This is a genomic window from Bartonella sp. B1098, from assembly GCF_944896145.1.
In the GTDB taxonomy this organism is placed as follows: Bacteria; Pseudomonadota; Alphaproteobacteria; order Rhizobiales; family Rhizobiaceae; genus Bartonella.
The window spans coordinates 115,343-173,013 of record NZ_CALYLP010000004.1; the positions used below are offsets into that span (position 1 = coordinate 115,343).

57 protein-coding genes and 3 pseudogenes (2 of these 60 running past the window's edge) are annotated in these 57,671 nt (G+C 38.7%); 37 read left to right on the forward strand and 23 right to left on the reverse strand.

Annotated features, from left to right (window positions below; all coding sequences use genetic code 11):
• From NNJ85_RS08010 to NNJ85_RS09780, 10 genes and pseudogenes are all read right to left on the reverse strand, one after another.
• A protein-coding gene (locus NNJ85_RS08010) for a type ISP restriction/modification enzyme (protein ID WP_254475061.1) crosses the window boundary here: on the reverse strand, positions 1 to 2,688 show its 5' portion. The gene continues 2,271 nt to the left of window position 1, outside the view; 2,688 of the gene's 4,959 nt are visible here — the first part of the coding sequence; the start codon lies at positions 2,686 to 2,688; its stop codon lies off the left edge, out of view.
• 839 nt (positions 2,689 to 3,527) lie between these two features.
• On the reverse strand, positions 3,528 to 5,513 hold the full coding sequence (locus NNJ85_RS08015; RefSeq protein WP_254475063.1) for a MacB family efflux pump subunit: 1,986 nt from the start codon (positions 5,511 to 5,513) through the stop codon (positions 3,528 to 3,530).
• Between the two features lie 3 nt (positions 5,514 to 5,516).
• Entirely contained in the window at positions 5,517 to 6,740 is a 1,224-nt protein-coding gene (locus NNJ85_RS08020) for an efflux RND transporter periplasmic adaptor subunit (RefSeq protein ID WP_254475065.1), read from the reverse strand.
• Positions 6,737 to 8,215, reverse strand: coding sequence for an efflux transporter outer membrane subunit (locus NNJ85_RS08025; protein ID WP_254475067.1), 1,479 nt, complete (start codon positions 8,213 to 8,215; stop codon positions 6,737 to 6,739). The genes NNJ85_RS08020 and NNJ85_RS08025 overlap by 4 nt, the downstream gene beginning before the upstream one ends.
• Before the next feature lie 69 nt (positions 8,216 to 8,284).
• Positions 8,285 to 9,094 carry an exodeoxyribonuclease III gene (locus NNJ85_RS08030; RefSeq protein ID WP_254475069.1) on the reverse strand — a complete coding sequence of 270 codons (810 nt, stop codon included), beginning with the start codon at positions 9,092 to 9,094 and terminating at the stop codon, positions 8,285 to 8,287.
• Positions 9,095 to 9,127: 33 nt separating this feature from the next.
• Positions 9,128 to 9,736 (reverse strand): outer-membrane lipoprotein carrier protein LolA, encoded by a 609-nt coding sequence (locus NNJ85_RS08035; RefSeq protein ID WP_254475071.1) that lies wholly within the window; start codon positions 9,734 to 9,736, stop codon positions 9,128 to 9,130.
• A gap of 161 nt (positions 9,737 to 9,897) precedes the next feature.
• Positions 9,898 to 10,074: pseudogene (locus NNJ85_RS08040) on the reverse strand (DNA translocase FtsK); the annotation flags it as partial.
• A 353-nt stretch (positions 10,075 to 10,427) separates the two neighbouring features.
• A complete protein-coding gene (locus tag NNJ85_RS08045; RefSeq protein WP_254475073.1) occupies positions 10,428 to 10,598 on the reverse strand; it encodes a hypothetical protein in 171 nt (56 codons plus the stop codon).
• Positions 10,599 to 11,151: 553 nt separating this feature from the next.
• Positions 11,152 to 12,636: pseudogene (locus tag NNJ85_RS09775) on the reverse strand (DNA translocase FtsK); the annotation flags it as partial.
• 447 nt (positions 12,637 to 13,083) lie between these two features.
• Positions 13,084 to 13,599: pseudogene (locus tag NNJ85_RS09780) on the reverse strand (DNA translocase FtsK 4TM domain-containing protein); the annotation flags it as partial.
• 770 nt (positions 13,600 to 14,369) lie between these two features.
• Between NNJ85_RS09780 and NNJ85_RS08055 the strand changes: the two are divergent.
• Positions 14,370 to 15,662: a ubiquinone biosynthesis hydroxylase gene (locus tag NNJ85_RS08055; protein WP_371923341.1), complete on the forward strand. Its 1,293-nt coding sequence runs from the start codon at positions 14,370 to 14,372 to the stop codon at positions 15,660 to 15,662.
• Positions 15,663 to 16,561: 899 nt separating this feature from the next.
• Here the strand turns inward: NNJ85_RS08055 and NNJ85_RS08060 are convergent.
• Positions 16,562 to 16,849 carry an H-NS family nucleoid-associated regulatory protein gene (locus NNJ85_RS08060; RefSeq protein WP_142416710.1) on the reverse strand — a complete coding sequence of 96 codons (288 nt, stop codon included), beginning with the start codon at positions 16,847 to 16,849 and terminating at the stop codon, positions 16,562 to 16,564.
• Between the two features lie 128 nt (positions 16,850 to 16,977).
• Between NNJ85_RS08060 and NNJ85_RS08065 the strand changes: the two genes are divergently transcribed.
• The 28 genes from NNJ85_RS08065 to virB11 all read left to right on the forward strand — a co-directional run bounded on the left by NNJ85_RS08065 (position 16,978) and on the right by virB11 (position 36,317).
• On the forward strand, positions 16,978 to 17,592 hold the full coding sequence (locus NNJ85_RS08065) for a hypothetical protein (protein ID WP_254475077.1): 615 nt from the start codon (positions 16,978 to 16,980) through the stop codon (positions 17,590 to 17,592).
• Positions 17,592 to 18,233, forward strand: coding sequence for a TrwN protein (locus NNJ85_RS08070; protein ID WP_254475079.1), 642 nt, complete (start codon positions 17,592 to 17,594; stop codon positions 18,231 to 18,233). Before NNJ85_RS08065 ends, NNJ85_RS08070 begins: the two co-directional genes overlap by 1 nt.
• Positions 18,234 to 18,359: 126 nt before the next feature.
• On the forward strand, positions 18,360 to 18,659 hold the full coding sequence (gene korA / locus NNJ85_RS08075) for a KorA family transcriptional regulator (protein WP_254475081.1): 300 nt from the start codon (positions 18,360 to 18,362) through the stop codon (positions 18,657 to 18,659).
• Complete coding sequence (trwL, locus tag NNJ85_RS08080; RefSeq protein ID WP_254475083.1) at positions 18,622 to 18,948, forward strand: VirB2 family type IV secretion system major pilin TrwL; 327 nt, start codon at positions 18,622 to 18,624, stop codon at positions 18,946 to 18,948. Before korA ends, trwL (NNJ85_RS08080) begins: the two co-directional genes overlap by 38 nt.
• 110 nt (positions 18,949 to 19,058) lie before the next feature.
• Positions 19,059 to 19,382, forward strand: coding sequence for a VirB2 family type IV secretion system major pilin TrwL (gene trwL / locus NNJ85_RS08085; RefSeq protein WP_254475085.1), 324 nt, complete (start codon positions 19,059 to 19,061; stop codon positions 19,380 to 19,382).
• Positions 19,383 to 19,492: 110 nt separating this feature from the next.
• Complete coding sequence (trwL, locus tag NNJ85_RS08090) at positions 19,493 to 19,801, forward strand: VirB2 family type IV secretion system major pilin TrwL (protein WP_254475087.1); 309 nt, start codon at positions 19,493 to 19,495, stop codon at positions 19,799 to 19,801.
• Between the two features lie 135 nt (positions 19,802 to 19,936).
• Positions 19,937 to 20,254 carry a VirB2 family type IV secretion system major pilin TrwL gene (gene trwL, locus NNJ85_RS08095; RefSeq protein ID WP_254475089.1) on the forward strand — a complete coding sequence of 106 codons (318 nt, stop codon included), beginning with the start codon at positions 19,937 to 19,939 and terminating at the stop codon, positions 20,252 to 20,254.
• Positions 20,255 to 20,383: 129 nt separating this feature from the next.
• On the forward strand, positions 20,384 to 20,701 hold the full coding sequence (gene trwL / locus NNJ85_RS08100) for a VirB2 family type IV secretion system major pilin TrwL (RefSeq protein ID WP_254475092.1): 318 nt from the start codon (positions 20,384 to 20,386) through the stop codon (positions 20,699 to 20,701).
• A 123-nt stretch (positions 20,702 to 20,824) separates the two neighbouring features.
• The gene (locus NNJ85_RS08105) at positions 20,825 to 21,136 is read left to right on the forward strand and encodes a conjugal transfer protein (RefSeq protein WP_254475094.1); all 312 of its coding nucleotides are present in this window, start codon (positions 20,825 to 20,827) and stop codon (positions 21,134 to 21,136) included.
• Positions 21,137 to 21,148: 12 nt separating this feature from the next.
• Positions 21,149 to 21,457 carry a type IV secretion system protein VirB3 gene (locus NNJ85_RS08110; protein WP_254475096.1) on the forward strand — a complete coding sequence of 103 codons (309 nt, stop codon included), beginning with the start codon at positions 21,149 to 21,151 and terminating at the stop codon, positions 21,455 to 21,457.
• Positions 21,458 to 21,459: 2 nt separating this feature from the next.
• Complete coding sequence (locus NNJ85_RS08115) at positions 21,460 to 23,931, forward strand: VirB4 family type IV secretion/conjugal transfer ATPase (RefSeq protein ID WP_254475097.1); 2,472 nt, start codon at positions 21,460 to 21,462, stop codon at positions 23,929 to 23,931.
• The gene (locus NNJ85_RS08120) at positions 23,928 to 24,674 is read left to right on the forward strand and encodes a type IV secretion system protein (RefSeq protein ID WP_254475099.1); all 747 of its coding nucleotides are present in this window, start codon (positions 23,928 to 23,930) and stop codon (positions 24,672 to 24,674) included. The genes NNJ85_RS08115 and NNJ85_RS08120 overlap by 4 nt, the downstream gene beginning before the upstream one ends.
• 188 nt (positions 24,675 to 24,862) lie before the next feature.
• Entirely contained in the window at positions 24,863 to 25,708 is an 846-nt protein-coding gene (locus NNJ85_RS08125; RefSeq protein WP_254475101.1) for a type IV secretion system protein, read from the forward strand.
• A 245-nt stretch (positions 25,709 to 25,953) separates the two neighbouring features.
• Positions 25,954 to 26,097: a TrwH protein gene (locus NNJ85_RS08130; protein ID WP_254475103.1), complete on the forward strand. Its 144-nt coding sequence runs from the start codon at positions 25,954 to 25,956 to the stop codon at positions 26,095 to 26,097.
• Positions 26,094 to 26,852 (forward strand): type IV secretion system protein, encoded by a 759-nt coding sequence (locus tag NNJ85_RS08135; RefSeq protein ID WP_254475105.1) that lies wholly within the window; start codon positions 26,094 to 26,096, stop codon positions 26,850 to 26,852. Before NNJ85_RS08130 ends, NNJ85_RS08135 begins: the two co-directional genes overlap by 4 nt.
• The gene (locus tag NNJ85_RS08140) at positions 26,849 to 26,992 is read left to right on the forward strand and encodes a hypothetical protein (RefSeq protein WP_254475107.1); all 144 of its coding nucleotides are present in this window, start codon (positions 26,849 to 26,851) and stop codon (positions 26,990 to 26,992) included. Before NNJ85_RS08135 ends, NNJ85_RS08140 begins: the two co-directional genes overlap by 4 nt.
• A gap of 30 nt (positions 26,993 to 27,022) precedes the next feature.
• On the forward strand, positions 27,023 to 27,868 hold the full coding sequence (locus NNJ85_RS08145) for a type IV secretion system protein (protein WP_254475101.1): 846 nt from the start codon (positions 27,023 to 27,025) through the stop codon (positions 27,866 to 27,868).
• Between the two features lie 245 nt (positions 27,869 to 28,113).
• Entirely contained in the window at positions 28,114 to 28,257 is a 144-nt protein-coding gene (locus tag NNJ85_RS08150) for a TrwH protein (RefSeq protein WP_254475109.1), read from the forward strand.
• Positions 28,254 to 29,015 carry a type IV secretion system protein gene (locus NNJ85_RS08155; protein ID WP_254475111.1) on the forward strand — a complete coding sequence of 254 codons (762 nt, stop codon included), beginning with the start codon at positions 28,254 to 28,256 and terminating at the stop codon, positions 29,013 to 29,015. Before NNJ85_RS08150 ends, NNJ85_RS08155 begins: the two co-directional genes overlap by 4 nt.
• A 215-nt stretch (positions 29,016 to 29,230) precedes the next feature.
• Positions 29,231 to 30,076 (forward strand): type IV secretion system protein, encoded by an 846-nt coding sequence (locus NNJ85_RS08160; protein ID WP_254475101.1) that lies wholly within the window; start codon positions 29,231 to 29,233, stop codon positions 30,074 to 30,076.
• Positions 30,077 to 30,321: 245 nt separating this feature from the next.
• A complete protein-coding gene (locus NNJ85_RS08165; RefSeq protein ID WP_254475109.1) occupies positions 30,322 to 30,465 on the forward strand; it encodes a TrwH protein in 144 nt (47 codons plus the stop codon).
• Positions 30,462 to 31,205: a type IV secretion system protein gene (locus NNJ85_RS08170; protein ID WP_254475113.1), complete on the forward strand. Its 744-nt coding sequence runs from the start codon at positions 30,462 to 30,464 to the stop codon at positions 31,203 to 31,205. Before NNJ85_RS08165 ends, NNJ85_RS08170 begins: the two co-directional genes overlap by 4 nt.
• A 181-nt stretch (positions 31,206 to 31,386) precedes the next feature.
• Positions 31,387 to 32,232 (forward strand): type IV secretion system protein, encoded by an 846-nt coding sequence (locus NNJ85_RS08175; protein ID WP_254475101.1) that lies wholly within the window; start codon positions 31,387 to 31,389, stop codon positions 32,230 to 32,232.
• A 245-nt stretch (positions 32,233 to 32,477) separates the two neighbouring features.
• Positions 32,478 to 32,621, forward strand: coding sequence for a TrwH protein (locus NNJ85_RS08180; RefSeq protein WP_254475109.1), 144 nt, complete (start codon positions 32,478 to 32,480; stop codon positions 32,619 to 32,621).
• Entirely contained in the window at positions 32,618 to 33,319 is a 702-nt protein-coding gene (locus NNJ85_RS08185) for a virB8 family protein (protein WP_254475115.1), read from the forward strand. Before NNJ85_RS08180 ends, NNJ85_RS08185 begins: the two co-directional genes overlap by 4 nt.
• Before the next feature lie 13 nt (positions 33,320 to 33,332).
• Positions 33,333 to 34,139, forward strand: coding sequence for a P-type conjugative transfer protein VirB9 (virB9, locus tag NNJ85_RS08190; protein ID WP_254475117.1), 807 nt, complete (start codon positions 33,333 to 33,335; stop codon positions 34,137 to 34,139).
• Entirely contained in the window at positions 34,139 to 35,281 is a 1,143-nt protein-coding gene (virB10, locus tag NNJ85_RS08195) for a type IV secretion system protein VirB10 (protein ID WP_254475119.1), read from the forward strand. The genes virB9 and virB10 overlap by 1 nt, the downstream gene beginning before the upstream one ends.
• Complete coding sequence (virB11, locus tag NNJ85_RS08200) at positions 35,256 to 36,317, forward strand: P-type DNA transfer ATPase VirB11 (RefSeq protein ID WP_254475121.1); 1,062 nt, start codon at positions 35,256 to 35,258, stop codon at positions 36,315 to 36,317. Before virB10 ends, virB11 begins: the two co-directional genes overlap by 26 nt.
• A 1,468-nt stretch (positions 36,318 to 37,785) precedes the next feature.
• Here the strand turns inward: virB11 and NNJ85_RS08205 are convergent.
• From NNJ85_RS08205 to rimM, 7 genes are all read right to left on the reverse strand, one after another.
• A complete protein-coding gene (locus NNJ85_RS08205; protein WP_005774220.1) occupies positions 37,786 to 38,565 on the reverse strand; it encodes a succinate dehydrogenase iron-sulfur subunit in 780 nt (259 codons plus the stop codon).
• 14 nt (positions 38,566 to 38,579) lie between these two features.
• Positions 38,580 to 40,424: a succinate dehydrogenase flavoprotein subunit gene (gene sdhA / locus NNJ85_RS08210; RefSeq protein ID WP_254475123.1), complete on the reverse strand. Its 1,845-nt coding sequence runs from the start codon at positions 40,422 to 40,424 to the stop codon at positions 38,580 to 38,582.
• Between the two features lie 6 nt (positions 40,425 to 40,430).
• Positions 40,431 to 40,817 (reverse strand): succinate dehydrogenase, hydrophobic membrane anchor protein, encoded by a 387-nt coding sequence (gene sdhD / locus NNJ85_RS08215; RefSeq protein WP_254475125.1) that lies wholly within the window; start codon positions 40,815 to 40,817, stop codon positions 40,431 to 40,433.
• Between the two features lie 18 nt (positions 40,818 to 40,835).
• Positions 40,836 to 41,237, reverse strand: a complete 402-nt coding sequence (gene sdhC / locus NNJ85_RS08220) for a succinate dehydrogenase, cytochrome b556 subunit (protein WP_254475127.1) — start codon at positions 41,235 to 41,237, stop codon at positions 40,836 to 40,838.
• Between the two features lie 476 nt (positions 41,238 to 41,713).
• Positions 41,714 to 42,142: a 50S ribosomal protein L19 gene (gene rplS / locus NNJ85_RS08225; RefSeq protein ID WP_254475129.1), complete on the reverse strand. Its 429-nt coding sequence runs from the start codon at positions 42,140 to 42,142 to the stop codon at positions 41,714 to 41,716.
• Between the two features lie 210 nt (positions 42,143 to 42,352).
• Entirely contained in the window at positions 42,353 to 43,051 is a 699-nt protein-coding gene (gene trmD / locus NNJ85_RS08230) for a tRNA (guanosine(37)-N1)-methyltransferase TrmD (RefSeq protein ID WP_254475131.1), read from the reverse strand.
• A gap of 306 nt (positions 43,052 to 43,357) precedes the next feature.
• Complete coding sequence (gene rimM, locus NNJ85_RS08235) at positions 43,358 to 43,903, reverse strand: ribosome maturation factor RimM (RefSeq protein WP_254475133.1); 546 nt, start codon at positions 43,901 to 43,903, stop codon at positions 43,358 to 43,360.
• Between the two features lie 130 nt (positions 43,904 to 44,033).
• On the opposite strand from rimM, the gene NNJ85_RS08240 reads away from it, so the two are divergent.
• Positions 44,034 to 44,855 (forward strand): SapC family protein, encoded by an 822-nt coding sequence (locus NNJ85_RS08240; protein ID WP_254475135.1) that lies wholly within the window; start codon positions 44,034 to 44,036, stop codon positions 44,853 to 44,855.
• A 3-nt stretch (positions 44,856 to 44,858) separates the two neighbouring features.
• Entirely contained in the window at positions 44,859 to 45,827 is a 969-nt protein-coding gene (locus tag NNJ85_RS08245; RefSeq protein WP_254475137.1) for a tyrosine recombinase XerC, read from the forward strand.
• Positions 45,828 to 45,845: 18 nt separating this feature from the next.
• On the opposite strand, the gene NNJ85_RS08250 is transcribed toward NNJ85_RS08245, so the two are convergent.
• Positions 45,846 to 46,118, reverse strand: a complete 273-nt coding sequence (locus NNJ85_RS08250; RefSeq protein WP_254475139.1) for a BolA family transcriptional regulator — start codon at positions 46,116 to 46,118, stop codon at positions 45,846 to 45,848.
• A 123-nt stretch (positions 46,119 to 46,241) separates the two neighbouring features.
• On the opposite strand from NNJ85_RS08250, the gene NNJ85_RS08255 reads away from it, so the two are divergent.
• The 3 genes from NNJ85_RS08255 to cobT all read left to right on the forward strand — a co-directional run bounded on the left by NNJ85_RS08255 (position 46,242) and on the right by cobT (position 49,955).
• Entirely contained in the window at positions 46,242 to 46,862 is a 621-nt protein-coding gene (locus NNJ85_RS08255) for a J domain-containing protein (protein WP_254475140.1), read from the forward strand.
• 204 nt (positions 46,863 to 47,066) lie between these two features.
• Positions 47,067 to 48,047 carry a cobaltochelatase subunit CobS gene (cobS, locus tag NNJ85_RS08260; protein WP_254475141.1) on the forward strand — a complete coding sequence of 327 codons (981 nt, stop codon included), beginning with the start codon at positions 47,067 to 47,069 and terminating at the stop codon, positions 48,045 to 48,047.
• Positions 48,048 to 48,062: 15 nt separating this feature from the next.
• Positions 48,063 to 49,955, forward strand: coding sequence for a cobaltochelatase subunit CobT (gene cobT / locus NNJ85_RS08265; RefSeq protein WP_254475142.1), 1,893 nt, complete (start codon positions 48,063 to 48,065; stop codon positions 49,953 to 49,955).
• A 754-nt stretch (positions 49,956 to 50,709) separates the two neighbouring features.
• Here the strand turns inward: cobT and NNJ85_RS08270 are convergent.
• Together NNJ85_RS08270 and rpmB are read right to left on the reverse strand one after the other, a co-directional pair.
• Positions 50,710 to 51,393: a VUT family protein gene (locus tag NNJ85_RS08270; protein WP_254475143.1), complete on the reverse strand. Its 684-nt coding sequence runs from the start codon at positions 51,391 to 51,393 to the stop codon at positions 50,710 to 50,712.
• Between the two features lie 144 nt (positions 51,394 to 51,537).
• Positions 51,538 to 51,831: a 50S ribosomal protein L28 gene (gene rpmB, locus NNJ85_RS08275; RefSeq protein WP_254475144.1), complete on the reverse strand. Its 294-nt coding sequence runs from the start codon at positions 51,829 to 51,831 to the stop codon at positions 51,538 to 51,540.
• 299 nt (positions 51,832 to 52,130) lie between these two features.
• Here rpmB and NNJ85_RS08280 point away from each other — a divergent pair, with 299 nt between their 5' ends.
• The 3 genes from NNJ85_RS08280 to NNJ85_RS08290 all read left to right on the forward strand — a co-directional run bounded on the left by NNJ85_RS08280 (position 52,131) and on the right by NNJ85_RS08290 (position 55,835).
• Positions 52,131 to 52,913, forward strand: a complete 783-nt coding sequence (locus tag NNJ85_RS08280; protein WP_254475145.1) for an SURF1 family protein — start codon at positions 52,131 to 52,133, stop codon at positions 52,911 to 52,913.
• An 801-nt stretch (positions 52,914 to 53,714) separates the two neighbouring features.
• Complete coding sequence (gene purH / locus NNJ85_RS08285) at positions 53,715 to 55,334, forward strand: bifunctional phosphoribosylaminoimidazolecarboxamide formyltransferase/IMP cyclohydrolase (RefSeq protein ID WP_254475146.1); 1,620 nt, start codon at positions 53,715 to 53,717, stop codon at positions 55,332 to 55,334.
• Positions 55,335 to 55,682: 348 nt separating this feature from the next.
• On the forward strand, positions 55,683 to 55,835 hold the full coding sequence (locus NNJ85_RS08290) for a DUF1127 domain-containing protein (RefSeq protein ID WP_254475147.1): 153 nt from the start codon (positions 55,683 to 55,685) through the stop codon (positions 55,833 to 55,835).
• Positions 55,836 to 56,187: 352 nt separating this feature from the next.
• On the opposite strand, the gene NNJ85_RS08295 is transcribed toward NNJ85_RS08290, so the two are convergent.
• Positions 56,188 to 56,325, reverse strand: a complete 138-nt coding sequence (locus tag NNJ85_RS08295) for a hypothetical protein (protein WP_254475148.1) — start codon at positions 56,323 to 56,325, stop codon at positions 56,188 to 56,190.
• 334 nt (positions 56,326 to 56,659) lie between these two features.
• Positions 56,660 to 57,671: the 3' portion of a heparinase II/III family protein gene (locus NNJ85_RS08300; protein ID WP_254475150.1), read on the reverse strand. The gene runs 704 nt beyond the window's last position; only the last 1,012 of its 1,716 coding nucleotides appear in the window; its start codon lies off the right edge, out of view; it ends in the stop codon at positions 56,660 to 56,662.

Consider the following 57,671-nt stretch of genomic DNA (forward strand, 5'->3'; position numbering starts at 1 on the left):
TTCTTGTTTTAACACATCATTGACAGAATGAATGATAAAATCCACCACCTCAACGGGCGTATAAACAATCCCTAGTTTTTCTACTGTTCGTGGAAAAGCATAACGAAAAAATTTATCGTAAAGCTCTACAATTAACCTCTGCTTTGCTTGTGGATCGGTAATACCGCTGGCGCGTAATTTTACACTGGCGTAAAATTTCTCAAGATCTTTGGATTCCTTATCAAGATTTGCTTCATTAAGCACATCAAGCATCTGTTGCATAGCACGCGAGACAGGGTTTTCACGCGTAAACTGATAACCTTCAAACAACACCTGAAAAACAGGACGCGTGATAATATGTTGTGCCAACATCTCAATCGCATCAGCCTCTGTCACCGCATTATTTAAATCATCACGCAGTTCTGCTAAAAACTGGTTAAAGGCTTGACGCGCTCTCGTGTCTGGCTCTGCCAGAATACCCGTTAAGCGCGTGATATGATTTTTGGCAATCTCCGCAATATTGCTCGCCCAGTCCTCCCAATAATCACGCGTTCCGCATTTTTTGACGATCTTTGCCATGATCGCACGCGAAAGCTCATCCACAGGGAAAGAAAGCTCCCCTTGACCATCTGTAAAAAGGAAATCACGCTCAGGACCTCCAATTCCTGAATGTGCCGGTTGTAAGCGGATCGGAAGATTGTCGACAACAGCTGTCACAGCCTGTAACTCAGTACTTTTTGTCACTCCAATAATCTCAATCACATTGCTGATATCTTGCCCTAGCGATGCCTTATTAATTGTCGCATCAAAACGATCATCATGTGCACGCAAAGCATTTAAAATTTGCCAAATAACCCGATATTTATCATTGTTGTTTAAAGCCTGTTCCGCTGGAATATCAAAAGGAATCCCTATCGGCAAAATAACATACCCCATCTTTTTGCCTTCACTGCGACGCATCACCCGCCCAACCGCTTGCACAACATCAATCTGACTCTTGCGTGGATTTAAAAACATGATGGCATCAAGAGCTGGAACATCCACCCCCTCAGACAAACAACGAGCATTGGTCAAAATACGACAAACCTTATCACCGCTATCCGCTTTCAACCAATCAAGCAGTGCACCACGATCCTTGGCATTAAAAGTACCATCAACATGTTCAATTTCACACTGCAGAAAATTCTCGTTTTCCGCATTCCCTTGAGTATACTCAAGATATTCCTCAACAACCGCAGAAAATTCATCACGGACCAGTTTAGAACTGCGAATATCTTTACAAAATGCCAAAGCACGCTGCATGGGATACGGATCAGCCCCAACATCAGCCTTCATATCCTTTTTTGTCAGCGCCTTATAACAGCCAATAATCTTCGTTGCATCATCAAGAATAAGTGCAGATTCGCTATCACTAAGGCGCTTTTGAACAGCAGAACTCACGAGGTTTTCGTCCATCGCTAAGACAATAACCTTATAGTCCGTTAAAAGGTTATGCTGTACAGCCCATGAAAAGCCCCGATAAAAAAGTGTTTTACCAAAAAGCTTTTCATCATCCATCGAAGCGAGAACAGCATTGGCTTCATTCGCGCGACTTTTTGCATTATCCCCAAAAATGCGGGGCGTTGCTGTCATATAAAGGCGTTTTTTAGCCCGAATAATATCATTGGAATGCACCTTCACAAAATTGGATTCATCCTCTCCCTCCAGCGTTGCTCCTGTTGTACGATGCGCCTCATCACAAATGATCAGATCAAAGGTAGGAAAACCATAGTTTTTCTGAGCATCCGCAATCACCTGAATGGATTGATAGGTTGCAAACACCACGCTCATCTCATCTGCAACACTCTTGCCCGCCTGTTCTGCCAGTTTTGCTGCATCGGTTGTCGCTGGAAAAGCAAGGTCACACACATCAATTTCTGCAACATCATCACTATTTTTACGACGCTTTCCCACTTGTATATCAGAACAAACCGCAAAGGAACGTAAATCGATTTCTGCATCCGTCGTCCATTCACGCACCGTCTGTGACATCAGTGCAAGGGAGGGGACAAGAAACAAAACAAACTTGCCTTGACCTGCTAAATCCTCAGCAATCTTAAGACTGGTAAATGTCTTACCGGTTCCACAAGCCATAATGAGCTTACCCCGATCAGCCTGAGCAAGCCCCGCATGCACAAAACGTAATGCCTCCCCCTGATGGGGACGGAGTTTCTTTTTACCCTCCAACGCAATTGTGCCTTTGGCTGCAAAAGTCTCCCAACGGATTGGACTTTTTTGCAAATCGGAAAGATTAATCCGTGTAACAGGAATTTTTTGCCCCTGTATCATTGTTTCAGCATTGTCAGTCCAAGCATTGAGTGTACTATCTACGATCACACGCCGCTTAAACGGTTCTTTCCCTGATGCAGAAATAAAACTATCAATATCTGCTTTTTTAATCCGATAGGATTCATCATAAAATTTACATTGGATTGCCGCAAAACCATCTTCATGGCGAAGCTTTGCCACCAAATCAATACCGGTATCACGACCATCCCAACCATTTTCATGTGCCCAATCTTTAAAGGTCTGAACCTTTTCATAACACTGAGACTGGAGTGGATCATGGGTCAAATAAGCAAGAGCCAAACGCTCAAAATACGTGCCCTTATCCCGTTCGGTACGTGCTTCCTCACGATAAGACTGTAAAAGCGATTGTAGCGTCGTCATGCTTCCCCCCCAATTTTAAATACCCTCAATTATCGAATCTAGACCAATTCGTCAATGCTCTTATGTCTTCCCCAAAAGATTTAAAATATCTTAATTTTAAGATGTTCTTTCTATCCTTGACAACATGATATGAGCAAATCCCTTTGCCCCTCCCAAACTATAATGCCCCAAACTATACGATGAATTGACTGATGTCCCCTCTCTTATGGAAATAAAAGAAAAGTGTGATGATTTTGAAAATATTTTTTTGCCTTTTGTAAAACAACACAATTAAAGTGTGCAATAGTTTTAGGATTGAGCTTAAAAAATGAGAGGCTTACCACCTCTCAAACTTTTTTATCCCCCTCACCAAAATCATGAGATCAAAGCCACATTTTACGCAGTTGCTTCCTAAAATCACCCTCCTATGGAAACACCGATAGCATCCTTATCGCAGAAAACCAAAATGGCTTGTTTTATCTCAGCCCCCAAAATGAGAAGATGGAGAAGAAAAAAGCGATATCTTAAACAAATAGTCTAAAGAAAGCTAAATTACGCGCATGAAAAAACGGCAAATGTCTCTTATGAAGAGTTTCAAATCTCCACTCTTCTTATGCCAACGGCTGTAACAATATTGAAAAGCAGTGTATGATGGTTCCAATTTGCTCCTGATCAAACATAAAGAGAACGGTGTGCTATAAAACTTTATGAGTCTCAATGAGATTGTTTCCTTAACGAATGAAGTGTTTTCTAAGAAAAAGCAGCGGATAATCAAACTTTTTCCCATCCATATTTTTCTTCAAAAACGCCGATATCCAAGCAGATAAAATAATAGACATGCCTTAGGATATAATGAGCACTTAATCACGCGAGAGTGCAACAACAGGATCAAGCCGTGAAGCTTGTCGCGCTGGCGAAAAGCCAAAACATACCCCGATGAGGGTGGAAAAAGTAAGAGATAGAATGATTGAATCCATCGTATAGACGAGGTGAATAGGCGCCTTAAACAGCAAAAACAAACCACCGATAGAAAGCCCAAAGAGGACTCCCAATCCACCACCAATGACACAAACCAAAATTGCTTCAATGAGAAATTGCTGAAGAATATCACTTTGGCGTGCGCCAACAGCCATACGCACCCCAATTTCATTGATCCGTTCAGAAACCGTAACCAACATGATATTCATCACTCCAATCCCACCTACAATCAGTGAAATTGCAGCAATAGAAGACACTAAAAGCGTTAAAATATGTGTGCTTTCCATGATACGATCACGAAAGAACTGCGAATTTCTAATGAAAAAATCCTCTCCACCATGACGCATAATAAGGAAACGCTTCACCATATTTTCGGCTAAATTTGAATCAATATGATCAGCAATTTTCACAGTAATGGCCCGAACTTGAGTTGTACCAAGAAAACGTGTTTGTAAAGTTGTATAGGGCAAATAAACCTGCAACGTATTTGAAGTCCCTCCTCCCATATGTTGTGGATCTACCACACCAATAATGCGCGCAGGAACATTACCCAAATGAACAATTTTCCCTATGGGACTCCCATGACTATGAGGGAAAAGCACCGAAAGTGCTTCCTTTTCGATAACGAGATCAACCGCCCGCTCATGCACACTTTTTTGATCAAACAGCTGCCCTTGAACAGCTTTAAGCCCCTGTGTTTGAAAATATTGTTCTCCTACCCCAGAAATGACAGCATTGACTTCAACTGCACCAAAACGAACCATAGAACTTGCTGAAATCTGAGGTGTTACACCAGAAATATAGGGTAATTTAGAAAGGGCTTCTGCATCCGCTTCCACTAAACTGGTTATTTTCTCTGCTTGTGGATCAGAGAGGCTTTTTCCAGGCAAAATGGTTAATGTATTAGACCCAAAACTTTTAAAATTATCCAGTATTTTTTCCCGCGTACCATTTCCCAAAGCAACCATGGCAATAATCGCCCCAATACCGATAATCACCCCAAGCATTGTTAAAAAAGTTCGCAGACGATGTGCATTCATAGCCAACAATGCCATGACAAATGCTTCACGAAAACGTTCAACAAAAGAACGAAAAAAACCCAATGTTTTTGGATCTTTCATATCTTCTCGCTCCTGAAGAGGTTGAACACTCATTTTTATTTTTGCACTTTTTGAGAGCTTATCAGCAATAATTTCTCCATCACTGATTTCAATAATACGATCTGCTCTTTTAGCTACCTGCATATCATGCGTTACAATAATAATGGTGCGCCCTTCTTGATGAAGCTCATCCAAAATACGCAAAACTTCTTGCCCACTCTGTTTATCGAGTGCACCGGTTGGCTCATCGGCAAGAATAACCTCCGCATTATTCATCAATGCACGCGCAATAGACACCCGTTGTTGTTGCCCTCCTGAAAGTTGATTGGGACGATGATTAATTCTCTCTCTCATACCTAAACGTGTTAAAAGCTCTTCTGCACGTTTTTTTCTCATATCCGGTGCATAACCTGCATAAATAGCTGGAATTTCAACATTTCCAAGGGCGGTTAATTCATTCAACAAGTGATAGCGCTGAAAAATAAATCCAAAATGATTGCGCCGTAAGGCTGATAATTCATCAGCAGAAAGAGAAGCAGTTTCTTTTCCTGAAATCCAATAACGCCCAGAACTTGGTCGATCAAGACACCCCAAAATATTCATCAGTGTGGACTTTCCAGAGCCAGAAGCCCCCACAATTGCCACCATTTCTCCACGCTTAATGGTCAAATTGATATCCTTTAAGACAGTAACAAATGTTTCACCCGCAGGAAATGAGCGCACAATATTTTCTAAAACGAAAACAGCCTCTGCTTTTTCTGCTTTCATGACTTAATTCTCATCTTCGCTGTGTTCATCAGGAATTTCTGGCATCACACCATCGCGCGAACCAGTAATAACCACATCCCCCTCATCAAGCCCTGAAGCAATCTCTGCCATCACTTTGTTATTAAGCCCTACAGTCACTTGTTTTGCCACTACTTTATTTTCCCCGACCAACACTGAAACCCACGCTTTTCCTTCTTTTGTTTCATCACGCAAAGCATCACTTGGAACCAGCAAAACATTCTGAGCACGTCCTAAAATAATATGCACTTGAGCAGTCATATAAGTTCGCAAAAAGTTGTCTTGATTATCAACATGCACGATCCCATTATAATAAATTGCCGACGATGAGAGAGAGCTACCCCCCCCTAAACCAGGGTTAATACTCACATCAGCACGAATGGATTCAGGGGCTGGGTCAACTCTTTCTAACGTTCCCTCATAACGACGATCTGCATTACCCAATACCGTAAAATAAAGAGGTTGCCCGGTGCGAACTTTAAGAATATCAGCTTCCGAAATTTGTGCTTTAACGGTCATCTTTGACAAATCACCTAAAATAACAATTGTTGGTGCCGACTGAACAGCATTAACATTTTGACCTTCTTCAACGACTGTTGCCAAAACCGTTCCCGCTGAAGGAGCAGTTATCCGCGTATAACTAAGATTAACCTCTGCACTCTCCACATCAATTTGGGCTTGTACAATCTGTTGACGCAGTTGAGCAATTTGCGCTTCGCGTATTTTCACCTGTGTCACGGCATCATCAAAATTAGCTTTTGAAATTGCACGTGTTTCGATCATTTTTTTCTGGCGTGCTAAATTTTTCTGCGCAAGGGCAAGATAAGCTTCTTGTTCCATTAAATTGGCATGATAATGAGATAAGGCTGCTTTTTTTCTTTTCAGATCATTTTCTTGGTCTGTAGGATCAATTTCTGCCAAGAGATCTCCCTCTTTCACAACACTTCCCGGAAAGACGCGCATGGAAACCACCCGCCCTGTAGCACGCGCTCCAACTGCCACCAACCGATAAGGACGCACAATTCCAGAAGCCAAAACACTTTCCTCAATATCACCGCGCTTCACCACAGCTGTCATATAGGTTGGCGTGGATGTTCCAAAAAAAACAGAGCGTAACCACAACAAAATGATAATAATGAAGAGAGAAATAAGAAAGAATGAAAGCTTTTTGCGTTTTGTAATGAAATTTTTGATGAAATTTTTTTTCATTGCCCTACCTTTGCAAGTGAATGGGAAACACCATCAACGACTTCCGGACGTGACACATCAACGACACCATCCCATCCACCACCCAATGCTTTCATCAGAGCAATATATTGGGTAGCTAAAGCAATGCGGCTATCTTTAAGTGCCATTTGCGCAGAATAATAGGAACGATCAGCATTTAATAATTCAAGAAAACTGGTATTGCCATTTTCAAAAAGACTTTGTGAAAGATGTAAAGAATGCAGAAAAGCTTTATTTGCAATGACAAGCTTTTTAAGGCGCTGATGTTCCTTTGTTAATCTCACGAGCGCATTTTCAACATCTTCTAAAGCCCTCAATACAGCAGAGCGATAAGTAATAAAAGCCTGATCGCGCTGCGCCCGCGCCATTGCAACAGAAGCAACAATCTGTCCTCCATTAAAGAAGGGAAAACGAAGACCAGGTCCAAAAGACCAACCAATTGTTGAGCTTTTCCATAATTGATCTATGGCTGTTGCTGCTGTTGAAATATTCCCTGTTAATGTAAGCGACGGATAACGTTCTGCCTCACGTTGACCAATGCGGGCTGTTGCTTGTGCATATTGGCGCTCTGCCCGCCGTAAATCGGGACGTGACAACAAAATATCTGCCGGGATTCCTGCTGGTATTGGCCATTGCGGTTGTGGAATTTTGACGTGTTTGGCATTTTTTTGTAAAAAGTCCTTCAAAGCCGTAGGCACATGACCAGTTAAGACGGAAAGGCGATGCATACTCATTTCCAAACTTGCTTCCATCTGAGCGATATCGGCTTCTGTATTAGCCATTTGCGCTTGTGCATTTGAAACGTCGAGCTCAGAAATATCACCCGCTGTTAATTTTGCCTGCATCAATTCATATGTTTTGCGCTGCGTTGCAGCAATTTGCCGCACAATTAATAACTTTTGTTGCCAACCACGCATTTGAACGTAATTTGTTGCTACATCGCCTAACAATACAACCATCGTCGCACGCATATCTTCCACAGTTGCTTCAAGACCATAACGCGCCGCTTCAACGCCTCGCTTATGCCCTCCAAAAAAATCAAGCTCCCAACTTGCATCAAATCCACTACGATATTGGTTAAACGTATCAGATTGTCCAGAGCCGCTACGCGTTCCTGAAATCGTATTGGACGCACTTGGCAACAAAGATCCCACCACTTGCCCAAAGCTCGCACGCGCTTCACGAACCCGAGCTTTGGCAACTGCAACATCATTATTTCCAGAAATTGCCTCATCCATTAACGCATTTAAAACTGGATCATTTAACTGTCGCCACCACCCTGCAAGGGAAATTGAACGCTGAGATATCTGCGCAGACTGCTTTCCCCACTTGGAAGGAACAGAAAAAAATGTCTTATGATAATTCGGACCAACCATACACCCTGACAAAAGAAAACAAAGCAAGATACTAGAAAATAATCCGCGAGAAGCGCCCCTTTTGAGATTTTTGATATGCATCTACTCTCCCGCATTCTTTCAGAATCATTATGTAAATATTAATACTTTATTTACCTTGTTATTTCAAAATTAACGTGAAAAATCAAATACTGTTTGCACAGGAATATGATCTGAAGGACGGTCCCATCCGCGCGCATCACGAAAAGTCGAAAGATCCGCCACAAAAGGTGCTAAATCTGGAGACGACCAAATATGATCAAGCCGGCGCCCATAATTAGTCAACGCCCAATCGCGCGCACGATAACTCCACCATGTATAAAGTTGTGTGGGAACAGGGATATGCAACCGCATAAGATCAACCCATCCGCCCTGACAACACAAATTTTGTAAACGCTCAGTTTCAATAGGTGTATGGCTTACAACCTTCAACAATTTCTGATGAGACCAAACATCCTCTGCTAAAGGAGCAATATTCAAATCGCCCAACAAAAGAGAAGACAGCCCCTCTTCCTGATCGGCGCGAATAGAAGACATTTCTTCTAAAAAATCAAGCTTATGACGAAATTTTTCATTCACCTCAGCATCAGGAATATCGCCTCCAGCGGGGACATAAAAATTATGAATCCGCATCAATTTACCATGGGTTTCCACAATCACTGAGATATAGCGACAATCTTGGTTTTGACAAAAGAAACGCTTTTCTAACTTTTTAAAAGGCAAACGAGAAACAATCGCCACTCCGTTATAAGATTTTTGTCCACTCAGTGCGATATGCTTATATCCTGCTGCTTCAAAAGCCTCCACTGGAAATAAAGCATCGGAACATTTTGTTTCCTGTAGACACAAAACATCGGCCGGAAAGAGCTTCAAATACTGAAAAACCTGTGCAAGACGCAAACGAATAGAGTTAATATTCCAAGTCGCAATACGAAAGAGCATCTGCTTCAATCCCAATGACGTGATACTATTGCTTCATTTTTTTGAGGGAAGTGTAAACATTCCCTGAGCAAAACGAACGCCTGTTCGCACATTCATAATCTGCACTGTGGTTTCCATGTTTTGTTGGTCAACAATTGTCCACTGCCGCAAAGCAAAGTTTTTGGAATCAAACACCATTTTTATTTGCCCACCCCCAATCGTTTTATCACGCAGAACGATTGTCACAGCCCCTGGATCTTCACGAAATGCCAACAAACGCCCGGATGATACGTCAATTTTATCATCCAACAAAAACTTCATTGGCGTTTGTGAAAGTTGTGAAAAGTTCCAAGTATTTAAAGCCCGATTGTTAATGCCCACAAATTGACTATCTGCAATGATTTGTAAAGGCATTTTCTTATAAATAAAACGAATTTTCCCTGGACGCTCGAGATAAAATGTTCCTTGAGACATTTTTCCCTTCGGACTAAATTGAATAAAATCACCCGTCATTGTTTTGATTGCCGCAAAGTAGTTGGCAATATTCTGTGCTTTTGCCACCTTCTGAGATACTTGCGAAAAAGCAGGAAAAATTAAACACCAAAATATAATAATTCCCACAAACCCTAAGACTCTTCTTTGCGGTAAAAAAGATGTTTTCATAAAAATGCTCCCAAACAATATCGAATTGACTTGATCATTATCATTTATAATTAAGTCATCAATGATGAATAAATACCCTGCTTTATAAGATAAAGATATTGTTTGAAAACACTATCAAAAGATTTTTAAAAGTATTCTTCTTCGACAGGCACCAAAATTTTCTACTTACCCCTATGATTTTCTGGACAAACGATACCTCCTTCTTTCATCTTTTCAATCAATGTCGCTACTCAATTATAACCAATACCCAAACGGCATTGAATATAAGAAGTTGAAACTTTACCATCACGAAGCGCAACTGCAACAGCCTGACGATAGGGATCATTCGTTGAAGAAAAAGCCAACAAAAAATCCTTCTTTACTTCTTGCGATATCTTGCGGTATCTTCATCCAAGTCAACATCATTACATACGTGTGCCAGCCCTAGAATGTTGCGAAAACCCTTGGTCCTTAAAACAATTCGCAAAAAACATTTTTAGTTCTTTCTTAATCATTTTTATCCACATAGGGCATCCCGCTCGTAACGTGCAAGCGAATAGTTTTGGTTGATTCAATACAAACAGGTTTGAAATGAAAGAATCTTACGATATTGAGGTCTCCTATTCAAAATGAGTAATGCAATATTATTATAAATCAATGCATTATCCAAATAATCAGTCTGCTCTTGAGTTTTCGAAATCACCCTAATTTCTTAACTTTTCTGCTGATTGGCTAAACGCATAAGCTCTTCTCCACCCCCAATCCGTAAAGCTGCATGAATCATAGTCAATACGTAGATGGCGTTAAGTTCTAAACATATTTCTTGCGAACCTGAAAATTTTTTAAATAACTCAATGGAAAAAATACTTTTTTGACTTACCATGCACCCAAAAGAATAAAAATTCTCAGCCAATCCGCTGTGTAAATAATTTGAATTTTAGCAAGTTCTACTTAACTTCCCACCGATAATTCACTTAAACAAAAGCTCGACAGACCAGCCCTTTTCTAAAAGCAGACAGGCAAATCACGTGACGCAACTGGTTTTGCCGTGAGATTGAACGACAAGAACAACAAAAACACTTAAATATCAATCCTTTCATGCCTTTATACCACCACACCTCACATAATTCTATTTTACATCAAAATATTGATTTATAACGGTAAATTATCATTTTTTTAACTAAAATCATAACGCCGAAGATTGTAAAATACTCTCTATATATTAAATCAATTCAAACTATTTACTGACACGTTACAAGAAAAGCTAACATGTAAGTAAAATGATATAAAATAAGGGATAGCTCTTATGAAAAGTCTCAAATGCTATGGACCTATCGCAAATTGAGAGCTCGTGTATGACGCCGCGGGCTTTCTACGGTACAATAAGGCAACGATTTGTTTTTATAAGTCATTTAAAAAATGATGATAAAGATTTTTCAAAAGCGTTCTTCTTCAGCAGGGACTAAAATTTCTCGTTTGCCTGCATGATTTGCTGGACTAATGATACCTTCTTCTTCCATCCTTTCAATCAATGTCGCAGCACGGTTATAACCAATCCCTAAACGGCGTTGAATATAAGAGGTTGAAGCCTTACGATCACGAAGAACAATAGCAACAGCTTGACTATAGGGATCATCTGCTGAAGGAGAAGCCGAAGAAACATCAGCACCATCTTCTTCAACTTCTTGGGTAACTGTTTCCAAATAATCAGGTCGTGCTTGCGCTTTGAGATGCGCCACAACTTGCTCCACTTCATCATCCGCAACAAAAGGTCCATGTACACGCTGAATACGTCCTCCTCCCATCATAAAGAGCATATCTCCTTGTCCCAATAATTGCTCGGCCCCTTGTTCGCCTAAAATTGTTCGGCTATCGATTTTTGAACTCACGGAAAAGGAAATGCGTGTAGGAAAATTGGCTTTGATCGTCCCCGTAATAACATCGACGGAAGGACGCTGTGTCGCCATAATCACATGGATACCGGCGGCTCGAGCCATTTGTGCTAAGCGTTGAACCGCACCTTCAATATCTTTCCCCGCGACCATCATCAAATCAGCCATTTCATCGATAATGACAACAATATAGGGCATAGGACTAAAATCAAGAGTTTCCGTCTCATAAAGAGGTTCACCCGTCTCATGATCAAAGCCCACTTGAATGGTCCGCACCATTGTCTCTCCTTGACCTTCTGACTCCTTGAGACGTGCATTAAACCCATCGATATTGCGAACGCCAAGTTTTGACATTTTACTGTAGCGTTCTTCCATTTCACGAACAGCCCATTTAAGCGCAGTCACAGCTTTTTTAGGATCTGTCACCACCGGTGTTAACAGATGAGGAATGCCATCATAAACCGAAAGTTCAAGCATTTTCGGATCCACCATAATGAGACGACATTGTTCAGGCGTCATACGATAAAGCAATGATAAAATCATTGTATTGATAGCAACAGACTTCCCCGATCCTGTTGTCCCAGCCACCAAGAGATGCGGCATTTTTGCTAAATCCGCAATCACAGCTTCCCCGCCGATAGTCTTTCCCAAAGCAAGCCCTAATTTGGCTTTACTTTCAACAAATTCCTGCGCTTGCACAATCTCCCTTAAATAAACCATCTCTCGCTTTGCATTGGGTAATTCTATTCCAATCACATTGCGCCCAGGAACCACAGCAACACGGGCAGAAATCGCGCGCATCGAGCGCGCAATATCATCTGCTAAACTAATGATACGAGAAGACTTAATGCCAGCAGCCGGTTCAAATTCATACAAAGTGACCACGGGTCCAGGACAAGCATCTATAATTTTTCCTTTGACTCCAAAATCTAACAAAACCCCTTCAAGTTCTTGAGAATTTGCTCTTAAAGCAGCAGGAGAAAGTTTGGCATCCCTGACAGAGGGTGGTGGAACCGATAGGTAATCTAAAAGTGGAAGAACAAAACCATCCTTTGAAGAAACTGTTAAAGATTTCAAACCACGACTTTTCACAGAAGGAGCATGGGCTTTATTTTGATTTTCCTCACACTTTTCTTTTTCACCCCCAAAAGTTGGTTCAATCCGATCAAATGACTTGCCTTGCCTCTTACTTTGAGAACACCTTTTGAAACAGAAAAAACGAAAAAAACGCGCTTGTAAAAAATAAAAAAGATGTAAAAGAGCACCAAAAGTTGTGGCAAAAAAACCATGTTTCTCACGATCATTCTCTGCGGCATATTCAACATCTTCTTCCATCTCAAAAACCGGATCAACGATTTCATTTTTTGGAATGTTTTTTTCTTTTCTTTTCTTTATTCGACGCCGCCATATCACATTGCCAGCAAAAGCAGCAATGAAAAAACCTAAAAGGATAAAAACAACACTGAAGAGCCCCCTGTAAAGAGGAGAAAGAAAAAGAGGAAAAATTGAAGAAGTAATACTTAAAACTTTATCTCCTAAAACCCCCCCCAATCCCATGGGCAATGGCCAATGGGTAAAAGAAGCAACAGGCGTCATAAGAGCAAAAGCCATTAAAAAACAAATCGTTGATACCACCCACAAAAAAAAGCGCAAAGTCAAATTGTAGATATTCTTTTGTGCCAACAAGAGAAAAGACCAAAATAATGGTGGTAACAAAACAGCAAGACTTGCCAAGCCAAAAAACTGCATAATAAAATCTGAAAAAATCGCCCCCAGCCACCCCATAAGGTTTGTAACCTCATTTGTACTTGCATGGGTTAAAGAGGGATCAGCAACATTCCACGTCGCCAAAGCAAATACACAAAAAATAATAAAGCCCAAAAGCCCAAGCCCAATAAATACGCCAATCTGACGTAAAAACATCTCAATAAGTCGAAAACCTTGAGAATCTCGGGGTTCTAATGAATCATAAGGTGAAGAACTTCGGTGCATCCATCAATTCCAAATATAAAACTTTCATATTTAAAGCGTTATAACTTCCCTCTTCTCTTAAAAAAGGACAAAGCTTACCTCAGCGCCGATCTGTAAACAATCATCTGTCAATAATCTAACTTCTTAATCTCGTGCGTTCTGCCTTTTTCCTACTTCATGTCGTTCATAAACCACCATCTGGAGAGCGAAACTTTCATAAAGCATAAAAACAGCCCTATCCTAAAATATTATCACACGAACAACAAAAAAACACTTCATGTGTAAAGCTTTACATGGGTTATAGAGTTTACAACAGGCCCTATCACCCTCCTCAACAGAAGGTATGGTAACAAAAAAATATTAATACCGTTTTAACCATCACAAATGAACACTATTTTCCTTATCTATCATCCTCAATGTACCCTTTCAAAACAAGCCTCTTAAAGGATATTCATACAAATTTAAAAATACATTCTCATCTTTGTCTGATTTTAGTTTTCTTTTCTATCAACCAAGTGTAAAAAGAATTGAAGAGGACATTCAAAAAAGGCTGATCCGATAAATCTGTAAAGTGAGTCACACAAGTAAAACAAAAGCAGTAAAACAAAAGCGCTCTAAAACACTCATCTGTCATCAAAGTGACACCAAAAAACATCTCGTCCAAAGAGAAGTCTCTTCTTTGTAAAATAGGAAAAAAGGTAAAAATTAAAATAGTGTATAGATAATTTGAAAGAACAATATTCTTTTTAACAGCAAGCAAGCTTTAAACAATGGAAGAAGCCTCGTAAATAATGGAAAAAAACATTGTGTATTCTAATCACCATAACGATATAAAACCCCATAAGAAAACAAAATCTCATAAAATCAAACAATGTGATCTTCTCATTGCAGGGGGGGCGGTTGTCGGTTCAACACTGGCAATAGCGCTCAAGCAAACAGCCCCTAATCTGAAAATAAAAATCGTTGATGCTGCTCCACAAGAAAATATTCCTGCTTCTAACATACGAACCACTGCCCTTGCTGCTGCTTCTATTCGCATGTTAAAACAATTGCAATGTTGGGACTCTATCAAACCCTATGCGCAACCCATTCACTCAATGATCATCACAGATACAGGCACAAATGATCCTGTTAAACCCACTCTTTTAACCTTTGAAGGCGACATTACCCCCGGTGAACCTTTTGCGACTATGGTAGAACATAGAGAACTCATCAATACTTTAAAAAAACGTGTCAAAGATCTCAATATCCCTGTTCTCGCAAACACACGTGTCATTGATTTTCATCAAGACAACCAACACACAACTGTCACTTTAGATAATGAAGAGATTTGGCAAACAAAATTGCTTATTGCAGCCAGTGGTGCTCATTCGACATTACGCCAAAAAGCAGATCTTAAAAACTTTTCTCACCCCTATAAACAAACAGCAATCATCTGCACAGTTGAACATGAAAAACCCCATAATGGTCAAGCAATTCAACATTTTTTACCCGCCGGCCCTTTCGCTCTTCTCCCGCTCAAAGGCAACCGATCCGCCATTGTGTGGAATGAAGATCATAAAACTGCGCAATATTACCTCAAAGCTGACGCACTTATTTTTGAAACAGAGCTCGAAAGACGTATTGGTCATCGATTAGGAAAACTCTCTTGGAATGGCGAACGTCAAGCTTTTCCGCTAAAACTTTCTCTAACACGTCAATGTATTAAGCCCCGTTTTGCCCTCGTTGGCGATGCTGCCCATACCATCCATCCCCTTGCAGGACAAGGACTCAATTTGGGATTACGCGATAGCGCTGCCCTTGCTGAAGTGATTATTGAAACAGCACGATTAGGTCTTGACATTGGCTCCCTCACCGCTTTAGAGCGCTATCAAAGCTGGAGACGTTTTGAAATTGTCCGTATGGCTTTCAGCAATGATTGGCTTAATAAACTCTTTTCGAACGATAACCTTCTCTTACGGATGCTTCGCGATACCGGTCTTGGAATCGTCAATCAAGCACCAAAAATAAAAAAGTATTTCATTCAAGAAGCTGCTGGCCTTACCCCCAATGCACCCCGTCTTCTAAACGGCTTCCCACTTTAAGCAAAAATTCATACTCTTCATACTTTTTACAACCTTTGGCTTCTTTCCTCCCCCACAAAGAACAAAAACTTCCATTCAATTCAGTCTGTAAACAATCCGGATTTTTGCCGCGTAGATTTCTCCTTGACTTACCCCTCCCGTATTTCACTTACCATAAGACAAGATAAGCGAGCTATACTTTAAGAAATTCACTACACACTGAAAAAATATATCATGAAATCGATCTAATCACACTTCAAATGACGCTCTTTCACCGCATAACAAAATAAACAAGACTTTCTTGATCAGGAAAACTTTGACTTATAAGGAATACTTCATTGTTCTCATGTTGAATGAGAGAGCTGAAGAACGTAAAATACTTCTCCTTTCAACTCTCCCTCCTGTTGAATCAATAAAAATCACCCTTTACACATCACAAATGGGATGAACATATGGATAAAAAATGATTAAAAAAGAATCCAAGCCCCTCCTATCCCCTCCCAAATACCAAGAACTATCACAAAATTAGGATTAGCAAATATAACAATGATGTTGTCGAACTCCTAATGTCATAATTTTTTTTGATTTCAACCCTTTTTGTAAAGAATCAATAAAACCATTTATTTGTCTAGACTAAAAAGAGCAACATTTAATAAAAAACTATAACAAAGGGATACAGTGTCCCCCTTCTCAAATGCCAAAAGCAACCATAACATCTTAAGCTGGTAAACTTAATGACGATGGCAACTTATGATAAAAATACCTTCTGCATTGAGATACATTTGCCCATACTTTCTAACATTTTTTTAATACCTCAATAGGTCAATACATCCATTCAGTATTTTTATAGCAAAAAGAGGCTCTACTTGTTATATTCATATTTCTTGATATTCCCTTACCTTATAAATATTACACATGTTTTATGTTACTTCGAGTTCATCAAGTGTATACCCATTCTCCAACCACTCTTTAATCCACTTAGGTCTCCGTCCACGCCCATTCCATAATTCCCATTGGTTATTGGGATTCCTATAATGACGCTCTTTACTCACAAGATCAGCGATATCAATTCCATGGGTATTAGCAATTTCAAGAATTTTTCGTCGCGCATTTTGCTTTTCCTTTGCTTGCCGTTTTTTTAATTCCACATCAATTTGTGTACGCATCTCTTGTAATTCATCAAAATTCATATTTTTGAGATCATTCACCTTAATTACTCCCCTTGCAAAAAAAGAATTGCCATTGCCATATTTTAAACACAATTATAGACAATTCCTGTCTATTTATTGTCAAAATTGAAATTACGATACATATATCACTTTGACGGAGATGTGTTTTGTACCACAAAGAATTGTTTATTTGTGTCTCAGCTTCCACCACTACATCCTTTTTCAGTTCAGTTGCTGAAATTGGAAAGGGCAGTGCACAAATGCCATCACACCTCGCTGACTCTCATGAATCAGTCGTCAAAAGTAAATATAAATCACCACTCTATAAACTATGGCAATATGTAACAAAGAACAAGCCCTCTCCTTATAATGATGGTGTCGTTTATTATGACAATAAGAGATCCCCTCAAGTACAACGAATTTTCACTTCGTATAAATGTCCTTCAAATCTTTTTTTACAACAAAAAAATTATATAAAACAAGCAACATCAAGAGAGTCCCAAAGATCATTATTGCTTAAAAATGGTATTTTTTTCATTCATCCCAATAATGTTGGTTGGCGTAGTCTGCTCTGTTTTATACCACACATTGATCTTTTTTCTTGGATATTCACATATACTAGAAATCTTCTCAGAAAAGAAAGAAGTCATAACCACCAGGGACATTTTAAGCTAAACAATTCCGTTTTTCAAATTGATAAAATCGAGAAACAACGACAAAAAGCACCAAGCAATATTGGCATTTATATCAATAAAATTCTTCATAATAAGGTGTATTTCTAATGATTGTTCCAGATTTCACAATGTTTACTACGCCATCCATATCCAATCCCCCCCTCATAGCATTTTCAACTCTCTTCGAACAAGAAAGACGGGATAATTTTTATATAACAGGTAATAATGATAAATTATTCTGTCCATCATCTCCGCTTAGAGAAGAAATTGCAACAACCGAACAATTTAAACAAAATAAACATAATTTTGACGCAATTTTTGAGCAAATCGATGTTCAAAATATGAAATGGTTTTCTCTTTTTGAGGTACTTGACTCTTGCAGAAATAGGAATCTTGCAGCAATACAAAGCACTTTAACTTACTGCTATGAACAAACAACATCAAAGTATATCTTTGAAAAAGCAACATTGCAGTCTACGCTAAGTTTTCACAACACAGAAAACTTAAATAGTGGCATCGATACGCGAACCGTCACTTCATATATCGAAGTAGAAGCTGCTGCACGAAGAGATGAAGACTTGCAAGAGCCTGTGAGGCTTAAAAAAGAAAAACCAGAACAGACAACTAAAGTAGATTCTCTTCCTCTTTCTTCAGAGGAATTAGAAGATGCGTTTGCACATAAAGAAAGTAGTAGCCGCGATGCTTTTGCCACGGAAGATTCTTCTTCATCGACAAAGCAGCTCGAGTAATGACTGGTATTTTCATAAATGAAAACTAGAATTTTGATAGGGTGGTATAATGAAAGCTAGATAAGAAAATATTAAAGCTCTAATTAGTAAGATTGGATAAAATCTCTTCTAATTGAGGGCAAAAAAATGAAAATGATCGAACAAAACAGTGTTGATATAGCATTTAATCAGAGAGCGGCACGTGAAATTACAGTTGTGATGCGCTCAGAAAGAGAATGGTATTTTACGTTTGTTGCTGATGATCCAATCACCGGAAAACCAAATAAATATACATTACTTACACAAAGAGGAAAACTAAGAACTTGGGCTGATCCCAAATATCTTTTTAAGTTTCTTTATGAAAGAGGGGTCATTTGTGGGAGTTTTAATCTTAATCAGGATAAAGAACATGAAACAATTAAATATTCTTCAAACGACAGCTCGTAATAGAATTATCACAAAGATTGCAGCTTTAACTGTGTTTTTTATGGCACGTCCTATATATGCTCAAGCGCTAGTTTTGGACAAAGCAAAAACAGCTTTAGATGCTCTGAAAAAAGATCTTATTGGGCACATTATCCCTATTGCTGCTGCCGTTATACTTTTATGCTTAGCAATTGGTTATGCAGGGCGTTACATCGGAAAAGACACTTTTGTACGTTGGGCAATCGGTGTTGTCATTGCTGGTTCAGCAGCTGAACTTGTCACGATGCTATTTGGAGTAGCTCCGTCATGATTATATGTGGGAAATAGGTTTTACTTATCTGTTATAGCTAAATTGGTAATAATCTTACTAATTAATATCACTAGTATTGAAAATAACAATAAAACTCTTAAGAGAATAAAATGAAGCAATTAAATAAATCGAAGTTAAAAAATAATCGAATTTTTGCAATTTCTGCCGCTGTAACTATATTTTTTATAGCGCATCCTATATGTGTTCAAGCACAAGTTTTGGGAAAAGCAAAAACAGCTCTGACCTCTTTGAAAACAGACCTTATTGACAATATTATCCCTATTGCTGCTGCCGTTATACTTTTATGCTTAGCAATTGGTTATGCAGGGCGTTACATCGGAAAAGACACTTTTGTACGTTGGGCAATCGGTGTTGTCATTGCTGGTTCAGCAGCTGAACTTGTCAAGATGCTATTTGGAGTAGCTCCGTCATGATTATATGTGGGAAATAGGTTTTACTTATCTGTTATAGCTAAATTGGTAATAATTTTACTAATTAATATCACTAGTATTGAAAATAACAATAAAACTCTTAAAAGAATAAAATGAAGCAATTAAATAAATCGAAGTTAAAAAATAATCGAATTTTTGCAATTTCTGCCGTTGTAACTGTATTTTTTATAGCGCATCCTATATGTGTTCAAGCACAAGTTTTGGGAAAAGCAAAAACAGCTCTGACCTCTTTGAAAACAGACCTTATTAACAATATTATCCCTATTGCTGCTGCCGTTATACTTTTATGCTTAGCAATTGGTTATGCAGGGCGTTACATCGGAAAAGACACTTTTGTACGTTGGGCAATTGGTGTCGTCATCGCTGGTTCAGCAACCGAACTTGTTGGAATGCTGTTTTAACCGTAATGAATTATATGTAAGTGTAGTTTTCATAAAATAGATTTTACATATCTGTTGTAGATACACTGGTGATAATATCATTTAATGTAAGAAATAACACATCACATTCATAAATGCTTCCTAAGAGGATAGAAAATGAAACAATTAAATAATTTCAAATCAGAAAATAATAATCCAATCATTACAGCTTTTGCAGCTATAACCGCATTTTTCATGGCTCATCCTATATGCGCTCAAGCACAAGTTTTGGCCCCGGCAAACAAAGCTTTAAAAAGTTTAGAAGATGATCTTGTTAAATACATTATCCCCGTTGCTGCTGCCCTTATCCTCTTGTGCTTAGCAATTGGTTATGCAGGACGTTACATCGGAAAAGATACTTTCGTACGATGGGCAATTGGTGTTGTCATCGCTGGTTCAACAACTCAACTTGTTGGGATGCTGTTTAAGCCATAATGAATTATATACAAATTTAATTTTAATAAAATGAATTTTACCTATCTGGTATAGTTACACTGATGATAGTATCATTTAATGTAAAAAATAATACATAACATTCATAAACGCTTCCTAAGAGGATAGAAAATGAAACAATTAAATAATTTCAAACCCAAAAATAACAACGGAATGACAGCAATCTCTTTAGCTATAATAACATTTTTTATAGCTCACCCAGTACATTCTCAAGCACCAGTTTTAAAAGCTAAAGATGCTTTAACTGCTCTACAAACAGATCTTACTACTTATATTATTCCTGCTGCTGCTGCTGTTATACTTTTGTGCTTGGCAATTGGTTATGCAGGTCGCTACATAGAAAAAGATACTTTTGTACGTTGGGCAATTGGTGTTGTCATCGCTGGTTCAGCAACTCAACTTGTTGGGATGTTATTTAAGCCAGCATAAAGTTAACGATAAATAGAGTTAACAATAAAATGAGTAATAGCTGTGTACCCGTAATAATGTCGTTCATACTACAAAAAAAGGAATATTATCTATAGCAACTTTAAGTAAAAGGGGATAAAAGATATGAAAAAATTAAATACGTTTCAGGAAAAAATCTGCAACAATATTAGTGTTATTGTTATTACTTCAATGGTGTTATTAATAACGCAATATGCGTATGCTCAAACGGAAGCAAAAAGCTTAGATGTTTTCATCGGAATGCAATATGGATTAAGTATCCTTATTCCTATGGCTGCAGCTATTATTCTTTTATTTCTTTTGCTTATTTATATATTTCGTCTCATCGCAAAAGCTACATTTATGCGATGGGCATTCAGCGTCATTATTGCTGGTGCAGCTTTCTATATTAGCCACATATTATTTTACCTCCAATGACAAGAGCACCCCATGAAATCACAAGAACAAAAAGAATTTCCTCTATTCAAAGGAGCAACACGTGTTCCAACGATATGGGGAGTTCCCATGATGCCTTTTATCGTTATGCTTATGGGAGTTGCTATTATTGCCATGACGATAAATATCTTTTTGTGGATAATAGCACCGCCATTATGGTTTATTATGGCACAAATTACTAAAAATGATGATAAAGCATTTCGTATCTGGTGGTTATGGATCGATACTAAATTTCGTAATCGCAACAAAGGTTTTTGGGGCGCATCAAGTTATAGTCCCTCTGATTATAGTAAAAGGAGATAAACATGACAGCTGTTGAAAGCAGCAAACGTCTCGCATCAGAGACACCTGTAAGCCTGTTCCTCCCTTATTCACATCATATTACAGATACGATTATCTCTACGAAAAATGCAGAATATTTGTCAATTTGGAAAATTGACGGCCGTTCGCATCAAAGCGCTTCAGAAGAAGATATTTTTCAATGGACAAAAGAGCTTAATAATACTCTACGGGGTATTGCATCAGCTAATTTATCATTTTGGACGCATATCGTGCGCCGTCGTGTTTATGAATATCCTGATTCAACATTTGATCAAATGTTTTGCTATCAGCTTGATGAAAAATATCGGCAAAGTTTTGCTGGTTATAATTTGATGGTCAATGATCTATATCTGACTGTCGTTTTCCAACCGATAGCGGATAAAATTATGTCGTTCTTTTCTAAACATGAGCGCGAAACGCTTGATCAAAAAAAGATGCGACAAGACTCATGTATCAAAGAACTCAATGACGTCAATCGTACTTTAGGCCAATCTTTAAGGCGTTATGGTGCAGAACTGCTTGGTGCTTATGAAAAAAATGGACATGTTTATTCTTCTGCACTTGAATTCCTTGGAATGCTTGTCAATGGTGAATATCGCCCTATGCCAATTTGCCATGATCGTTTTGCTGACTACATGTCTATCAATCGACCATTTTTCTCAAAATGGGGTGCTCTTGGTGAGCTCCGCACAACCAGTGGAACACGTCGATTTGGAATGTTGGAAATTAAAGAATACGATGCAACAACTAAACCAGGACAACTGAATTCTTTGTTAGAAAGTGACTTTGAGTTCATATTGACGCAGAGTTTTTCAGTGCTCTCTCGGCATGCTGCTAAAGATTATTTGCAGCGGCATCAACGTAATCTTATTGATGCACGTGATGTGGCAACAAGTCAAATTGCTCAGATTGACGAAGCCTTAAACCAGCTTATCAGTGGGCATTTTGTCATGGGGGAACATCATTGTACATTGACCATATATGGTGATACAATTCAACAAATTCGCGACCATATGGCCAAAGCAAGTGCAGCATTATTAGATGTTGCCCTATTACCCAAACCCGTGGATTTGGCGATAGAAGCTGGCTATTGGGCACAACTTCCTGGTAATTGGAAATGGAGGCCCCGCCCTGCCCCAATTACATCACTAAACTTTTTATCATTTTCATCTTTTCATAATTTCATGTCAGGAAAACCCACTGGAAATCCATGGGGACCAGCAGTTACAATTCTTAAAACAACCAGTAAAACACCACTTTATTTCAATTTTCATGCCTCCAAACTTGAAGAAGATTCAACCGATAAGCGGTTACTCGGTAATACCGCACTTATCGGACAATCTGGATCTGGTAAAACTGTGTTGCTCGGCTTTTTGTTAGCACAAGCGCAAAAATTTAAACCAACAACTGTCGTTTTTGATAAAGACCGTGGCATGGAAATTGCCATTCGAGCTATGGGGGGAAGATATTTAACATTCAAGCCAGGAAGATCAAGTGGTTTTAATCCTTTCCAACTTCCCGCCACACAAGACAATCTGATTTTTCTGAAACAATTTGTTAAAAAATTAGCAGAAGCAGGTGGTGAAGTCACACATCACGACGAGGAAGAAATTAATAAAGCTGTTATGTCTGTTATGAGCAGTAACATTGACCTATCGCTGCGTCGTTTGTCTTTTCTGGTGCAATTCTTACCAAATCCGCGTTTAAGTGATTATAATGCGCCTCCATCTGTTCACGCTCGTTTACTCAAATGGTGTGAAGGTGGTGATTATGGTTGGTTATTTGATAATCCCCATGATGCTCTTGATCTTTCAACCCATCAAATTTACGGCTTTGATATCACCGAATTCTTAGATAATTTGGAAACGCGTACTCCAGTGATGATGTATCTGCTTTACCGTACAGAGGGTATGATTAGCGGGCAGCGGTTTATGTATATCTTTGATGAGTTCTGGAAGCCTTTGCAAGATCCGTACTTTGAAGATTTAGCAAAAAATAAACAAAAGACTATCCGTAAACAAAATGGTATTTTTGTTTACGCAACACAAGAACCTAGCGATGCTTTGGAAAGTAATATTGCCAAAACACTCATTCAACAATGTGCGACTTATATTTTTCTGGCTAACCCCAAAGCAAATTATGAAGATTATACAAAAGGCTTTAAATTAACAGATACTGAATTTGAACTCGTTAAAGGACTTGGTGAATTTAGTCGTCAATTCCTCATTAAACAGGGTGATCAATCTGCACTTGCAGAACTGAATCTTGGTAAATTCCATGTAACAAGCAATGGAAAAACTATCGAACATGACTTTAGTGACGAGCTCTTGGTGTTATCAGGTACACCTGATAACGCGGAGTTAGTCGAAAGAATTATCGCTGAAGTGGGTGATGATCCAGCAATATGGTTACCGATTTTTTTACAGCACGCAAAAAATGACAGGAGGGAAACATGAAAAAACAGGTCATTTCAATAGCAATAGCAATAACCTTAGGAGTCTCAAACCCAGCAATGGCTTGGGTTTGGGGTGCTGGAGCAGCAGATTTGGGAGCAACAGTTCCAACAACATGGCCCCGTTTGAATTGGTTTTCAAGTACAGCAACCCCTAAACAACCTGTAATAAATCCTAGAGAACTCCTCGAAGTCGTAAAAAAACAACTTGAGGAAGTAAAAAAAATACACGAATCTATAACGGGAAGCCAAAAACTCGACACTAAAAAACTTAAAAATATACAAACAGATCACGGCAGTTTTTTTCTCAAAAATCCAGAACTTCTCTACAATAGAGACAAACCTTCTGCACTATCTACATCCCTTGAAAATATTTTAAAAGAAGAAGAAATTCCTGCTTCTATCCATGAGTTTAGCAATTTTATCAATAAGCGTATCCAATATGCAGCCATCACGGATAAAGCTGTAAGTTTAAAGACCTTTCAGGAAGCAAACAATCGTTTTCAGAAAATTCAAGAACTATTAAACAAAATCAAGACAACAAAAGATCTAAAAAGTATTGCTGAGCTACAAGCACATGTAATTGGAATGCTCGCTATGCTACAAAATGAAACAGCAAAGCTACAAATGGTAGCGCATTTACGTAACGCTGAATATACACTGATCAAACAGCAGAAGGATAGACATAACATAAAGATTTTTAATAGTAAAAACACAAAAATGCCTACTATAAAATTTATTAGATAAAGCTTTTTATAATAGTATTTTCTATATTATTTTTCCTGTATGCTCGTAAAAAGAAAAAGTTAATGCATAATACTCAGTTTTCTCTCATAGACTGAGAAGCTCTGTCAAGTTTGACCTACCCTAAAAAATTCAACGAGGAATGCCTAAAAAAACATATAAAACTTGACTATTCGTTAAAGAGGAATGCCATGAGCTTCACTGTGTTCACGCAACTTTTCAGTAAAATTGATCAGATAACAAAAACATATGTCGCGGATATTTCCTCAAAAGCAATTGTCACAATTACCCCCTTTGTATCAATCGGTCTTACAATCACTTTCCTCATCTATGGATGGCTTATCATTCGTGGCGCTATAGATATGCCACTCTCCGGATTTGTAAACCGTTTCCTGCGTATAAGTATTATTACTTCAATCGCTCTAACCACAGGACTTTATCAAAGTGACATTGCAAATTTGATAACTCAAATGCCCTATGATTTATCAAAAGCGCTCATGTCAAATCCGCTCACTGAGACACAATTAATGAACTTGCTTGACAAAACAGCAACTGGGGGATTTCAATATGCAGGTCGTCTCTTCGAAGAAACCGTCTTCTTCGAAGCCAATGGGCTACTTTACAGTCTCTTAGGTATCCTCATCTTGCTGGCAACAAGCTTCGTCGTCGCAATCGGTGGGGGGCTTGTTATACTGACAAAAATCGCTATTACGCTTCTCGTGGGACTTGGCCCATTCTTTATCACCGCTTTGCTTTGGCAACCAACCCATCGCCTTTTCCAGCAATGGTTAATCCAAGTCCTGAGCTATATAATCCTCTTTCTACTCTTAGCCACTGTCTTTAATGTGATGATGACTATCTTTGCAAACTATTTGGCTGATATGAAACTCGATGACCAACAAAATATAAGCTTCATGTTTGGGGGAGCGCTTATCCTCTCCATTATATCCATCATGCTGTTACTCAAACTATCAAGCATTGCCAATTCTCTCGCAAAAGGCATGACATTTGGACATCTATGGAAACATAAAAACTAGAGGATAACCAAAGGTAATGATTCCCCTAACAGGCACCCTGAATATCCATAGGACAAAATAATCAAGATATCCAATCTTGCAGTGAAAAATATTTGCAGTGAAATAGGGCTATTTTCATCAATATAAAAAATGAAATTAAGAAAAGTAAAATAATTATACACTATGCACTTTACTTTACATTCAAAATGGAAATAATGATAATAAATGTTAGGATGCAACTAACAGTAAAAAAGAGTAATATTAAAATGAAAAATATCATTCTGATGATTTTGATTGCAAACCTTTTATCGGCTTGTGCATTAGCACCAAAGCTCAAACAACCCAATGATAGGAACCGTGTGCCTATTAATAAAACAATCCCTGCCGAAATTAAGCGAGGAAACAGATGAGAAAGCAGTTTATGATAACAGGGATGATATCCCTTTTAGCAATGCTGGATTTGGCACATGGATCACGTTTTGATCAAAGTCATACAGATCCAGGCAGACGTTTTCATATATATCGACCTACTCCACCGAAACCACCCGCTCAACCGAAATCACCCGCTCAACCGAAATCACCTTCCCTATCAGCAGAATATCTAAACATTATTAAGCTCTTAAAAAAACAACTTGAATTAAAAAAACAACAAACTTCACAAATAGAAAAAGCCTATCAGGCTATAACAAAGAGTCAGAAAACGGGATCTCAGAAAATAGACTTTTCTAGTTTTTTTCTTAAAGAGCCAGAAGCACTCTATCAAAAAAATAAACTTTCAAGTCAATCATATCAAAAGATATTGGAAGATGAAAACAAAGTTTCTGGAACTTTTGATCAAGTGAGCAAAGCTCTTTCGAGACGTTTACAATCTGTACCGATTCTCGATAAAGCTGTAAGTTTAGAAAGTATTGAAAAAGTAGAAAATCGTTTTAAATACCTTCAAAATCTATTAGATGAACTTAAATCAAAACAAAACCTGAAAGACATTGCAGATTTTCAAGCACATGTCGATGGTTCGTTAGCCATGATCCAAAATGAATTTATAAAGATGGAAATGGTAGCGCATTTACGCAACGCTGAGCAATCACTGATCAAAAGAAAAAGACGCGAACTTGATATGGAATTTTTTAACCATAACAAACAGAGAATGCCTATCATACGATGAAAACAAAAGCGAATGTTGATAACCCCAACAATTTAAAGGTTCACAGAGTTTTTATCCAAGCCAAGAGGCGTGATAAAAAATTAGGCAATGTATCAATGCAAATGAAACGTCTAGCATTTATCGATGTTCCAAGGTGTTAAAGAATTAAAAATTCGTTAAAGAGGAATGCCATGAGCTTCACTGTGTTCACGCAACTTTTCAGTAAAATTGATCAGATAACAAAAACATATGTCGCGGATATTTCCTCAAAAGCAATTGTCACAATTACCCCCTTTGTATCAATCGGTCTTACAATCACTTTCCTCATCTATGGATGGCTTATCATTCGTGGCGCTATAGATATGCCACTCTCCGGATTTGTAAACCGTTTCCTGCGTATAAGTATTATTACTTCAATCGCTCTAACCACAGGACTTTATCAAAGTGACATTGCAAATTTGATAACTCAAATGCCCTATGATTTATCAAAAGCGCTCATGTCAAATCCGCTCACTGAGACACAATTAATGAACTTGCTTGACAAAACAGCAACTGGGGGATTTCAATATGCAGGTCGTCTCTTCGAAGAAACCGTCTTCTTCGAAGCCAATGGGCTACTTTACAGTCTCTTAGGCATCCTCATCTTGCTGGCAACAAGCTTCGTCGTCGCAATCGGTGGGGGGCTCGTTATACTGACAAAAATCGCTATTACGCTTCTCGTGGGACTTGGCCCATTCTTTATCACCGCTTTGCTTTGGCAACCAACCCATCGCCTTTTCCAGCAATGGTTAATCCAAGTCCTGAGCTATATAATCCTCTTTCTACTCTTAGCCACTGTCTTTAATGTGATGATGACTATCTTTGCAAACTATTTGGCTGATATGAAACTCGATGACCAACAAAATATAAGCTTCATGTTTGGGGGAGCGCTTATCCTCTCCATTATATCCATCATGCTGTTACTCAAACTATCAAGCATTGCCAATTCTCTCGCAAAAGGCATGACATTTGGACATCTATGGAAACATAAAAACTAGAGGATAACCAAAGGTAATGATTCCCCTAACAGGCACCCTGAATATCCATAGGACAAAATAATCAAGATATCCAATCTTGCAGTGAAAAATATTTGCAGTGAAATAGGGCTATTTTCATCAATATAAAAAATGAAATTAAGAAAAGTAAAATAATTATACACTATGCACTTTACTTTACATTCAAAATGGAAATAATGATAATAAATGTTAGGATGCAACTAACAGTAAAAAAGAGTAATATTAAAATGAAAAATATCATTCTGATGATTTTGATTGCAAACCTTTTATCGGCTTGTGCATTAGCACCAAAGCTCAAACAACCCAATGATAGGAACCGTGTGCCTATTAATAAAACAATCCCTGCCGAAATTAAGCGAGGAGACAGATGAGAAAGCAGTTTATTAAAACAGGAATGATTACCCTTTTGGCAGTGCTGAATCTAACTCTAACGTCTAACTTTAGTTGGGGTTCTGGGAATCAAGGTTCAACTGTTCAGTCTCCTTTCCCTTTTTCAAAAGAAGAATATCTGAAAATTATTGACTTGTTAAATCAACAAATCACAACAGCTAACGAGCAGATTGAAAAGGCGAAAAAAGTTCATCAGTCTATAACAGGAAGTAGAATACAAAAACCAACAATAGGAGAGAATCAGAGTTTTTTCTTACGAGGTTCGTCTATCTACCCAGACGCCCACGCAAACTTCCAGAACCCGGATGCTCTGCTATCCCACAATGATAATTATTTCAAAGAGCTTATACTTTCTACTCAGAAAGAAGAGCAAAGGTTCACCTTTTGGCACCTGCCCCTGGAGAAGATGCGCAAAATAATTAATACGCGTCTTAACTACAATGGAATTGTCGATAAAGCCGTAAGTTTGCAAACTTTCCAAGATGCAGAAAAGCGCTTTACACAAATTGCCAATTTCGTAAATGATATAGATCAAACAAAAGATTTAAGAGAAGTCTTCGAGCTGCAAACACGCATCAGAAATATGTCAGCCATGCTCCAAAATGAATATGCAAAGCTACAAATGGTCAAGAATTTAAGCAATAATGAAGAGCTTCTTATCGAAATACAAAAACGTAAATTGTATGGAAAAATTATAAACTCTGAAAACCGAAATGTGCCTGAAATAAAATTTAACTAATGAAGCTGTTTACAACATTTGCTTTTTTTCATGAAAACAAGGACCCATGCAGAGGGTTCAAGACTATCTCAACAATTCAGAACGGTACAGAGATTTTATCAAAACCAAAATACCGTGATGAAAATTTAAGCAATGTATCAATGCAAATGAAACGTCTAGCATTTATCGATGTTCCAAGGTGTTAAAGAATTAAAAATTCGTTAAAGAGGAATGCCATGAGCTTCACTGTGTTCACGCAACTTTTCAGTAAAATTGATCAGATAACAAAAACATATGTCGCGGATATTTCCTCAAAAGCAATTGTCACAATTACCCCCTTTGTATCAATCGGTCTTACAATCACTTTCCTCATCTATGGATGGCTTATCATTCGTGGCGCTATAGATATGCCACTCTCCGGATTTGTAAACCGTTTCCTGCGTATAAGTATTATTACTTCAATCGCTCTAACCACAGGACTTTATCAAAGTGACATTGCAAATTTGATAACTCAAATGCCCTATGATTTATCAAAAGCGCTCATGTCAAATCCGCTCACTGAGACACAATTAATGAACTTGCTTGACAAAACAGCAACTGGGGGATTTCAATATGCAGGTCGTCTCTTCGAAGAAACCGTCTTCTTCGAAGCCAATGGGCTACTTTACAGTCTCTTAGGTATCCTCATCTTGCTGGCAACAAGCTTCGTCGTCGCAATCGGTGGGGGGCTTGTTATACTGACAAAAATCGCTATTACGCTTCTCGTGGGACTTGGCCCATTCTTTATCACCGCTTTGCTTTGGCAACCAACCCATCGCCTTTTCCAGCAATGGTTAATCCAAGTCCTGAGCTATATAATCCTCTTTCTACTCTTAGCCACTGTCTTTAATGTGATGATGACTATCTTTGCAAACTATTTGGCTGATATGAAACTCGATGACCAACAAAATATAAGCTTCATGTTTGGGGGAGCGCTTATCCTCTCCATTATATCCATCATGCTGTTACTCAAACTATCAAGCATTGCCAATTCTCTCGCAAAAGGCATGACATTTGGACATCTATGGAAACATAAAAACTAGAGGATAACCAAAGGTAATGATTCCCCTAACAGGCACCCTGAATATCCATAGGACAAAATAATCAAGATATCCAATCTTGCAGTGAAAAATATTTGCAGTGAAATAGGGCTATTTTCATCAATATAAAAAATGAAATTAAGAAAAGTAAAATAATTATACACTATGCACTTTACTTTACATTCAAAATGGAAATAATGATAATAAATGTTAGGATGCAACTAACAGTAAAAAAGAGTAATATTAAAATGAAAAATATCATTCTGATGATTTTGATTGCAAACCTTTTATCGGCTTGTGCATTAGCACCAAAGCTCAAACAACCCAATGATAGGAACCGTGTGCCTATTAATAAAACAATCCCTGCCGAAATTAAGCGAGGAGACAGATGAGAAAGCAGTTTATTAAAACAGGAATGATTACCCTTTTGGTAATGCTGAATCTAGCTCCAGCAAATGCAGAGACAACAGTAAGTTATGAACCCTCACAATCCGATAACTCACACGTAAACGTACAGAATTCTGCTCCATCAGCAGAATATCTGGAGATTATTCAGCTCTTACAAAAAGGGGAAATTATTAAGCTCTTAACAAAACAGCTTGAGTTGAAAAAAGAGCAACTTTCACAAACAGAAAAAGCCTATCAGGCTATAACAAAGAGTCAGAAAACGGGATCTCAGAAAATAGATTTTCCTAGTTTTTTTCTTAAAGAGCCAGAAGCGCTCTACAAAAGAGATAATCTTTCAAGGGAATCATATCAAAAGATATTGGAGGATGAAAACAAAGTTTCTGGGAATTTTGGAAAAATAAGAAAAGCTATTTTTGCGCGTTTAAGCTTTTTGTCGATTCTCGATAAAGCTGTAACTTTAAAAAGTTTTGAAAATGTAGAAAGTCGTTTTGAATACCTCCAAAATCTATTCGACGAACTTCAAACAAAAGAAAACCTGAAAGATATTGCAGATCTTCAAGCACATATCGATGGTTCATTGGCTATGATCCAGAATGAATCCATAAAGATGCAAATGGTAGCGCATATACGTAACGCTGAGCAATCACTGATCAAAAGAAAAAGACGCGAACTTGATATGAAATTTTTTAACCATAACAAACAGAGAATGCCTATCATACGATGAAAACAAGGACCCATGCAGAGGGTTCAAGACTATCTCAACAATTCAGAACGGTACAGAGATTTTATCAAAACCAAAATACCGTGATGAAAATTTAAGCAATGTATCAATGCAAATGAAACGTCTAGCATTTATCGATGTTCCAAGGTGTTAAAGAATTAAAAATTCGTTAAAGAGGAATGCCATGAGCTTCACTGTGTTCACGCAACTTTTCAGTAAAATTGATCAGATAACAAAAACATATGTCGCGGATATTTCCTCAAAAGCAATTGTCACAATTACCCCCTTTGTATCAATCGGTCTTACAATCACTTTCCTCATCTATGGATGGCTTATCATTCGTGGCGCTATAGATATGCCACTCTCCGGATTTGTAAACCGTTTCCTGCGTATAAGTATTATTACTTCAATCGCTCTAACCACAGGACTTTATCAAAGTGACATTGCAAATTTGATAACTCAAATGCCCTATGATTTATCAAAAGCGCTCATGTCAAATCCGCTCACTGAGACACAATTAATGAACTTGCTTGACAAAACAGCAACTGGGGGATTTCAATATGCAGGTCGTCTCTTCGAAGAAACCGTCTTCTTCGAAGCCAATGGGCTACTTTACAGTCTCTTAGGCATCCTCATCTTGCTGGCAACAAGCTTCGTCGTCGCAATCGGTGGGGGGCTCGTTATACTGACAAAAATCGCTATTACGCTTCTCGTGGGACTTGGCCCATTCTTTATCACCGCTTTGCTTTGGCAACCAACCCATCGCCTTTTCCAGCAATGGTTAATCCAAGTCCTGAGCTATATAATCCTCTTTCTACTCTTAGCCACTGTCTTTAATGTGATGATGACTATCTTTGCAAACTATTTGGCTGATATGAAACTCGATGACCAACAAAATATAAGCTTCATGTTTGGGGGAGCGCTTATCCTCTCCATTATATCCATCATGCTGTTACTCAAACTATCAAGCATTGCCAATTCTCTCGCAAAAGGCATGACATTTGGACATCTATGGAAACATAAAAACTAGAGGATAACCAAAGGTAATGATTCCCCTAACAGGCACCCTGAATATCCATAGGACAAAATAATCAAGATATCCAATCTTGCAGTGAAAAATATTTGCAGTGAAATAGGGCTATTTTCATCAATATAAAAAATGAAATTAAGAAAAGTAAAATAATTATACACTATGCACTTTACTTTACATTCAAAATGGAAATAATGATAATAAATGTTAGGATGCAACTAACAGTAAAAAAGAGTAATATTAAAATGAAAAATATCATTCTGATGATTTTGATTGCAAACCTTTTATCGGCTTGTGCATTAGCACCAAAGCTCAAACAACCCAATGATAGGAACCGTGTGCCTATTAATAAAACAATCCCTGCCGAAATTAAGCGAGGAGACAGATGAAAACAAAACAAGCAAAACCAGTGAAAGCCGAACAACTTAGCAGTTATTACGAAGAAAGCCGTGGTCTAGAACGGGATCTGATAAGCGAATTTGTAAAGTCGCGCAGAACGGCGTGGCGTGTAGCAAGTGCGGTTGGTCTTTTGGGCTTATTCGGTATGATATGTGGCGTCATTGGATTTTCCCAACCAGCGCCTACACCTTTAGTGTTACGCGTTGATAATACGACGGGTGCTGTTGATGTTATCTCAATTATGCGCGAGCACGAAGAAAGCTATGGTGAAGTTGTAGATAGATATTGGCTCAACCAATATGTACTTAACCGCGAAACTTATGACTACGATACCATTCAACTGAACTATGACACAACAGCACTTTTAAGTGCATCTTCTGTTCAGCAAGAATATTATAAAATCTATGATGGGGAAAATGCACGAGATAAAATGCTTTCCAACAAAGCACGTATCACAGTTAAAGTACGATCAATCCAGCCTAATGGCCTTGGTCAAGCAACTGTACGTTTTACGACTCAACAACTTGACAGCAGCGGTGCTGCTACTGGACCAAAACAGCACCAGATTGCAACAATTGGTTATACCTATGTCGGTGCACCTATGAAATCATCTGCCCGATTGCTTAACCCCCTTGGTTTTCAAGTAACAAGTTACCGTTCTGACCCAGAAATACTGTTGAATGATTAAGGAATTGATTGTTATGAAAAAACTTGCATTCGTTGTTCTATTGTCTTCGTTTTCTTCTCTTTATACGGTACCTGTTCAGGCACTCAAAAGTCCATCAAATTCACAATATGATCACCGCATTCGCTATATAACTTATAACGAAGCCGATGTGGTTCAAATTGAAACAGTTCTTGGAGTAGCAACACATATTATTCTTGAAGAAGGTGAACAATATATCACTCATGCCTTTGGTGATTCAGAAGCCTATGCCTTTGCGCATAAAGGGCGGCATATTTTTATTAAGCCAAAAGCAGAACTTGCCAATACCAATCTCATCGTTGTAACTGACAAACGGAGTTACAAATTCCGACTACAATTTCGAAATGACCGTGCGGGATCAACCTATGAATTGGCTTTCCATTATCCCGATTCAACCGATGAAAAGTCAGAAGAAAACAACCGACGCCTTGCGATTGAACGTGGTTTTCACCAAAGCGTGAAGGGCTATAATCTCAGTTACACCATGAGCGGTCATCAAGATATTGCTCCGATCAATGCTTGGGACAATGGGCGTATTACTTACTTCAAGTTTCCTGCTAACATGGATATGCCATCGATTTATGTCGTAGATGCTGAAGGGAATGAAAGCTTAATACCACGTACTGTTGTCGGTAGTTCTAATGATATTATCGCCGTTCATAAAGTTAATCCTAAATGGCTCATACGACTTGGTAAACGCGCGCTCGCTGTTTTTAATGAGGCCTATGACCCCCATGGTATACCAAACACAACTGGAACGGTATCTTCGGTAGTTTATCGTATCAATAAAGGAGGAAAATAATGTTTGACAATAAGGAAGGAGATGAAAAAGGTAGAAAACTGGACAATATAGAGCAAAAACATATTGAAGATGCTTATGGGAGCTCCGAACTGGGTTCAGATCATCGTCCGACAATTCCAGGGACCCGTGCATTGTTAATTGTAGGACTTATTGTCATAGTAGCGGTACCAATTGCTTTAACTTGGAAAGCTTTAAAAATGGGTAATACCGTGGAAGTAGAGGAAGAAAAACCACAACAAACGGTACAGCAAATTATACCGAGCTATATCCCTCGGGTTATAGAAGAGCCAAAACCTGTAGAAGAAGAAAAACCAACACAAACTGAAGATTCAAGCCTAGATATTTCACCAGCCTTAGCTAAACTTCTTCAAACAACCATTCCCCCACATATGCTCCAAGATTCTGAAGAATTAGCGCGTAAGCGTATGCTTAGTTCTAGTCTTAACAATGGTGGGAGTGAAGGATCTACGTATACAGACAATAAAACATCGAATGATGACAGTGGTGCATTAAATCTCCAACCTGTACGTTTAGGTCAATCACATGCAGCGCAACTTCATAACCGTGATCTCTTAATTACACAAGGAACGCAAATAGATTGTACATTAGAAACAAAAATCATCACGTCACAACCAGGAATGACGACATGTCATTTAACACGGGATATTTATTCTACAAGTGGTCGTGTTGTTTTGCTTGACCGTGGTTCTAAAGTCGTTGGTTTTTACCAAAGTGGCTTACAGCAAGGACAAACACGTGTGTTTGTACAATGGTTACGCATTGAAACCCCTTCTGGAGTTATTGTCAATCTTGACTCACCCGGTACAGGTCCTCTTGGTGAAGCGGGTATTGGTGGCTGGGTTGATAGACACTTTTGGGAGCGATTTAGTGGTGCAATTATGGTGAGTATCATCGGTGATTTAGGAGAATGGGTGAGAGGTAAAATCAATAAAAGTAGCAAAGAAGATAAAGAGAAATCACAACCTCAAGGTGCTCAGAATGCTGAATCGATAGTAGCCGATGTTCTTCAAAATTCCATCAATATCACACCAACTCTTTACAAACACCAAGGCGAACGAGTGAATATTTTTGTTGCTCGTGATCTGGATTTCAGCGATGTCTACAGTCTCGTCACACGTTAATCCAATACAAAAAGATCAAGCTGTTTCTCAGCTTTTGCAACCGCTTGATCGTTTCTTAGAAGATCCGAAGATCACTGAATTATCGATCTGCCGCCCCTGTGAAGTATGGACAAAAAGCTTCAACGGGTGGCAGGTCCATAGCGTACCTGAGTTAACAACAGTTTTTTTGCAAACGCTTATTACAGCGATTATCGTTTATAACGGAATGGCTCCCAGAAGTATTAATTATGTGCTCTTGCCTGGTGGACAACGTGGTACAATTATCCAAACGCCAGCTGTCGTTGATGGTTCTCTTTCCTTTGTGATTCGTAAACATTCCCTTATCGTTAAGACGTTAGAAGAACTCAAAGAAGAAGGGGCTTTTGATAATTTTTCTGATGTAAGTTTTAACAAACCTTCAGCAAAAGAAGCCAATAACTTGTTATCGAAGCATGACTTCACGCGGTTGGAACCATTTGAAGTTCAGCTCTTACAACGTAAACGTGAAGGAAAAATTCTTGAATTTTTGGAAGAATGCGTCCTTCACAAACGCAACATTATCATTGCCGGCAAGACAGGATCGGGGAAAACAACATTTGCCCGCTCGCTCATTGAAAAAGTCCCTGTAGAAGAGCGTATTATCACGATTGAAGATGTTCATGAACTTTTTCTACCCAATCATCCTAATCATGTAAATATGATTTATGGTAACAATGTAGGTCGTGTTTCAGCTGAAGAATGCTTAGATGCCTGTATGCGTCAATCGCCTGACAGAATTTTTCTTGCTGAATTACGAGGCAATGAAGCATGGGAATATCTCAATTCACTCAACACAGGTCATCCTGGATCGATTACAACGACGCATGCCAACAGCGCTTTGCAGACATTTGAGCGCTGTGCCACCTTGATTAAAAGATCAGAAATTGGCCGCCAACTCGAGATAGAAATGATCAAGATTGTTCTTTACACAACAGTTGATGTCGTGTTGTTCTTTAAAGATAGAAAGCTTTCTGAAATCTTTTACGACCCGATTTTTGCTAAATCAAAAATCGCTTAAATAAGGATTACACTCTCGATAAGAGCACACAAATAAAAAAAGCCGTAACCAATTGTTACGGCTTTTTATTGAATATTCCTCTTCTCTTTGCTTCTCAAATGTATTTTCTACACTCTTCATGAACAAAAAAAGAAAAAAGCGAACAGATAAAAACTTCAAAAGAAAACAAAATCGCATATGAGGTTTTATTCTTTTATCTTTGTTCATTCTCTCGATTTATCTTTTAAAAATGTATACTTAATGCAAAAGAGAAAAAATAAATTTTGATTCGCCTATCAATAAGAACTTCATGAAACAGATACCGATCATCACCAATAATTATCATCATCAAGACAAAAGCTTATTTTAAGCGATCAATAAATATTTTTTAAATCAAACAATCTCCAGATACAGAGAACCCAATATAAGTATAGTATCATTCTGATTGAGCATCTATAAATCACATTTCATTCGGGAATAAAAAGTATAGTGACATATCGATCTTCCTCGGAAGAAGAAAGATTCTTATCCTATACTAGCTTGTAAACAATCAAATTTCTCTAAAGAAAGCTTTGCTAACCATATCACGTGGGACTCATATCCCCAGCCCAAAGGATTAAACTTCTCAACCCAAACTGATCTTTAACTCTCTGTCTCTTTGCCTAGCAGGGTCAACTTTTAACCACTTTAAGCACCACATCGCAAATGACGGTATTTTACAGCACAACCAAATAAATACATAAAGAATAACGGATCATATCATTAATAATTGTAGAGCTCTCTTTTATATTAAGAAATGTATTTTATACTGAAAAATAAGGATTAAACTTATATAAATTTGATATCTCCTCAAAAGCCTTTTGGGCTCTCTAATAAATTCAAATCGTTTGACGTTATAATAGTTTTAAACAACTCCCCCTTAATTATATAATCTATCAGAATAATAGAGAGTGGATTTTATGCTCTCCGATTTTGAGAACTATAAATTTTGTTTTTTTAATGTACTTAACAATCGAATGCCTAAAACAAAATATGACCTTTAAATATATGGGATGATGATATCAAAAGCCCTCAATCACTGCATATCAGCAGTATTTTCGATATTATAATAAACGTATCGTAAAATTACGAACTATCGTCATTCCTTTATTATTTCATTTGAATAATTTACATGCGTTATAATGTTTGTATTATTCTGTGTCTTTTTGCCCTATTGTAAGATAAGCTTTTTTATAAAAAACGATTAAGTGAATCATACATTAAAGTGAAAATTTTGATACAGATTTAATGCAAATAAAAACACACAGGATATTATTTTTACATAACATGCTGTTTTAAGTATCTATTTTAACCGAAAGACTCATGTTTTTTTTAAGCAATAATAATTATGTTGACCATCTTATGGAAGCCAATGGGCTCTTAGAGATTAAATCTCTAAAGGCACATACTATTTCTAACCTTAACCTTCACTTTCATGAAGGCGTTATTTTTAAAGGCGACGTTCAACCATGAGTTTTTTAATTTCAGCAATCGCTTTTGCTGGATTTAATCCTTTTGGACAAGTTTGTGCACAATTCATAATCGTATGACAGCGATAAAGGCGGAAAGGATCTTCTAAATTATCCAGACGTTCACCACACATCTCATCACGTGAATCAGCAATCCAACGATAAGCTTGGAGCAAAACAGCGGGCCCCAAATAACGATCACCATTCCACCAATAACTTGGACATGATGTTTGACAACAGGCGCACAAAATACATTCATAAAGACCATCAATTTTTTGGCGATCGGAGTGACTTTGTAACCACTCTTTTGCAGGTTCAGGCGAAACAGTTTGCAACCAAGGTTCAATGACTCTGTGTTGAGCATAAAAGCGCTTTAAATCAGGAACCAAATCTTTCACGACTGGCATGGAAGGCAAAGGATAGACCTTAATGGGGTGCTTTACATCATCCATACCTTTGGTACAAGCCAATGTATTGGTTCCATCAATATTCATCGCACAGGAACCACAGATGCCTTCACGGCAAGATCGACGCAGTGTCAAAGTCGGGTCAATATGGTTTTTAATGAACAAAAGCCCATCAAGAATCATAGGACCACAAGCAGAACGATCCACATAATAGGTATCCAGATGGGGATTTTCCTCATCATCAGGCGACCAACGATACACGTGAAATTCTGTCAGTTTTGTAGCACCTTCAGGTTTAGGCCAAACCTTTCCTGGTTTTACTTGAGAATTTTTGGGAAGTTTAATTTGTACCATATTTCATTCTCCCCTTAATAGACCCGTTTTTTAGGTGCAATGCGCTTTAAATCGATTCCACCATCAGCTTCAGATGTTAATGGCTCCACATGGACAGGTCGATATGATAACGTCACCTTACCTTCTTTTGATAAATGTGAAAGGGTATGTTTTCGCCAATTTTTATCATCACGCTCTGGATAATCTTCACGGGCGTGAGCACCACGGCTTTCTAAACGTGCTGCCGCAGAATGAACAGTCATGATCGCATTTGCCATGAGATTTTGAAGCTCTAAGGTTTCAACCAAATCAGAATTCCATATCATGGAACGATCTGTGACTTTAAGGTCAGACAATTCCTCCCAGATTTTATTCATCCGTTGGCATCCCTGTTGCAAAGAATCTTCTGTACGGAAGACTGCTGCATCTTCTTGCATGGTGCGTTGCATTTTCTCACGCAATAGAGCTGTTGGTATCGCTCCCTGTGCAAAACGTAAACGATCAAAACGTGCCATAATTTCGTCAACAGCTTCTTCATTCAAAGGCGGAATTTCTGCATTCCGATCAATAACTTCCCCCGCACGAATGGCAGCAGCACGCCCAAACACCACAAGATCAATCAATGAATTTGATCCCAAGCGGTTAGCACCATGAACAGAAGCACATCCCGCTTCACCCACTGCCATCAGTCCTGGCTGAATACGATCAGGCGAATCAGCTGTTGGATTGAGAACTTCTCCGTAGTAGTTGGTAGGAATCCCGCCCATATTATAATGAACCGTTGGCAAGATGGGGATCGGTTCTTTTGTGACATCCACCCCTGCAAAGATTCGGGCGGATTCAGAAATCCCTGGTAAACGCTCGTGTAAGATTGCAGGATCAATATGATTGAGAACCAAATGAATATGATCCTTCTTAGGTCCAACGCCACGCCCTTCACGAATTTCAAGCGTGATACAACGTGAAACCAAATCGCGTGAAGCCAAATCCTTAAAGGAAGGAGCATAGCGCTCCATAAAGCGTTCACCTTCAGAATTGATTAAATAGCCCCCTTCCCCACGAGCACCCTCTGTAATGAGACAGCCAGAACCATAAATGCCTGTAGGATGGAATTGCACAAATTCCATATCCTGAAGGGGTAATCCAGCCCGTGTGATCATTCCACCCCCATCACCCGTACAGGTATGCGCCGATGTTGCAGAAAAATAAGCACGTCCATAACCACCAGTTGCAAGAACAACCATCTTAGCAGAAAAACGGTGTATTGTACCATCATCGAGATTCCACGCCACAACCCCCGTACAAACCCCATCGGTCATGATAAGATCGAGTGCAAAATATTCAATAAAAAATTGCGCATTATGCTTTAAACTTTGTCCATAAAGCGTATGCAAAATGGCATGGCCTGTACGATCTGCTGCAGCACAAGTCCGTTGAACAGGTGGACCTTCACCAAATTGTGTCGTATGTCCACCAAAGGGACGTTGATAAATTTTGCCTTCTTGCGTTCGGGAAAAAGGAACGCCATAATGTTCTAATTCATACACAGCAGCAGGGGCATTACGCACCAAATATTCCATTGCATCGGTATCGCCCAACCAATCAGAGCCTTTCACGGTATCATATAAATGCCACTGCCAATTGTCAGGTCCCATATTTGAAAGCGATGCGGCAATTCCCCCTTGTGCTGCAACCGTGTGTGAGCGAGTTGGAAAAACCTTCGTGATACAAGCTGTCTTTAATCCTTGTTCTGCCATACCCAGTGTTGCACGTAATCCTGCACCACCTGCCCCAACAACAACAACATCAAATTTATGATCTACAGTGTGATAAGGAGCGTTACCTGCTTTAGCGCCCAAAGATGATCTTGTACCCGCCATATTTGTTTAACCCCCTAATGCAATTTTTAAAAGAGAAAAAATAATGACACCGCCCATGAAAAAACAAAATAAAATATTTAATGTTAAAAAGAATAACCGGAAACCTTCGCGTGGAATATAGTCTTCAATCACCACCTGCATAACAAGTTTCATATGATAAAGGACTGAAAGAGTCATCAATCCCATCAAAATAGCCACAATAGGATGTGCAAGCCTTGCACGCACAATACTATAGTCCTTGCCCACAAGCGAAAGAATAAGAACAATAAAAAAGATTAAAAGCGGTAGATTAATAAACCCTGTTAAACGTTCTCGCCAAAAATGCTCTGTACCTTCATGCGCACTCCCACGCCCTCGTACTTTTCCAAGTTCCGTTCGAAAATCTTTTTTCATGGCTCTTTTTACCCCCAGCTAAACAACGGTATACCCAATAATCCAAATTGCAAAAGTAACAATAAGAGAAATAAACACTGTCGCCCAAGCAGTAACTGTTGCCTTTTCTTTTGCCAAAAGGCAAGGCTTCAGATCCCACACAATGTGGCGAAGCCCACCAACCATGTGATGGACTCCTGCCAAAGTATAAAGAAACAAAATACACAATCCAAACCAAGAACTATAAATCTCGCGAACTGTTCTAAATACCTCCTCGCCACATGCAATAGCCATTAACCAAACAGCAAAAAAAATCGTTCCAACATAAAGGGCCATACCCGTGATGCGATGTGCAATGGACATGGCCATAGTAATTGTCCAACGATAAATACTTATATGAGGGGAACGAGGGCGTTCTTTTATCCTAGTTGTCTCTATCATAAAATATCCTGACCTGGTTTTTGCAACCGCAATGAACGAGAAAGTTCGCACGAAACGACCCGATACATTATCTCGTTTTTACTTATTTGGCATCTCAAGATACCGATATTACAGGTCGGTTATCTCAAATAACGGATTAAAGGTCACGCACAAAAAAAACCGATCACTCCACGGATATGATCCGTAAAACTCGCTTTAATTTAATACACTTTCATCTTAACGTCAAAGGTCTAACAGCTTTTATCAAATATAAACAGACATTTTTTTAAACTATACTTACTCCGTTTGAGTATCCACGACATGTGCAATGATACCCTGCGCTTCATCCATTATTAAGAATAAAAAAGAGACAAAATTTGGATAGATTAAACATTTTTATGCCCTCTCTAAGCCTTTTAAATGACAACACGAATCATAAAAGACACAACTAAGCAGCATAAAAGCCGCTTTTGCATAAAGTTTAACCGATATAATTTTTACTCAGCAACGTGCATTTCAACATCTGCGCTTACAGAGGCTGTTTCTACTTTTTCAGCTTTTTTTCGATAATCTCTCTTTTCAGCAATACGGGCGGCTTTACCTCTCAGACCACGAAGATAATAGAGTTTTGCTCGACGCACTTTACCACGACGCACCAGCTCAACAGCTTCAATCAAAGGAGAATAAACAGGAAAGACACGTTCGACCCCTTCACCATAAGAAATCTTGCGGACTGTAAAGGTCTCATTCAACCCACCGCCGGAACGCGCAATACACACGCCTTCATAAGCCTGAACACGCGTCCGCGTACCTTCCGTCACACGCACCATAACACGGACTGTATCTCCTGGTTTAAAGGCTGGAAATTGGCGTTTTTCTTCAATTTTTGCACATTGTTCAGCTTCAAGCTGTGCGATAATATTCATTTTTTAATCCTTCATGTTCTTTATCGAACAGTCAGAGCGCTCAACTCTTACCCAAAAAGCCTTGTTCTACGAAAAGATGCTCTTTAGGCTATGCCTTATTACAGGAGCGAATACACCATTCCTTCATTTTACTTTTGGAACTATAAACAACCTTTTATTCAAAATTCTCTCAAAAAGAGAGCCATGCAATACACCACCTTATCCTATGAATCAAGTTTTCTGACGATTTTTATCATACTGCACATAAAGATCAGGACGACGTTGACGTGTTAACAATTCGGCTTGGCTTTGACGCCAATCTGCAATCGCTTTGTGATGCCCTGAGGTTAACACAGGCGGAATCTCTCGTCCTTCGAAAAGAGAAGGGCGCGTGTATTGGGGATGTTCCAGCAAACCATTTTCAAAACTTTCACACTTTGCAGAAGCTTTATTTCCCATCACGCCGGGGAGAAGACGGATAATAGCATCTAAGATAACCAGTGCGGCAGTTTCACCGCCTGAAAGAATATAATCACCAATAGAAACTTCTTCTAATTCCCGTGCTTCTATAACTCGCTCATCAACGCCTTCAAACCGTCCACAAACCAATGTTACGCCCGAATCACCAGCCAAACGACGTGCATAAGCTTGATCAAAAGGCCGCCCACGAGGACTCATCAATAATCTTGGCGAATCCTGTGGACAATGATCAATCGCAGCTGCCAAGACATCTGCCCGCATCACCATACCAGCCCCCCCACCAGCAGGTGTATCATCAACGCTATGGTGTTTATCCAAAGCAAAATCTCTAATCTGCACTGTCTCCAGTGACCAAATTCCGCGCTCTAAAGCTTGCCCTGCTAAAGAATACCCTAAAAAACCAGGAAACATTTCAGGATAAAGAGTTAAAACGCGCGCTTGAAATTTCATTTTTGTTTTTTCATCCTCATTTTATTCAACAAACTCTTTTAAAGTCAAAATTACACAAACCAATTCCATATAACGCTATAGCGTTATATGGAATCTTCTTAACCTGCAACCTATTCAATAGGGTCCTTTTCATACTTACACTTTCAAAAAAGGCTCTAAAAATTCAGGAATATCTCAAGATAAAATGCTTACAATATCTGCTCAAAAGTATTCTCTTAATCTTTGCATACTTTTCACTTTTTATTGATAAAATTCGCCAGTTATTTTTTACTTTCATCTTTATTTTCTTAGATTCAAGCTATTTCGTTACTGATCATTTTCTCTCCCACTGCTCAGGCCAGCCGCCATGGGATCAACAATAAGAAAACCAGAATCCATACAAATTTCTGGTACCGCCACCTTACTAAAAGGAATAAGTACTCTTTTGCCTGTATTCAAACCTATTTCAAGCAAATCGCCAGCCCCGAAATTATAAAAACCACACACTTCCCCTAAGACTTTTCCCCCACAATCTTGAACACGCAGTCCTATTAAATCAATTTGATAAAACTCATCCTCGCCCAAATCATCACTCAATTGATCACGCATCACATAAAGGTGAATCCCTTTCAAAGACTCGGCATCATTACGATTATCGATCCCTTTAAAATGTACAATCGCGTTATTTTTTTGTGTGCGAAGAGTTACAATTTCATAAGAACGCCCCATATCATCATAAAGAGTTCCGTAAAATTTGAAACGCTGTGGCTCAGCACTTAAAATTTTAACAAAAACTTCCCCTTTTATACCATGAGGCATACCAATAATGGCAAGATAGACTTTATTTTTAAGCTTTTCTTTATTATACTTCATACAAAAAATTATCTCTCAAAAGTGAACCCTCAATCTTAATCATTTCTATTCAATCTTGTTGCCATATGAGACAATCTTCCCCAAAGACCTTTCTTGGTAACAAAAACAAATTAATATAAGGAGAAGTCTTATGGCAAATATTATGCTATTTTACAAAGATATCACGCCAATCAATAAAGTTTCCCATAAAAATCTAAAATTTGCGCCACCAAGTGATATGTCTTTTGCCAAAGATACGCACTGGGTTCCTTTAGCAAGTACTGAATATTTTCAAGCAGCCCTAGACTATCCTATTTTGTTTATGTGCGCCGAAGATGAACAAAAAAAACGGCACTATACTTCCGCTGCCCTTGTTGGCCTTTCTAACGATGAAAATGACTATATCGCCTCTGATAAAAGTTGGAGAACCCATACTTATGTTCCTGCTTTTGTTCGTCGCTATCCTTTTGTTTTAGCACAAATTAGCAATGAAAAAGAACTTTCTGTTTGCTTTGATCAACAGTCAGGAATGTTTAATGAAGTCGCAGGAACAGAACTTTTTAATTCTGATGGCTCTATTTCTCCTTTTATGGAAGAACGTATTCGTTTTCTTGAAAGTTTTAAAATCGCGATGGAGAAAACCTCTGAATTCATTGATGCTCTTGTGGAAATGGATCTTCTCAGTCAAAAATCAATCAATGTGAAAAACGATCAAGGTCTCTCGGCGCAATTGGAAAATTTTTGGGTTGTTGACGAAGAAAAATTGAATAAATTATCAGCAAGCCAACTTGCAAAACTTCATAAAAATGGCTTTTTAGGGTTAATCTTTGCGCATTTGATGTCAACGCATAATCTTTTAAAAATACTCTCTCTCAAAGGTGAAAAGCAACTTATCAATCATGAAGAGAAACCCGAAAACAAGAATGGTCACATCAACGATGAAAAATCTACGAAGAAAGAAACCCTTAACTAGATAATGCCTATAAAAAACGATAAGAGAAAAGATGAAAATAGTCCTCTCATTCCAGCTGCCCATGCGGTTTTAACTGCAAGGAAAAACTGGTTAGAGCATCTTGTAAAAACCCGTCGTATGTCCGTACAAACAGCACAAGCCTATGAACGTGATACGCGGCAATTTTTATCTTTTCTCTGTCAACATTTAAGCCAAGCACCAACTTTCACAGATCTTGCTCATTTACGCGTCAGTGATTTGCGTGCTTATCTTGCTTATCGGCGTACAAACAATATCAGTGCACGCTCTTTAAGCCGTGGGGTAGCAGGCATCCGTTCTTTTTTCAAATACCTATCTCGCGAAGGAATCGTCAATATTCCCGCTGCTCAGCTTATCCGAAGCCCCAAACATCCAAAGTCGCTCCCAAAACCTTTAGCAATACAATCAGCTCTTCACGTCGTCCAACAAGAAAATCAGCTAGAAAACGAACCTTGGATTAACGCGCGTAACGCAGCTGTCCTTATGCTTCTCTATGGCTGTGGTATGCGAATATCAGAAGCCTTAAGCCTCACACCAGAACAATTTTCTGATCCTGAAAAAACAAGTTTATACATAACAGGAAAAGGGGGCAAAACACGCCTTGTCCCTCTCATCAAAATTGTTTACGAAGCTGTACACAATTATCTCAAATGTTGCCCATATCCTTTAAAAGATAACCAACCCATGTTTCGCGGTGCACGAGGTGGCCCCCTACAGCCGGCTATCATTCAGAAAACTGTACGCAACTTACGTGCAAGTCTTGGTTTACCAGAAACGGCCACCCCCCATACACTACGCCATTCTTTTGCCACCCATCTTTTATCACGGGGGGGAGATTTGCGAACGATTCAAGAACTTCTTGGGCATGCGAGTCTTTCTACCACACAAACCTATACCCATGTTGATACAGACCATTTGTTGGAAATTTATCAAAAGGCCCATCCTCGTTCTTAAAAACGCCTCATCAAAAAATTAAGTTGTTTCAACCTCAAGTGCCAAAGCATGGACACAAGTGGTTAACTCTTCTTGTAAAACTTTATAAATCGCTCGATGGATTTCTACGCGCGTCATCTTGGAAAAAGAAGAAGATAAAATTTTCACGCGAAAATGTGTTTCTCCTTTACCATCAAAAGCATATTCATTATGAGGATGTCCCTCATGAAGATGGCTCTCATTAATCACTTCAAGTTTCTGCGGATGAAAAGCATCCTGAAGCTTTTTCTTGATGATTGTTTCTATAGACATTTTTCATTCCTTAACAAAATGAAAGTGTAAGAATACACCTTTTTCATAACCAAATAAGTGTGAAAACAAATTTTTTAAAAGTCAATTCTTGTAAAATTAACCAATTTTGCATAAACCAATAATATGGCAATAACATCTAAATTATTCGATTCAATTCGCATAAGCTCAAATAAAAAACAAAAATCTGAGCCAGAAGCGCAACAGTGTCAGTGGAAAGGGTGTGAAAAGACAGGAACCCATAAGGCACCGGCAGGTCGAAATCACGAAGGACAATATCTACATTTTTGTATTGAGCACGTGCGTGCCTATAATAAAAATTTTAATTACTTCTCGGGTCTTAGCAATCAAGATATCGCAAAATTCCAAAAGGATGCTCTCACAGGGCATCGCCCAACATGGCCGACAGATCTTAGCAACGGCACAGCGAAAAAAACTGCTGCCAATTATGCAAAGATTCGCTCTGGAACAGCGGCCTATCAAAATCGTATGTGTGATCCCTTCATGCTTTTTACTGAGCGTCGTTCAAGCAATAGTTTCTCACGAAAATTAAAACCCTTAGAAGCAAAAGCTTTTGATACATTAGGACTACAAGCAAACGCTTCAGCAGAAGATATCAAAATGAAATATAAAGAGCTGGTAAAAAAGCATCATCCTGATTCCAATGGGGGTAATCGCGCTTCTGAAGAGCGCTTTCGCGATGTTTTACATGCTTATAATTTACTCAAAAAATCTGGTTTATGCTAAAAAATACGCATTGATGCGAACCCATTCTCATTGAGATCATCACTCTTTGCATAAAAACATTCTTATCTTCACACAATATGATAGAATAGATGAAAACGATTTTCCTTCATCTCTAAGGCTCTCGTTAGAGCATTGCATAAATGCTCTAACTCTTGTATCGTTTTCTCATGAAATAAATAGCGTTCTTTCCCTGCCAGAAACATCATGACAAATCTTAACCTTGAAAATACACCCGATATTACCCTTTGTGCTCGTGGCCTGTTTCATATTGAAACAGATATGAAAATTCCTGCTTTTAGCACAAAAAGTCCGCATGTTCCTGATATCGATCCCGATTATCTTTTTGATCCGCAAACAACTTTAGCGATTCTTGCAGGTTTTACTTTTAACCGTCGTGTCATGGTTTCCGGCTATCACGGAACAGGCAAATCAACGCATATTGAACAAGTTGCTGCCCGTCTCAATTGGCCTTGTCTTCGCATTAATCTCGACAGTCATGTAAGTCGTATCGATCTTGTAGGAAAAGACGCGATTGTTTTAAAAGATGGCTTACAAGTCACTGAATTTAAAGAGGGCATTTTGCCATGGGCTTATCAAAATAATATTGCTCTTGTTTTCGACGAATATGATGCAGGGCGTCCTGATGTTATGTTTGTCATCCAACGTGTTCTTGAAACCTCTGGCAAACTCAGCTTACTTGATCAAAGCCGCGTTATCTCTCCTCACCCAGCATTTCGCCTTTTTGCAACAGCCAATACCATTGGCCTTGGCGATACAACAGGGCTTTATCATGGTACCCAACAAATCAATCAAGCCCAAATGGACCGCTGGTCTATTGTAACGATACTTAATTATTTACCCCATGATAAAGAGGTTGATATTGTTTGTTCAAAGGTCAAACCTTTTCAAACGGCTGAGGGAAAAAAGACAATTTCACAAATGGTTCACGTTGCTGATATGGTCCGCCAAGCTTTTATTAATGGAGATCTTTCAACAGTCATGAGCCCACGCACTGTCATTACTTGGGCAGAAAATACCACAATTTTTCAAGATATCGGCTTAGCCTTTCGCTTAACCTTTCTCAATAAATGTGATGAACTCGAACGTGCCACTGTCGCAGAGTTTTATCAACGCGCCTTTGGACAAGAGCTTCCCGAATCACTTATGCAGGGTGTCTTGTCTTAAAGGAATATGTCAATTATGGCGATCGCCCCTGACAACAACAGCAAAAATCAAACAAACAATCCTCCCCTCAATACGCTTGATAGTGGAGCGTTTAAGAAAGCTCTTTCCACTTGTATGCGTGCCATTGCCGGGACATCCCACCTCGAAGTTTCTTTTAGTCATAACCGACCATCTCTGAGTGAAAATTGTGCACGTTTACCAGAATTACCACACCATGCTACGGATAAAGATATCACCATTACCCGCGGCTTAGGTGATTCCATGGCTCTGCGCAAAGCATGGCATGATAAGCGCATTCACATGCAATTTTCTCCGCTAGTATCAGAAGCGCAGGCTATCTTTGATGCCCTCGAACAAACACGTGTTGAAGCAATCGGTACTTTAGCCATGGAGGGGCTGGCAAAAAACCTTGATGCCATGCTCGCCGATAAATACAAAAGAGCCCATTATGAAAAGATTAACAACCAAAGTGAAGCCCCTATCCAAGAAGCGGTTGCCCTTTTATTGCGCGAAAAAATAACAAAGCGCGCAGCTCCAAAAGAAGCAGGCCCCGTCTTAGAATTGTGGCGCCAAGAACTTGAACAAAAAGCCGCAGCAGAACTCAATGAACTCACACATCATATTTATAATCAACAGGCTTTTGCACAGATCGTTCGCCAAATGCTTGCTACACTCAAAATGACAGTGCAACAAGATGAAACTCCTGACAGTGAAAACAATAAAAAATTAAAAAACGAATGTGAGCCTCAAGATCAAACAGAAGAAGAAAGTAAAAATAAAAAACACGCTCACAGTGAAGAACAAACCAGCACTGAACAAGAAAGTGATGGTCAAGAAGAAGGAAAAACACAAGCAACACAAACAAACGACAATGATCAAGCTGACGGCGAGGAAAAAAATGACCCTTGGCAAGAAAAGCCGCGCAAACCCAAACATCTTTTTTCCGATTCAGAACAAATGGAAAAACTTGGCAATTATAAAATCTTCACCCGTCAATTTGATGAAATTTTGGAAGCAACTGATTTTTGTTCTGAAAACGAATTAGATCACTTACGCCGTTGTCTTGATAAGCAAATTCATCATCTTCAAAACATTGTTGGACGTTTAGCCAACCGTCTCCAACGCCGCCTTATGGCACAACAAAATCGCAACTGGAACTTTGACCTTGAAGAAGGATATCTCGACACCGCAAAGCTTCCACGCCTGATTATTGATCCCATGCAGCCCCTTTCTTTTAAAATGGAAAGTAACACCCAATTTCGAGATACGGTTGTTTCACTCCTCATTGATAATTCTGGTTCAATGCGCGGACGCCCCATTAGCGTTGCCGCAAGTTGTGCTGATATTTTGGCACAAACGCTTGAGCGTTGTGGTGTCAAAGTTGAAATTTTAGGGTTTACCACCAAAACTTGGAAAGGGGGGAAATCACGTGAAAAATGGCTGGAGCAACATAAACCTCATCATCCTGGACGCCTGAATGATTTGTGTCATATCATCTATAAAAGTGCTGATACCCCATGGCGTCGCGCACGCCGCAATCTAGGTTTGATGATGCAAGAAGGATTACTCAAAGAAAATATCGACGGGGAAGCTTTAATTTGGGCGCATCAACGCCTTTTATCACGGCGTGAACAACGTCGCATTCTCATGGTCATCTCTGATGGTGCCCCTGTTGACGACTCAACACTATCGGTCAACGCCAGCAATTATCTAGAAAAACATTTACGCGCAGTGATTCAAGAAATTCAAACCCATTCCCCCATCGAACTCATTGCTATTGGCATTGGTCATGATGTCACCCGTTATTATCAACGTGCTGTAACAATTATGAATGCCGAAGAGCTTGCAGGTGCCATAACAAAACAACTAGAGGCACTTTTTAGTGATAAAACACCACAAACTTTATGAGAAATAAACCCGCCTTAAATCAGCCATACAGCAATCTATTGATTTATCATCATGCATCGAGCGTTATTCAACTTAAATAAGAATCCTAAACGCCGTAAAATTCTTTCATTTCAAATCTGTCCCCCGTTAAATCAAGTAAAATCATTTTCCTGCCCATAACAAGCGATGCTAGAAAGCATAAGTCTATTTAAAAAACATTTCACGTTACTTCCAAGTTTATTTCACAAAAGCACCTATGAATGATATTGCAGTATCACCATCTTTACGCTCCATAAAAGACAAAACAGATACCATTATTCTGCTTGGCCCCCTGATATCGCAACAAACCTTGACATTTAAGATGATTCATGAAGGGACTTCCCCCACTTATCATATGCAAGAGAGAGACTTTTATTGAAACAATATAAGAAGATTTACAATACGTAAAAGTTATATGCGGCTTCTCGCCATGTTGCAAAATGATGAATTATCCTCATAACTTCAATAAATTAACAACACACAACTGAAGTTTCTTTTACATCAATATGGTCTATAAGAAGGTGTTTTTAACCTCTTTCAAAGAGTGTTAATCGATCTATTTTTTATGAAAGCCTAAACAAATAATTTTTATTACTTCCTCACAAAAAGGGACTTGAAAGAAGAGCCTCTCCCTTTAAACCATGAAGCGATAAAATTTCTCAATCAACGATGCTATCGCATGCGTAACATAACGGAAATTTTCTCAAAGTTTAAAGAAAACAAAAAACAAAGGTTATTACTTGTTACAAGCAAAAGAGGAATTACCCTTTGCATGACTTTGGTAAAGAGGGAGTTTCACAATGTTAAGAATTGTTCCATAAGGAATCAACATCAACAGGCTCATAATAATTTTTACGGAGAAATCGCCAAAAGCAAGCGAGAGCCAAACTGGCATGCCTATCCCTCCCAAAACAGTACTCTCCACCAGTGAACTATCAGCATAGCCTGTTAGTTTATCAAGAAGAGCAAAAGAGCTCGAAAAAGCAAGAGAAAAAAACAACACCGTATCCAACGCTGAACCAACTAACGCCGCTGCTAAAGGTGCTTTCCACCATGTTTTCCGTCGCAAAGGCGTAAAAACAACAATATCAAGGAGTTGGCCAAATAAAAATGCCAAACTAGAAGCAAGAGCAAGCCGCGGTGTTGCCAATATCCAAGAAACAAAAACACCGGCAAAAAAACCAGCATAAACCACACACCGCGCAGCAGATGGGCCATAAAAACGATTGGTCAAATCATTGATGAGAAAAGCAAATGGATAGGTAAAAGCCCCATAAGTCAAAAGCTCATTTAAATCAAACCAATAGACGGGATATTGAACCAAAATATTAGAGGCAGTGACCGCAAGGCACATCGCTAAAATAGAAAAAACAACATATCTTCTCTTTTGCTGTTCTAATAAAAGACCGCTGGAAAACATTTTTTTAACCTGGGGTATGGAACCAATAAAATAATAGAGTGATCAAAGAGAGAAAAGCCCCAAAAGCGAACTTCTAGAATAAAGATCGGTGATTAGAGCATCAATCCACCAAAGATAATGATACGAATAATCACGCCACAACAATCACGCTGCTTGCTCAGCTTTTTTCTTAATGATTTGGCGTTTTAACAAACGCGCACGTTGCGACAATTCTTTATCGTCTGCCTTGACCAAAAAGCCATCAAGACCACCACGATGCTCAACAGAACGCAATGCATTTGCTGAAATACGCAAGCGATAACTTTGCTGCAACACTTCTGAAATTAATGTCACATTGCAAAGATTTGGCAAAAAACGACGCCGAGTCTTATTATTCGCATGGCTAACATTATTACCATACAGAACCGTTTTCCCTGTCAATTCACATGCACGAGACATAAACTTCACCTTTAAACTCTAAGAAACTTTCAAATCCCTATACCCCAAAGACACAATGAATGCAAATCGCGCATAATGCGACCTTGAACGGGCATCATTGGGAAGTTTCTTTCTAATAGGGGCTCGACAACAAAAGGTCAAGTCTTTTATAAAACCTTTTTCATCTCTTGGCTGGCTCATCCTTCATCTTTTTCCAAAATCAAGGCGTGCAAATTCTGCTAAAAAGCGTAGAAAATGCTTTTTTTAAAGGCATATCATGTTAGAATGGAAATCTATTGTCCTGAAAGGAAGCATACATCATGAGCAAAAAATCCCCCCCCATGACAAAGCTTCAGGAAAATTCTTGCCGTTTTTCTTCTTTCTTGTTTGGAACTTTATGCATTTGTTTTTTCTTTCTCTTTAGTGCATTAGGCATATGGCAAATACAACGGTTAAACTGGAAAACAAATCTTATCACCAGTGCCAATCAGCGCGTTCACTTATCCCCCATAAAAGCCCCCCAAAAAGATCAATGGGCTGAGGTTACTTTTGAAAAAGATGAATATCGACCGGTTGTGATCACAGGAAATTTTTTAAAAAATAAAAATATTTTGGTCACGGCTGCTGCTCAAAACACCACGGGTTACTGGGTTTTGACTCCTTTACAAACCGCTGACAACACACTGACCTTTATCAACCGTGGCTTTATCCCTATGGACGAACGTAACAATTTTCAACACTCAGATCCATCGCATACATATGCCTCACCTCAGCAAGATTCTACCACAAACACAGAACAAACGACAATTATCGGTTTATTACGCATGAGTGAAAAAAATGGATTTTTTCCACGCAAAAATAATCCTGACAAAAATGTATGGTATACGCGTGATCTTCCCGCTATGGCAGAAAAACTTGGGTTAACCACTGTTGCCCCTTATTTTATTGATGCCAGAAAAACATCTCCACAAACAAACCTTCCCGTTGCTGGTCTTACGATGATCCATTTTCGAAACAATCATCTTGTTTACGCAATCACGTGGTTTATTTTAGCTGCTGGTATGTTAGGCGCTTTTATCTTTCTGCTACGACACAAAGATTAAAAAATAACAAGATCAATACTTCCTTCCTCTCACATGCCAAGTATTGTTAAAGCAAGCGCTATTAAAGTATAAAGAGAATGAGCGTCCCACCCTCGCACCTTTAATTACAGATCATGGACATACAATGGGTCTATACCATTCACGAAGAATTTACACGACACTCTTCACAAGACAACCATAAAATGAAAGTTGATTCATTGAAAAATGCTTACTTTAAAATAAACGCGCGTGAATGCACACTGTAATAGCATTTTATTTTGCATGAAAAGCGTAATCTCATTAAAAAGGCAATACCCAAAAATATGGAGCAATACGTCATTTCGACTCTTAAAAAAACATTCTATTAAAAACATTGTCATCAATGCTTTTACAAAAATATAAAAATTAAAAATGACAAGAAAGATGAGCACGCATTTCCATTGTCACAATTTCATATTCTTGCCGGTTATGCTCTGTTTCTAAAGGTAACTCAAACGGGTATATGAAATATTCTGGCCTTCATCGCACATACAAAAGCGAATACAACAAAAACGTATGGAAACGTTTTGTGTTTCAAACCTGCTATGAAGATGAGATATTGAGTTATAAGCAACAAAAAATATTTGAATGTGTCAATGAGACTTTTATCCCTATTACAACACCTCCAATGATGGCATTTTACAGTATAAGAAAAAAGGAGAGTCATCGTCTATTTTAAAAAGACAGTTTATCCTTTTAGTGTATTTTGCTAAAGGCTTGTGCTATAAATGTATAAACTTGTTTTGCTGAAATTTTAACTCTTTCATTTTTAAGGCTTCTGTTATGGGCGTTGTTGCCAAAAATTTTCCCATACCTGATCTTCATCGGGTTCGTCGTGTTCTTCTTTCTGTATCTGATAAAACGGGGGTAGTTGCCTTTGCAAAAGCCCTTTATGCAACTTACAATGTTGAATTGATTTCAACAGGAGGAACAGCCAAAACTCTCATAGCTGCTGGTTTACCTGTAAAAGATGTTGCTGAAGTTACTGGATTTCCTGAAATAATGGATGGACGTGTAAAAACACTCCATCCTTTGATTCATGGCGCTTTGTTAGGGGTAAGAGAAGATCCTAGCCATAGGGAAGCTATGAAAAAAAACAACATTCATGGAATTGATCTCTTGGTGGTAAATCTTTATCCTTTTGAAGAGACACTCCTATCGGGAGCTGATCCACAAACGATTCTTGAAAATATTGATATCGGTGGACCAGCGATGATTCGCGCTGCGGCAAAAAATTATGCTTATACCGGTGTCGTAACAGCAATAAATGATTATGATTCGATTCTTGAGGAATTAAAACAGCATAACGGATGTTTAAGCTTATCCATGCGCCATCAGTTGGCAATGCGTGCATACGCGCACACCGCTGCTTATGATACGGCAATAGCAGCATGGTTTGCACGGGATTTAAAAATTGAAACACCATCATGGCAGAGTTTTTCTGGTCATCTTGAAAGTGTTATGCGCTATGGGGAAAATCCACATCAACAGGCAGCATTTTATCGCAATAATGAAAAACGTTTTGGCGTTGCAACAGCAAAACTTTTACAAGGCAAAGCGCTCTCTTATAACAATTTGAATGATACAGATGCAGCCTTTGAGCTCGTAGCAGAATTTGATCCGCACAAAACCGCTGCTGTTGCTCTTATTAAACATGCCAATCCTTGTGGTGTTGCGGAAGGGAAAAATTTGAAAGAAGCTTATTTGAAAGCTCTTATGTGTGACAATGTATCGGCATTTGGTGGAATTGTTGCTTTAAATCAACCCCTTGATGAGGAATGTGCAGAAGAGATTGTTAAAATTTTCACGGAAGTAATTATTGCGCCTGACGCGACAATGGCAGCACGTGAAATTATTGCCAAGAAAAAAAATCTTCGTTTGCTCATTACAGGTGGCATTCCTGATCCCCGTTGTGAAGGACTTCTTGCAAAAACACTTGCGGGAGGCATTTTAGTGCAATCACGTGATAATGTGGTGGTTGATGATCTTAAATTGCAAGTGGTAACCAAACGAGCACCAACTCAAGATGAAACGCGTGATCTTCAATTTGCTTTTCGTGTAGCAAAACACGTTAAATCAAATGCTATTGTATACGCGAAAAATAGTGCAACAGTTGGCATTGGGGCTGGACAAATGAGCCGCATCGATTCAGCAAAAATTGCTGCAAGTAAAGCAGCAGAAAGTGCAAGGAGAGCAGGCTTAACAGAAACGCTCACAAAAGGATCAGTGGTTGCATCCGATGCATTTTTTCCTTTTGCAGATGGTTTATTAGCAGCAGCTGAAGCGGGGGCAACTGCCGTCATTCAACCAGGAGGTTCCATGCGTGATGAAGAAGTTATCACGGCTGCGAATGAACAGGGTTTAGCGATGATTTTTACAGGAATACGACACTTCCGTCATTAATATAATTTGGATGATTTCCTCTTCATATAAGACAAGCATTTCAAGAGATTTTTCTTAAATCGTATATCGATCGATAACCGTTGAAATAGGAGCAGTGATTCAATCTGGAGAATCTGCACGTGATGAAGAAATTATCACCGCAAAAAATGCACATAATTTAGCCATTATTTTAGGAATAAAATATTACCGTTATTAATAGCTTTAAGAGTGGCCCTTTTACATGAGACATGTGTTAAAGGGATTTTTTTGTATGTAGATGCATACCTGTTATGACATTATATCACAACTATTTTTAGTAATATGCTCTATTCTTAAACTAAAGAGTGTAACAAAGTTTGAGTACAGGATATGAATATTCTACGTTCTTATAGTAATTGGCGCCGTTATCGCCGAACCGTTAATGCGTTAAGTCATCTTTCAATATATGAACTCAATGACCTTGGCATTTGTCGAGGTGATATTGATTCAGTTGCGTGGCGCTATTCGCGTAAATCTTTCTAAGAGTTGTTTGAAGCATATTTGAGGGAGTGTTTTGCTATAAAGAAACGAGCATTTTGAGGGTTGGTGGTTATGACGTCGTTTTTAGTATAATAACACTTTGATAATGACACAAAGCAGAAAAGATTTTTCCCGAGTGCTTTAGTGTAATGTTGTTTCTTGAATTCTCAATGTTTCTATGATGGGCGACTTTTGATTTATCAAGAATGTGCATTATTTTGCGTATTTGATGAAAGATTCTACTGGAGGAGTGTCTTATTCTAAATCTATTTATATTGGATCAACTATAATCCTGTCTCTTGCACATTACCAAGCGAGTAGCGTGGTGTATGGAGTAAAATTGCACAAAAAGGAATTAAAAATACCTATAATGAACCGTCTCAAACGCCAAAGAGAGTGTTGCAACATTAAAAGTAGCTCTAGGTGTGTGATGGTACCAGCGTATTACTCTATAAGCAGCCATAATGTGATCAAAACCAAGAATATTGATCACGATAACACCCCCCAGAACTTTTTGAAGATAAGCAACCGTTTAATTTTCTCTTAACATCTTTAAAGAATGAAGATTCTTAAAATCAATACCAATCTGTCAATAATGGTCTGTCAACACCCCCGTTTTCGCTAGAGCACTCGCTCTTAGCACTAGCACATGAGATTCTATAGGCAAAATTTGCCTCAAAATATTCATCCCACACACTTACAAAAAATACTTCCGTGTATAAAAATTTACACAATCCTTCAATAGGATATATCCCCAATAAACGATGATATTTTAGGACACGAAAATAAAACGCAATAGACGATAAGAACAATGTTTTGATTGTTTATCAAACGGCTTTACGAATAAAACGCCAGCGAACCTTTTCCTGAAATGCAGGGCGAAAATATAAAACGATCTGCTGTGTCCGTTGTGGACCTGCTAATTCCGCAAAATCAACCGAATCTTCAAGATAAATATCCGCATCAGGTGAAATAAAATACCATACTTGCTCGCCCGCTACGTGTTCGTTCTTTACCGCTAAACACACACGCTCACCATCATAGTTAACGTCAACTTGTGGATGAAGATGAAACCGAACAGCAACATGATCTTGTTCACTTTGCGCCCTTTTATGTTTTTTCCCTTCTTTATTGGGCATAAAAAAGCGATCAAAACCTTCGATCATATCTCCACTCGTCGCCAAAATAAGACCACGCTCATGAATAAGATTAAAGGATCGCACATAACCATTATGGCTTGCAATAAAACCTGTTTTCTCTGAATCCTCTATACGGTGCACTTGAACTTCCCTGGGTCCATCACATAAAAGAGAAGCGCCATTTTTCTTTTTTTTGTAAAAAACGCCCACCGAACAATCATTAAGCGTCGCTGTTGAATGGGCAGCAGTAACACGCCCTAAATGTCGATAGTCCTCCCGCCCATCAGGATTAACACCAGTATTGATAATAAAACGGTGTCCTTGTGAAGACATTTCAAAAGACAAACATCCCGAACAAGCTTGCTGTGCTACAAAGCGTGGTGGAAATTTTCCCGTATCGGCAAGAATTGTTGTTTGATTGGCTTTTAAGCGCTGAAATCCTGAATAACGCGCACAACTAAAAGGATGCCCTCCTGTCTCATCAAGCTCCAAAAGTGTTGACAACCGTTCCGACACGAGGGGACCAACCCCATTAAAATGCGCCAATGTTCGATCCTCATGGATAAAGAATCGCAAAGCTGGCAACATGCGCTCAACAGAATCAATCAAAATACGGGGTGCTGTTTCATTACTTCGCATAAAAAGGCAACGTAAAGATAATAAATCTGATAATAAATTAAGCAAAATGATAGGACTACGG

Bases quoted from the DNA above. Each gene is read 5' to 3' on its own strand.
- NNJ85_RS08175 (WP_254475101.1), top strand. From the start codon at position 31,387: ATGAGCTTCACTGTGTTCACGCAACTTTTCAGTAAAATTGATCAGATA.
- rplS (WP_254475129.1), bottom strand. From the start codon at position 42,142: ATGAATATTATCGCACAGCTTGAAGCTGAACAATGTGCAAAAATTGAA.
- cobS (WP_254475141.1), top strand. From the start codon at position 47,067: ATGACAAATCTTAACCTTGAAAATACACCCGATATTACCCTTTGTGCT.
- virB9 (WP_254475117.1), top strand. From the start codon at position 33,333: ATGAAAAAACTTGCATTCGTTGTTCTATTGTCTTCGTTTTCTTCTCTT.
- NNJ85_RS08280 (WP_254475145.1), top strand. From the start codon at position 52,131: ATGAGCAAAAAATCCCCCCCCATGACAAAGCTTCAGGAAAATTCTTGC.
- purH (WP_254475146.1), top strand. From the start codon at position 53,715: ATGGGCGTTGTTGCCAAAAATTTTCCCATACCTGATCTTCATCGGGTT.
- NNJ85_RS08240 (WP_254475135.1), top strand. From the start codon at position 44,034: ATGGCAAATATTATGCTATTTTACAAAGATATCACGCCAATCAATAAA.
- NNJ85_RS08165 (WP_254475109.1), top strand. From the start codon at position 30,322: ATGAAAAATATCATTCTGATGATTTTGATTGCAAACCTTTTATCGGCT.
- NNJ85_RS08150 (WP_254475109.1), top strand. From the start codon at position 28,114: ATGAAAAATATCATTCTGATGATTTTGATTGCAAACCTTTTATCGGCT.
- NNJ85_RS08255 (WP_254475140.1), top strand. From the start codon at position 46,242: ATGGCAATAACATCTAAATTATTCGATTCAATTCGCATAAGCTCAAAT.
- sdhD (WP_254475125.1), bottom strand. From the start codon at position 40,817: ATGAAAAAAGATTTTCGAACGGAACTTGGAAAAGTACGAGGGCGTGGG.
- NNJ85_RS08110 (WP_254475096.1), top strand. From the start codon at position 21,149: ATGAAATCACAAGAACAAAAAGAATTTCCTCTATTCAAAGGAGCAACA.
- trwL (WP_254475083.1), top strand. From the start codon at position 18,622: ATGAAACAATTAAATATTCTTCAAACGACAGCTCGTAATAGAATTATC.
- NNJ85_RS08055 (WP_371923341.1), top strand. From the start codon at position 14,370: ATGGAAAAAAACATTGTGTATTCTAATCACCATAACGATATAAAACCC.
- NNJ85_RS08250 (WP_254475139.1), bottom strand. From the start codon at position 46,118: ATGTCTATAGAAACAATCATCAAGAAAAAGCTTCAGGATGCTTTTCAT.
- trwL (WP_254475085.1), top strand. From the start codon at position 19,059: ATGAAGCAATTAAATAAATCGAAGTTAAAAAATAATCGAATTTTTGCA.
- rimM (WP_254475133.1), bottom strand. From the start codon at position 43,903: ATGAAGTATAATAAAGAAAAGCTTAAAAATAAAGTCTATCTTGCCATT.
- NNJ85_RS08145 (WP_254475101.1), top strand. From the start codon at position 27,023: ATGAGCTTCACTGTGTTCACGCAACTTTTCAGTAAAATTGATCAGATA.
- NNJ85_RS08070 (WP_254475079.1), top strand. From the start codon at position 17,592: ATGATTGTTCCAGATTTCACAATGTTTACTACGCCATCCATATCCAAT.
- NNJ85_RS08180 (WP_254475109.1), top strand. From the start codon at position 32,478: ATGAAAAATATCATTCTGATGATTTTGATTGCAAACCTTTTATCGGCT.
- NNJ85_RS08120 (WP_254475099.1), top strand. From the start codon at position 23,928: ATGAAAAAACAGGTCATTTCAATAGCAATAGCAATAACCTTAGGAGTC.
- NNJ85_RS08160 (WP_254475101.1), top strand. From the start codon at position 29,231: ATGAGCTTCACTGTGTTCACGCAACTTTTCAGTAAAATTGATCAGATA.
- NNJ85_RS08115 (WP_254475097.1), top strand. From the start codon at position 21,460: ATGACAGCTGTTGAAAGCAGCAAACGTCTCGCATCAGAGACACCTGTA.
- NNJ85_RS08135 (WP_254475105.1), top strand. From the start codon at position 26,094: ATGAGAAAGCAGTTTATGATAACAGGGATGATATCCCTTTTAGCAATG.
- NNJ85_RS08105 (WP_254475094.1), top strand. From the start codon at position 20,825: ATGAAAAAATTAAATACGTTTCAGGAAAAAATCTGCAACAATATTAGT.
- trwL (WP_254475092.1), top strand. From the start codon at position 20,384: ATGAAACAATTAAATAATTTCAAACCCAAAAATAACAACGGAATGACA.
- NNJ85_RS08125 (WP_254475101.1), top strand. From the start codon at position 24,863: ATGAGCTTCACTGTGTTCACGCAACTTTTCAGTAAAATTGATCAGATA.
- virB11 (WP_254475121.1), top strand. From the start codon at position 35,256: ATGTCTACAGTCTCGTCACACGTTAATCCAATACAAAAAGATCAAGCT.
- rpmB (WP_254475144.1), bottom strand. From the start codon at position 51,831: ATGTCTCGTGCATGTGAATTGACAGGGAAAACGGTTCTGTATGGTAAT.
- NNJ85_RS08025 (WP_254475067.1), bottom strand. From the start codon at position 8,215: ATGCATATCAAAAATCTCAAAAGGGGCGCTTCTCGCGGATTATTTTCT.
- NNJ85_RS08045 (WP_254475073.1), bottom strand. From the start codon at position 10,598: ATGGTAAGTCAAAAAAGTATTTTTTCCATTGAGTTATTTAAAAAATTT.
- NNJ85_RS08185 (WP_254475115.1), top strand. From the start codon at position 32,618: ATGAAAACAAAACAAGCAAAACCAGTGAAAGCCGAACAACTTAGCAGT.
- NNJ85_RS08140 (WP_254475107.1), top strand. From the start codon at position 26,849: ATGAAAACAAAAGCGAATGTTGATAACCCCAACAATTTAAAGGTTCAC.
- NNJ85_RS08155 (WP_254475111.1), top strand. From the start codon at position 28,254: ATGAGAAAGCAGTTTATTAAAACAGGAATGATTACCCTTTTGGCAGTG.
- trmD (WP_254475131.1), bottom strand. From the start codon at position 43,051: ATGAAATTTCAAGCGCGCGTTTTAACTCTTTATCCTGAAATGTTTCCT.
- NNJ85_RS08245 (WP_254475137.1), top strand. From the start codon at position 44,859: ATGCCTATAAAAAACGATAAGAGAAAAGATGAAAATAGTCCTCTCATT.
- sdhC (WP_254475127.1), bottom strand. From the start codon at position 41,237: ATGATAGAGACAACTAGGATAAAAGAACGCCCTCGTTCCCCTCATATA.
- NNJ85_RS08030 (WP_254475069.1), bottom strand. From the start codon at position 9,094: ATGCTCTTTCGTATTGCGACTTGGAATATTAACTCTATTCGTTTGCGT.
- NNJ85_RS08015 (WP_254475063.1), bottom strand. From the start codon at position 5,513: ATGAAAGCAGAAAAAGCAGAGGCTGTTTTCGTTTTAGAAAATATTGTG.
- NNJ85_RS08020 (WP_254475065.1), bottom strand. From the start codon at position 6,740: ATGAAAAAAAATTTCATCAAAAATTTCATTACAAAACGCAAAAAGCTT.
- cobT (WP_254475142.1), top strand. From the start codon at position 48,063: ATGGCGATCGCCCCTGACAACAACAGCAAAAATCAAACAAACAATCCT.
- korA (WP_254475081.1), top strand. From the start codon at position 18,360: ATGAAAATGATCGAACAAAACAGTGTTGATATAGCATTTAATCAGAGA.
- NNJ85_RS08270 (WP_254475143.1), bottom strand. From the start codon at position 51,393: ATGTTTTCCAGCGGTCTTTTATTAGAACAGCAAAAGAGAAGATATGTT.
- sdhA (WP_254475123.1), bottom strand. From the start codon at position 40,424: ATGGCGGGTACAAGATCATCTTTGGGCGCTAAAGCAGGTAACGCTCCT.
- trwL (WP_254475087.1), top strand. From the start codon at position 19,493: ATGAAGCAATTAAATAAATCGAAGTTAAAAAATAATCGAATTTTTGCA.
- virB10 (WP_254475119.1), top strand. From the start codon at position 34,139: ATGTTTGACAATAAGGAAGGAGATGAAAAAGGTAGAAAACTGGACAAT.
- NNJ85_RS08205 (WP_005774220.1), bottom strand. From the start codon at position 38,565: ATGGTACAAATTAAACTTCCCAAAAATTCTCAAGTAAAACCAGGAAAG.
- NNJ85_RS08290 (WP_254475147.1), top strand. From the start codon at position 55,683: ATGAATATTCTACGTTCTTATAGTAATTGGCGCCGTTATCGCCGAACC.
- trwL (WP_254475089.1), top strand. From the start codon at position 19,937: ATGAAACAATTAAATAATTTCAAATCAGAAAATAATAATCCAATCATT.
- NNJ85_RS08170 (WP_254475113.1), top strand. From the start codon at position 30,462: ATGAGAAAGCAGTTTATTAAAACAGGAATGATTACCCTTTTGGTAATG.
- NNJ85_RS08130 (WP_254475103.1), top strand. From the start codon at position 25,954: ATGAAAAATATCATTCTGATGATTTTGATTGCAAACCTTTTATCGGCT.
- NNJ85_RS08035 (WP_254475071.1), bottom strand. From the start codon at position 9,736: ATGAAAACATCTTTTTTACCGCAAAGAAGAGTCTTAGGGTTTGTGGGA.